Here is a 57,671-nt window from a genome sequence, read left to right as displayed (position 1 = left end):
AAACGATCCGGGACTTGCCATTCAGAAAGCGCTGACTTACGGACAGCTGACACGGATGAAGATCGACAATATGCGCGAGGAGCATCATGAGAGAGTCATTCAGGAAGCGGAAAAGCTTGCAGCGCAGGAAAAAGTGAAAAAGCAGGAGAAAAAAGAGAGAAAGAAAACCGGTTTTATCGCGGTCTCCATTGGCGAGGGCATGAATGAGATTTTCAGAGAAATCGGAGTGGATTATATCATTGAGGGCGGACAGACCATGAATCCGAGTACCGATGATATGCTTCAGGCGATTGATGAAGTGAATGCCGACACGATCTTTATCCTGCCGAATAATAAAAATATTGTACTTGCCGCAAATCAGGCAAGAGATCTCACAAGAGATAAAGATATCATTGTGATTCCGACCAGGACAGTACCTCAGGGAATTACAGCAGTGATCAGCTTTTCGCCGGAAGAAGACGTGGATACGAATGAGCAGATGATGCTTGAGGCTATCCAGACTGTAAAGACAGGTCAGGTGACCTATGCAGTGCGTGACACCAGAATCGGAGAAAAGGAGATCCATGAAGGAGATATTATGGGAATTGGCGATGAGGGAATTCTCTCCGTAGGTTCTTCTATCTCCGAAACATCCAAAGAACTTCTGGAGAAACTGGTGACAGAAGATTCGGAACTCATCAGTATTTATTACGGTGAAGACATTTCCGAGGAAGAAGCGGAGCGTTTTGTTTCTGAAGTTGAGGAAGCGTATCCGGATCTCGATGTCGATGCACACCGTGGCGGACAGCCGATTTATTACTATGTGATGTCGGTCGAATAAGTAAAGATAAAATAGAAGAAACAGAAAAGGATACTTCGAAAAAGTATCCTTTTCCTGTATAAAGGAGAGAAATACATGAATGAGCATTCTCCAGTCAGAGAAATCAAAGGGATCGGAGAAAAAACAGAAAAGCTGTTTCAGAAGATGGGAGTTTATACAGCAGGAGATCTTCTACGCTATTATCCGAGAACCTATGACATTTATGAGGCCCCGGTTCCGGTGAGTGAACTGGAGGAAGGGACAGTTGCTGCCGTGGAAGGCTGTGTTTTTGGGAGTGTCCAGGTTTCACCGAACAGGAAGCTCCAGACTGTAAGCGCCCTGATCCGGGATCTGACGGGAACTTTGAAAGTCCTCTGGTTCCGGATGCCGTTTCTGCGCAATACGCTCCGGTCCGGAAGCCGGATTATTGTCAGAGGCAGGGTGGTGAATAAACGGGGCGGACTCGTGATGGAGCATCCGGAAATCTTTCAGCCTGTGGAGAAATATCAGGAAAAGCTCAATACGATGCAGCCGGTGTATCCGCTGACTGCAGGGCTTTCCAATCTGACGGTCATGAAGGCGGTCCGGGAAGCGCTGGAACATATTCATCTGCAGCGGGAAACGATTCCCGAAAGCATCAGGCAGAGATACCATCTGTGCGAGTACAATTACGCTCTCAGGGGCATCCATTTTCCGGCAGATAAAACGATGTACATGTATGCGAGAAAACGGCTTGTCTTTGAAGAATTTCTGGAATTCCTTCTGGCCATCCGCCAGATGAAAGAAGAAAAAGAGATGAGTGTGAATGGCTGTCGGATGGAAAAAAAGCAGGAAGTGGACGATTTTCTGTCACAGCTTCCGTTTGAACTGACAAATGCGCAGAAAAAAGTCTGGAAGGAAATACGGAAGGATATGCAGGGGGATTACACCATGTCCCGTCTTGTACAGGGCGACGTAGGATCCGGTAAGACGATCGTGGCCGTGCTTGCGCTTCTGGAAGCGGCCTGCAACGGGTATCAGGGAGCGATGATGGCTCCGACGGAAGTGCTTGCAAGGCAGCATTACCAGTCCATCTGCGAAATGTTTGAGCAATATGGAATTCCGTTTCGCACGGAGCTTCTGACCGGTTCCATGAAGGCAAAAGAGCGCCGGGAGGCGTACGAGCGGATTGAAACAGGAGAATCACAGATTATTATCGGTACCCATGCCCTGATTCAGGAGAAAGTAAATTACCGCAATCTGGGACTTGTCATTACGGATGAGCAGCACCGGTTTGGAGTCAGACAACGGGAGGCTCTGGCAAAGAAGGGAAACATGCCGCACATTCTGGTTATGAGTGCCACTCCGATTCCGAGAACACTTGCGATTATCATCTATGGAGATCTGGATCTTTCTGTCATCGATGAGCTTCCGAAAGACCGTCTGCCAATCAAAAACTGTGTGGTGGATACCGGATACCGGGAGACGGCCTACCGCTTTATGAAAAAGCAGGTGGAAGAGGGAAGACAGTGCTACGTCATCTGTCCGATGGTGGAAGAAAGCGAAGCCATGGAGGCGGAAAATGTCATTGATTACTCCACGATGCTGTCCGAACGGATGGGGCCGGAAGTGACGGTAGGTTATCTTCACGGGAAGATGAAACAGACGCAGAAAGATGAAATCATGGAGAAGTTTGCCCAAAACCAGATTCAGATTCTTGTCTCTACGACAGTTGTGGAAGTGGGGATCAATGTACCGAATGCCACGGTGATGATGGTGGAGAATGCGGAGCGTTTCGGCCTGGCACAGCTTCACCAGCTGCGCGGACGCGTTGGCCGTGGGGCGTTTCAGTCCTACTGCATTTTTATGACGGCATCCAGGGCGAAAGAGACGAAAAAACGGCTGGATATCCTCAATCATTCCAATGACGGATTTTATATCGCGGGGGAAGATTTAAAGCTGAGAGGCCCGGGAGACCTGTTCGGAATCCGACAGAGCGGACTGATGGAATTTAAACTGGGAGATATCTTTCAGGATGCAGGGATTCTTCAGATGGCGGCAGAAGCCGCGTCATCGGAAGAAATCAGGGAATTTCCTGTATATGGAAGGGCAGACCGGGATAATATTCATGTACTGTAAGACGGCCAAAAAGGCCGTCTTTTTCTGATTTACATACGGTTATTCATCCCAGCCCTCGTAAAAACGTATATTGACAGCGATATTCCGGACGATATCTCCATCCTGTGTCTTGATATCTTCCGGATCGGTAATCGGCGGCAAAACAGGATCGTTCTCCTCCAGCTCTACGCTGATCCACGTTCTGGCAGCTTCGTTGGCATTGTCAACGGCATCGTCCAGAGTATCTCCGGATGCTTCGCAGCACTCCAGATCCGGAAAAAACGCATGATAGCGTCCATCTTCTTTTTTACGGAAAACCGCAGGGTATATAAATATCATGATAGTTGTCCTCCTTTTTTCAACATATTTATATAATAGTAGATCGGGAGGAAAATGCAATACATTTCGGGAACAAATTGTTTTTCCTGTTTTTACCAGAGTATTTCACAAAAATGTTCATATACTATGAATGTAACAAAAAGTTACAAAAAAACACATGACGATAAAGGAGGACATTATCATGACAAATCGTTCATCTAATAAAGCAGCCGTACCAGAAGCAAAAGGTGCTTTAGACAAATTCAAATATGAGGTGGCAAACGAACTCGGTGTTCCGTTAACAGACGGATACAACGGAGACCTTACTTCCAGACAGAACGGATCTGTCGGCGGTTATATGGTCAAGAAGATGATCGAAGAACAGGAAAGACAGATGGCTGGTAAATAACTCTTTCTGAACAAAAGAATGTGACATGTGAAAAAGGCATCCCTGCTTCCCAAAACGGAAAGGAAGGATGCCTTTTTTCCTGGGATGTATAATTTCCGCCATATCCGCTATTTTTTTGAAAAGTATCGATGTACCAGAAAAAATGTATCAAAACGAAAAAAAGTAGTTGCATATTTTGAAAAAATGTATATAATAATATTTGTGCCTGTTGGAGAGACATCATGGTAAGACATCGTGCAGGACAGGCCGGAATAGCTCAGTCGGTAGAGCACTTCACTCGTAATGAAGGGGTCGTCGGTTCAAGTCCGATTTCCGGCTTACAGAAGAAAAGAGTCGTAATTTCAGGAGATTCACAGGATTCCGGAAGTTACGGTTCTTTTTTGCTATAAGAGGAAAAGTTAATATAGAAAAGAGGAACGAAAATGAGAACAATGGAATTTAAAATGGAGCGTCCGGGGCTGATCGAAGAAGGACAGGAAGCAGAAATTACGGAACTGCAGGCGCTTGGAGGCTACAGTTATCTGATCGAACCGTCTGTAGCAATGAGCGGTCTGTATAAAAGCTGGGACCGCCTGAAAGCAAGAAAAGGAACCGTAAAAGAAATCAAAGAAACAGACCGGGGATATTATGTAACAATGGAATTTCCGGAATAGGAGACACAGCCGGAAACGGGGATGCGCAAGAAATCCTGCGTGTTTCCAATGTATTTTGACAGCAGATAGAAGGTGTGCTAAGATAGTGAACGTAGCTTAAAATGTATTATGAAAGGAATGAAAGTACCGATGAGGAGGAGAGTGCATAAGTTATTGGGGATCGGCCTTAGTTTATGCCTGGTTTTGGGAGGAGCTTTTGGCCCGGCATTAACAGGATATGCGGAAGATACTGCCCGGGACGAGATTGTGACTTTAGATACATCAGAGGGGACACAGACCGCACAGGAAGAAACTGCACAATCTGAGGCACAGACTGCACAGAATGAAGAAACCAATACGGATGTAGAGGAGAACGGGGGTTCCGGGCAGGAGGAGACCGGGCCGGACAGTGCAGGGGAACAGGAAACTGCTCAGGCAGCAGAAGAAACGACAGGGAGCGAAAGCACAGAGACGACTGTACCGGAGGCGGTAACCGAAGAAGCAGTTACGGCAGAAACAGCCGAGTCAGAAGCTGCAGAGGTGCAGGAGACAGAGCCGGAAGAATTAAAGGAAAACAGCTTCCGTTATCAGAACGGTGAACTGATTCATCAGCCGCAGGTTTATTCCAGAGCGGCAGCCTATCCGTATGCATGGGAGAAAGTAAATGGAAAATATATGAACAGCATCGGACAGGTGATTGAAGGAGCAACAAAGAAGGGAATCGACGTCAGCCACCATCAACGTGTTGATTGGCAGAAAGTGAAAAACGATGGAATTGATTTTGCCATTATTCGATGTGGTTACGGTGGTAATTACACTTATCAAGATGATAAACAATGGTTATACAATGTTTCCGAATGTGAACGCTTAGGAATTCCATATGGGGTATATCTCTATTCTTATGCTAGCACTGTAGCGGATGCTAGAAGCGAGGCTGCCCATGCCCTGCGTCTGTTGAAAGGACATAATCCAACATATGGAGTGTATTATGATTTGGAGGATGATACGACGGCATCGGCAAGTAACACAACGATTGGACAGATGGCAAAAACGTTTTGTGATCAAGTGTCAGCAGCAGGCTATAAAGTAGGAATTTATGCTAACAAGAACTGGTGGGAAACACGACTGACTTCTTCTGTTTTTAAGAACGAGAAATGGTTGAAGTGGGTGGCGCAATATAATACCTCTTGCACATATCGGGGAGATTATGATATCTGGCAGTGTAGCTCTGAGGGAAGTGTTAATGGTATTTATAATGCAACTGGGCAGGCAGCCGTTGTAGATATTAATTTCCTTATGGAAAATTCTTCTTTGGATGAAAACTCAGTAAACGTAGCTGACAGAAATCTCATCTCAGGCAGTGCCCATGTGCAGGACTATGGCTGGATGGCTGCCAAAAAGAATGGCTACCAGATCGGAGTGACCGGAGAGTCAAAACGGATGGAAGCATTCAGGATCAGCATTGGAAGCGGCTACGGAGATCTGGGTATAAGGTATGCTTCTTTCGTGGAAGACAAGGGCTGGCAGAATTATGTCACTGGCGGACAGAACGGAAATGCGGGACAGGTATCCGGTACGACAGGACAGAACAGAGCCGTTCAGGCAGTGAAGATTGAGCTGACCGGAACGCAGGCAAAAAATTATGATATTTATTATCGTGCCCATGTACAGGACTATGGCTGGCTTGGCTGGGCAAAAAACGGTGCCGCAGCGGGAACAACCGGCTATGAGAAACGGATGGAGGCTCTTCAGATTGCAGTAGTTCCAAAAGGATCCGCTGCGCCGGGATCTACTTCCAATGTCTACAAAGAGAAGGCGGTAACCGGAGGAGTCGGTTATGAGACTCACATGCAGACATACGGCTGGAGAGCGATGACGCTTAACGGTGCAACAGGCGGTGTCGTTGGCGAGTCCAAACGAATGGAAGCCTTCAAGGTAGATCTTCTGTACCCGCAGTACAGCGGAGATGTCGAATACAGATCCTATGTGCAGAACAAAGGCTGGCTTGGCTGGGTGAAAAACGGTACAATGAGCGGAACTTCTGGACAGGGACTCCGCATGGAGGCGGTTCAGATCCGTTTAACCGGCGAGATGGCAAAGAAATATGATATTTACTATCGCGTACATACACAGGACTTCGGCTGGCTTGGCTGGGCGAAAAACGGAGCAGGTGCAGGATCGTCCGGATACAGCAGACGGATTGAAGGAATTCAGATCAAGCTTGTGGCAAAAGGAGCAGCAGCTCCTGGAAGCACCTCCGGGGCATTCAAAGACAGAACTACGATTCAGAACGTAGTATACCAGGCTCATATGCAGGATTATGGCTGGTATACAACTGCATTTAACGGTTCAACCGGCGGTGTTACCGGCGTTGCAAAGCGGATGGAAGCTTTGAAAATCAGCCTTGAAAATACAGCATACACCGGTGGAATCCAGTACCGGGCACATGTCCAGAATATCGGCTGGCAGAGCTGGAAGAGCAATGGAGCTGTTTCCGGAACAGAAGGGAAGAAACTTCGGATGGAAGCGGTTCAGATTCAGCTGACCGGTGAAATGGCAAAGAAATATGACATCTATTACCGGGTGCATGTACAGGATTATGGCTGGCTTGGCTGGACGAAAAACGGAGCAAAGGCCGGCACGGAAGGACTAAACAGGCGGATGGAAGGAATTCAGATTCAGCTTGTAGAAAAAGGAAAAACAGGTCCGACAGGCGGCGGAACTGCATTCCGTACAAAATAAATGGATAAAGAAAAGGGCAGGATCACAAGAGAAGGATCCTGCCCTTTCTGCAGGAGTTCTTCACAGGACTTTCCGGCAGAGACGTTCCAGAAGCCCGATGACCGCATACAGGACCATCGCCATGATACAAAGAAGGATGATAGACATTAACAGCCAATCCATTTTAAATACCTGGCTGGAGTAGATGATCAGATATCCAAGCCCTTCTCTGGCTGCCAGAAATTCACCGATGATGACACCGACAAGGCAGAGACCAATGTTTACCTTCATGTTGCTGATAATGGCAGGTACGGCAGACGGCAGCACGACTTTGGTAAGGGCATGCAAGGATGTACCATGGAGGGTGTAGATCAGCTTGAGTTTATTTTTATCCGTCCCTGTAAAGCAGGTGTAAAGTGTCATAATGCTTCCAAAGACAGCCACAGACATTCCGGCCACAATAATTGTTGTCCGGTCTGCGCCAAGCCATACAATGAGAAGCGGTGCAAGAGCAGACTTTGGAAGACTGTTTAAAACGACCAGATAAGGCTCCAGAACCGCGGAAAGTTTTCTGGAAAACCAGAGCAGGACAGCAGCAAGGATGCTGATGCCGGTGACAAGAAGAAAACTGACGATCGTTTCATACAGCGTGACCGAAAGATGCGGGAAAATACTCTTATCCGCTGCCATAGATAAGAAACAGGTTAGAATTTTGGATGGGCTGCTGAAAATAAAAGAATCGATGATTCCCTCGCCTGCAGTCCATTCCCAGAGAACAAGAAAGAGGACCAGAACGGCGATGCGGAAAAACAGGACAAGGCGCCGTTCTTTTTTTCGGGCGGCAAGATAAGATGACTGGGAAGCAGAAAGATCAGTCTGTTTGGTTTTCATGTTGATTCAGCTCCTTCCAGATCAGATTAAAATAGGTTTTAAACTCCGGTGCGTTCCGCCGGTTCAGCGGGGTATCGTCTGCAGGTTTTGGAAAACCGAAATGTAAGCTGACTGTGGTTTTCAGAGAAGCAGGGCGGCTGGAAAGTACAAGGATGCGGTCTGCCAGACTGATGGCTTCGGAAAGATCATGGGTTACCAAAAGGGCGGTCTTTCCTTCGCGGCGGATGATCTGGCCGATGTCGTCACTGACATTGAGCCGCGTCTGGTAGTCGAGAGCGGAAAACGGCTCATCTAGCAGGAGAACTTCCGGATTTAATATCAGCGTGCGGACAAGTGCGGCTCTCTGCCGCATCCCGCCGGAAAGCTCGGAAGGGCGGGAAGACTGAAACTGTCCCAGACCATAAGCATCCAGAAGTTCATGGGCCCTTTTTTTTACTTCCGGATTCAGGGAATGCTGAATTTCGGGACCGAGGAGCACATTCCGGTAAATGCTGCGCCATTCAAGCAGCTCATCTCTCTGAAGCATATATCCGATTTTATCCTTTTGTTCCTCAATCGGCTTTCCGTGCAGGAGAATTTCCCCCTTTTCAGGCTGTAACAGACCGGAAATAAGAGAGAGAAGGGTGGACTTGCCGCATCCGGAGGGCCCGACAACAGCAAGAAATTCACCCTGGTTTACGGAAAAAGAGATATCGTAAAGAGCAGGAGTCTCCCCTTTTAATGTATGATAGGAATGGCTGATATGATTGATGCTCAGGATGGTATCCATATTGCTGACCTCCTTCTATTTATATCATAATGTATGTTGACAGAGAAAAAGATGTGAATTATAACTATCAGTAGAATAAAAGCCGAAAAGGAGAAACCATGCAGGAGCAGAAGAAAAACTATCAAAAAGAACTGGAAAAAATACTGGAAAAAATCGGGAAGGAAGAGCAGGTTCCGACCCTTTTGCTTCACAGCTGCTGCGGGCCGTGCAGCAGTTATGTGATGGAGTATCTTTCAGATTATTTCCGGATCGCGGTTTTTTACTTTAACCCGAATATCACAGAGGAAGCGGAATACCGGAAACGGGCAGAAGAGCAGAGACATCTGATTGAGCGGATGAATGAGAAACTGAAGTATCCGGTTTCTTTTCTTGAAGGAGACTATGATGCGCATGTTTTTTTTGACATGGCAAAGGGAATGGAACAGCTTCCGGAAGGAGGAGAGCGCTGTTTTCGCTGCTATGAGATGCGGCTTCGCCGGACGGCCGAAGAGGCAAAGAAAAGGAAGATGGATTTCTTTACGACGACTCTTTCCATCAGTCCGATGAAGAATGCGCAGAAACTCAACGAAATCGGACAGAAGCTGCAGGAAGAATACGGGGTTTCTTACCTGTTTTCTGATTTCAAAAAGAAGAATGGATATAAGCGCTCCGTGGAACTTTCCGGGGAATACGGACTCTACCGCCAGGATTACTGCGGGTGTGTCTTTTCAAAAAGAGACAGAAATAATTCTTTACAAACAGAATAAAATTTGGTAAATTATGTTTTAATAGTTTAACTCACTAAAATAAGAAAGAAACGGGGAACGCAGATGGCACAGTTATGGGGAGGACGCTTTACGAAAGAGACCGATCAGATGGTATATGATTTTAATGCCTCCATCGGATTTGACAAGCGTCTGTACAGACAGGATATAGAGGGAAGCATGGCACACGTCAAAATGCTGGCAAAGCAGCAGATCCTGACAGAACAGGAGCGGGATCAGATTCTGGAAGGCCTGGCCGGAATTTTAAAAGATGTGGAAGACGGCACGCTTCTGATTACGAAAGAATATGAGGATATTCACAGCTTTGTAGAGGCAAATCTGATTGACCGGATCGGGGATGCAGGGAAGAAGCTGCATACCGGCCGCAGCCGGAATGACCAGGTAGCCCTTGACATGAAGCTTTATGTAAGGGAAGAAGTTCAGAAGACAGACGCGCTGCTGAAAGATCTTCTGACGGTGATTCTGCATATCATGGAGGATAATCTTGATACCATTATGCCGGGATTTACCCATCTTCAGAAAGCACAGCCGATTACCCTTACGCATCATATGGGGGCATATTACGAGATGTTCCGGAGAGACAGAAGCCGTCTTTCGGATATTTATAAAAGAATGAATGTCTGCCCGCTTGGAAGCGGCGCACTTGCGGGAACGACCTACCCGCTTGACCGGGAATATACGGCAAGTATTCTTGGATTTTCCGGAGCTACACTGAACAGCATGGATTCTGTATCCGACCGGGACTATGTGATTGAATATCTGTCGGCACTTTCAACGATTATGATGCACCTGAGCCGGTTTTCGGAGGAAATCATTATCTGGAATTCCAATGAATATCAGTTTGTGGAGATCGACGATGCGTACAGCACCGGAAGCAGCATCATGCCGCAGAAGAAAAATCCGGACATTGCGGAGCTTGTAAGAGGAAAGACCGGACGGGTTTACGGGGCACTGATGTCGATGCTGACAACGATGAAAGGGATTCCACTGGCATACAACAAAGATATGCAGGAAGATAAGGAGATGGCCTTTGACGCGATGGATACGGTCAACAGCTGCCTTCCGCTTTTTACCGGCATGCTGGCAACAATGAAGTTCAGAAAGAATGTAATGGAGAGAAGCGCCCGGAGAGGATTTACCAATGCTACGGATGCTGCAGACTATCTGGTGAACCATGGCGTGCCGTTCCGGGATGCCCACGGAATTATCGGCCAGCTTGTGCTGACGTGCATTGAGAAGGAGTGTGCACTGGATGATCTGCCACTTTCCGAATACAAGGCGGTCAGTCCGGTATTTGAAGAAGATATTTACGACGCAATCAGCATGAAGACATGCGTTGAGAAACGTCTGACAAAGGGAGCGCCGGGAAAAGGTGCCATGCTGGAGGCAATTCAGGTTTATAAGCAGGAACTGGAAACAGAGTAGGAGGACCATACAATGGAAAAGAAATTACGTGTTGGAATATTAGGAGCAACAGGGATGGTAGGACAGAGATTTATCTCTCTTCTGGAAGGCCATCCGTGGTTTGAAGTTGTGACGGTGGCTGCATCTCCAAGATCAGCCGGTAAAACATATGAGGAAGCGGTAGGAGACCGCTGGAAAATGAAAAAACCGATGCCGGAAGGAGTCAAAAAGCTGATTGTACATAATGTAAATGAAGTGGAAGAAGTTGCTTCCACGGTAGACTTTGTATTCAGCGCGGTTGATATGAGCAAAGAGGAGATCCGCGCGATCGAGGATGCTTACGCAAAGACGGAGACACCGGTTGTTTCCAATAACAGTGCACACCGCTGGACGCCGGACGTACCGATGGTCATTCCGGAGGTAAATCCGGAGCATTTTGAAGTGATTGAGGCGCAGAAGAAACGTCTCGGAACGACACGCGGATTTGTAGCTGTAAAACCGAACTGCTCCATTCAGAGCTACGCCCCTGTTCTGACTGCATGGATGGAGTTTGAACCGACAGAAGTGGTGGCAACGACATATCAGGCTATTTCCGGTGCCGGAAAGACATTTAAGGACTGGCCGGAGATGGTGGAAAACATCATTCCGTACATCGGAGGCGAAGAGGAAAAGAGCGAGCAGGAACCGCTTCGGATCTGGGGAAAAGTGTGTGATGGAAAAATCGAAAAGGCATCCGCTCCGGTAATCACGACTCAGTGTATCCGTGTGCCGGTGCTGGACGGACATACGGCGGCAGTATTTGTCAACTTTAAGAAAAAGCCGACGAAAGAGCAGCTTATCGAGAAACTGGTAAATTACCGCGGACTTCCGCAGGAACTGGAGCTTCCAAGCGCACCGAAGCAGTTTATCCAGTATCTTGAGGAGGATAACCGCCCGCAGGTTGCTCTGGATGTGGACTATGAAAACGGCATGGGCATTTCGGTAGGACGTCTGAGAGAGGACAGCCTGTACGACTTTAAATTTATCGGACTTTCTCATAATACGGTAAGAGGGGCTGCAGGAGGCGCCATCCTCTGTGCGGAGACGCTGGCTGCACAGAAATATATTCAGGCAAAATAGCAGAAAGCCTTGGAATGGAATTTTTCATCAGGGACGGGAAATTTTACCCGTCCCTGATTGCACGTTTGTAGAGAACCATGTAAAATAGAAAGGACGACAGACTGACAAACTGATTTCAAAATATAGAATAAAGGAGCGAAAAATGGACGGGGAACTTCTGAAATATACGCAGAATCGGGAACTTTCATGGTTGAAATTTAATAAAAGAGTATTGGAGGAAGCGAAAGATCCGGATGTGCCTCTGATGGAGCGGATGAAATTTGTAGCGATTTTTACAAGTAATCTGGATGAGTTTTTCATGATCCGGGTGGGAAGTCTTTACGATATGGCTTCCATGAAAGTACAGACGACGGACAAAAGGTCAGGCATGACAGCACAGCAGCAGCTGGACCGGATTTATGAGGCGGTGGCTCCGCTTTACAAAGAGCGGGATAAAACTTATGCGGAGATCAAAAAGAAACTGAATCCCTATGGAATCTGCGGGCTTTCTTTTAAGGAGCTTCAGGACCCGGAAAAGAAATATGTAAAGAAGTATTTTAAGGATCAGATTCTTCCGGTTCTTTCCCCTCAGATTGTAGATGCGAACCATCCGTTTCCGCATCTTCTCAATAAGGAGATCTATGTCGTTGCAAGTCTGAAACAGGATAATAAAAAAATGATGGGAATTGTTCCGGTGCCGCAGTATATTTCAGAGATCCTTTTTCTGCCCGGACACGATATCCGGTATATCCGGATGGAAAAGATCCTGATGGAATATCTGGAGGTTATTTTTGATAAATATGAAGTATCCGACAAGAATTATATTTGCGTGACGAGGAATGCGGATATTTCACCGGATGACGAATCACTGGATATCAACGATGATTTCCGCGTCCTGATGAAAAAGACGTTGAGCAAGCGGAGAAGGATGGCGGTTGTCCGGCTTGAGACGGCAAATCCGCTTCCGGAGAGCATGGAAACCTATTTTTGTGAGAAGTTCCACATTACACCGAAACAGATTTTCCGGACGAAGATGCCGCTGAAGCTGTCCTATATTTTCTCCGTAGCGGAAAAGGTGCCGGAACACCTGAGGAGAACACTGGTATATGAGCCGTTTTCCCCACAGAAGGCAGCTATGGTGGAGGATGAGACTTCCATCATGAAGCAGATCAGAAGAAAGGACATTCTCCTTTCTTATCCGTACGAATCCATGGAGCCGTTTTTAAAGCTTCTGAAGGAGGCGGGGTCGGATCCGTCTGTCGTGACGATCAAAATTACTATCTACCGGCTTGCAAAGAAAGCAAGACTTGTGGAGTATCTGTGCGCTGCGGCGGAAAACGGAAAAGAGGTTACGGTTCTGATTGAGCTGAGAGCCCGGTTTGACGAGCAGAATAACATTGAGTGGTCCGAACGGCTGGAAGAGGCAGGATGCCGGGTGATTTACGGGTTTGAAAACTACAAGGTTCATTCCAAAATCTGCCTGATTACCTGTAAGACACGAAACGGGTATCAGTATATCACTCAGGTCGGAACCGGAAATTACAACGAAAAGACAGCGGCCATGTATACGGATGTGTGCCTGATGACAGCAGACCAGGAGATCGGGCAGGATGCGGCGGCCTTTTTCCAGAATATGTCCATGGGAAATTTAAGAGGCACCTACCGGCATCTGATTGTCTCGCCGAATACGTTGAAGAAAAAGGTTCTGGAATTGATTGAGGAAGAGACAAAGAAAGGTACAAACGGCCGGATTATCATGAAGATGAATTCAGTGACGGATGTGGAATTTATTGAAAAGATTTCCATGGCCAGCCGTGCCGGGGTGGAGGTCGACCTGCTTGTGCGTGGAATCTGCTGTATCCTTCCGGGGATAAAGGGGTACACGGACCATGTGCGTGTGACAAGTATTGTCGGCCGCTTTCTGGAGCATCCAAGAATTTTCATTTTTGGAAGGGGAAGTTCAGAAAAAATGTATATCGGTTCGGCCGATATGATGACAAGAAATACAGAAAAGCGTGTGGAAGTTGCATGTCCTGTTTACGATCCTGAAGTGAGGGAGAGGCTGAATCATATGATTCAGGTTATGCTTGAGGATAATGTAAAGGCGAGGGCTCTGGATTCATCCGGCAACTACCGGAAGAAAGAACAGACGGGACAGCCGGTTGATGCCCAGGAAGTGTTCATGCAGGAAGCAGTGCAGGAGGCGGCAAGGGTGAAAAAACAGACAAAAAGGCCGTTTCTTGATTTTCTGCTTCGTATCTTCCGCAGGTAAAAGAAGGAGATTGTAAATATGGGGAAATCTCTCTACATAGCAGAGAAGCCGAGTGTGGCGCAGGAGTTTGCAAAGGCGCTGAAACAGAATATGAAGCGGAGGGACGGATGGCTGGAATCCGATGAGAGCATTGTTACATGGTGCGTGGGGCATCTGGTGACAATGAGCTATCCTGAGGCCTATGATCCGAAATATAAAAAATGGAGTCTAAGCACCCTCCCGTTTCTTCCAAAGGAATTCAAGTATGAGGTGATTCCGAATGTGAAGAAACAGTTTGACATCGTAAGCGGACTTCTCAACCGAAAGGATGTAGATACGATCTATGTCTGTACAGACTCCGGGCGGGAAGGGGAGTATATTTACCGCCTGGTGGAGCAGATGGCAAAAGTAAAAGGGAAAACGAGAAAGCGTGTCTGGATTGATTCCCAGACAGAGGAAGAGATCCTGCGGGGAATTCGGGAGGCAAAAGATCTGTCAGCCTACGATAATCTTTCCGCTTCCGCTTACCTGCGGGCCAAGGAAGACTATCTGATGGGAATTAATTTTTCCAGAATTCTGACATTGAAATACGGGAACAGCATTGCCGGATTTTTACATAAAAACTTTGTGGTGCTCTCGGCGGGCCGGGTCATGACCTGTGTGCTTGGGATGGTGGTAAGAAGAGAACGGGAGATCCGGGAGTTCGTCAAAACCCCGTTTTACCGTGTGCTTGCGAATATGGACGCGGACGGGGCCGCATTCCAGGGAGAATGGAAAGCAGTCAAAGGGTCCCGTTATGAGATGTCTCCGAAGCTGTACCGGGAAAACGGGTTCAAAGACCGGGAAACAGCACAGGAGCTGATCGATGAGCTGATGGACAGCGACCGGATGGGCGCGCTTGTTTCCGTGGAAAAAAAGAAAGAAAAGAAAAATCCGCCGTTGTTATTCAACCTGGCGGAACTGCAGAATGAATGCTCGAAACGGTTCAAGATCAGTCCGGATGAAACCCTTCGGATTGTGCAGGAGCTGTATGAAAAGAAGCTGGTCACCTATCCTCGTACCGACGCGAGAGTCCTTTCCACAGCGGTGGCAAAAGAGATTCACAAAAATCTGAACGGGCTTGCGAAATATGAACCTACGGCAGAACTGCTTGGGTTTATCGCAAGGGAACGGACGCACAAAGGACTGGAAAAGACGAGATATGTAAATGACAGCCAGATCACGGATCACTATGCCATCATTCCGACCGGGCAGGGACTTCCGGCGCTGAAGTCCGTATCTGCAACCGGTGCGAAGGTATATGATCTGATTGTGAGGCGTTTCCTTTCGATTTTCTACCCGCCGGCAGTGTATCAGAAACTATCACTGGAGATGGTGCTGGAAGGCGAGCATTTCTTCTCTGGCTTTAAGATTCTGACGGAGGAAGGATTTTATAAAGTGACGGGCATTCCGGGTAATAAGAAAGGAAAGTCAGAGGAGGACGAGGAGACGGTTCCGGATGCGGAGCTGTTTGCCCGGATTCAGAAGCTGAAGAAGGGAGACCGGATCCCGGTGAAGGGATTTGAAATCAAAGAAGGCGAGACATCGCCGCCAAAGCGGTACAACTCCGGTTCCATGATTCTTGCCATGGAAAATGCCGGACAGCTCATTGAGGATGAAGAGCTCAGGGCCCAGATCAAAGGAAGCGGTATTGGAACGAGTGCGACGCGGGCGGAAATACTCAAGAAGCTGATTCATATCAAATACTTATCTCTTAATAAAAAGACCCAGGTGATCACTCCGACGCTGATGGGAGAGCTGATTTACGATGCGGTGGAGCATTCGATCCGCTCCCTTTTGAATCCGGAGCTGACGGCCAGCTGGGAAAAGGGACTGACCCTGGTGGCTGAAGGGCAGATCACCTCAGAAGAATATATGCAGAAACTGGAACATTTTATCGCGGTCAGGACGAACGGCGTAGTCGGACTGAACAATCAGTACCAGCTGAAAGCCTGCTACGATAAGGTGTCCCCTTATTATAAATCAATGAAAAAGTCATAGAAGGAGGAACACTATGAAAGAATTAACAGTACAGGAGCTTTATGATCTCAACGAGACGATCGCAGGAGAACTTTTTGAGGGAGTGACCTATCCGTGGGAAATCCTTCCGAAAATCGGGGAATTTATTGTAAAACTTGGAAACACACTGCCGGAGGACGAGTATGAAAAGAAAGGCGAGAACATCTGGATTGCAAAGTCTGCAAAGGTGGCTCCAAGTGCATACATTAACGGTCCGGCAATCATCGGCAAAGACGCTGAGATCCGGCACTGTGCATTTATCCGTGGAAACGCGCTGGTAGGAGAAGGTGCAGTAGTCGGGAATTCTACAGAACTGAAAAATGTTGTGTTATTCAACAAGGTTCAGGTGCCTCATTACAATTATGTCGGCGACTCTGTCCTTGGATTCAAGTCCCATATGGGTGCCGGCTCCATCACATCCAATGTGAAATCTGACAAGACACTTGCAACAGTCAGTACACCGGAGGGTAAAATCGAGACCGGACTGAAAAAGTTCGGTGCCATGCTCGGAGACAATGTGGAGGTAGGATGCGGCAGTGTCCTGAATCCGGGGACGGTTGTAGGAAGAAATACAAATATTTACCCGCTTTCCATGGTGCGGGGTTATGTGCCGGCCGGAAGTATTTACAAAAAACAGGGCGAAGTTGTAGAAAAACAGTAGTAACCTGTGAAATTTTACTGTGAGAATCCGGAGAAATATTGTATAATAAAAGAGAAATTCGTTGACGGGACAAAGAAGGAATGACGGATCGGGAAAGGAGACGAAACACAATGGGAAAGCAGTATGTAGATTTTGAAATTGGAAAGCAGAAACATATCGCACTGGTGGCGCATGATGGAAAGAAAAAAGAAATGGTGGACTGGTGCGATAAGAATAAAGATATTCTGAAAAATCACTTTCTTTGCGGTACCGGGACGACAGCCAGACTGATTGCGGAAAAAACGGGGCTTCCGGTGCGCGCGTACAACAGCGGTCCCCTCGGAGGGGATCAGCAGATTGGAGCAAAGATCGTAGAAGGTGGCATTGACTTTATGATCTTTTTATGGGATCCGCTGGAAGCACAGCCGCATGATCCGGATGTCAAGGCGCTTCTTCGAATTGCGGTCGTATATGATATTCCGGTAGCCAATAATCTTGCTACTGCGGATTTCATGCTTACATCCCGGTATATGAATCAAACATACTCCAGAAAAGTTCTGAATTTCTCCGCGGAAGTAGAGGAGAGAGTCAGACAGATGAAATAGGAATATGATCTGTTTTTATGAAAGGCCTGCCGCAGCCGGACTGTGGCGGGCATTCTGTCTTGTTTCCGGTCCGGGCATTTCTGCCAAAACTCAAAAATCAGCTTGACAACAAAATAAGAATCGGTTACTATTAAAATCACAGGCGAACATTTGTTCGGATTCAAAAAAGGAGATCAGAGTATGACAAATAATGAAGATAAAAAGAAGGCCCTTGAGGCCGCGATAGCCAAACTGGAAAAGGATTTTGGAAAAGGAACGGTGATGCGTCTCGGAGATCCGAAGGCACAGGTGGCAGTTGAGACCGTTCCGACAGGAGCGCTGAGTCTGGATATCGCCCTTGGACTCGGCGGCGTTCCAAAGGGGCGTATTGTAGAGATTTACGGACCGGAGTCAAGCGGTAAGACGACAGTTGCCCTTCACATGATTGCAGAGGTGCAGAAAAGAGGGGGAATTGCAGGATTTATCGATGCGGAGCATGCGTTGGATCCGGTTTATGCGGGGAATATCGGCGTGGATATCAATGAGCTTTACATTTCCCAGCCGGACAGCGGAGACCAGGCGCTTGAGATTACGGAGACGATGGTCAGATCCGGAGCAATGGATATTGTTGTCATTGACTCGGTAGCGGCTCTTGTTCCAAAGCAGGAGATCGAGGGAGATATGGGAGACAGCCATGTCGGACTTCAGGCACGACTGATGTCCCAGGCGCTCAGAAAACTTACTCCTGTCATCAGCAAGTCAAACTGCGTTGTGATTTTCATCAATCAGCTCCGTGAGAAGGTCGGTGTCATGTTCGGCAACCCGGAGACGACTACAGGAGGACGTGCTCTGAAATTCTATTCCTCGATCCGTCTCGACATCAGACGGACAGAGACCCTCAAGCAGGGAGGAGAGATGGTCGGAAACCATGTCAGAGTCAAAGTTGTAAAGAATAAGATTGCGCCTCCGTTTAAAGAGGCGGAGTTCGATATCATGTTCGGAAAAGGCATTTCCAGAGAGGGAGATGTGCTGGATCTGGCAGCAGGCCTGGATATCGTCAATAAGAGCGGAGCATGGTATGCATATGAGGGAAACAAGATCGGTCAGGGCCGTGAGAATGCGAAGGGCTATTTAAGAGAGCATCCGGAAGTGATGGATGAGATTGAAGCGAAAGTACGCGCTCATTATGGACTGGACGGCAGTGCAGGACAGGGGCAGGAAACTGCGGATAACGGCAGCAAAGAGGCCGAAAGCGAAGAATAAGCGATGAGACAGGTTGGGATTGAGCCGGTTACAAAGACAAAATTTCGGATTTATCTGGACGGACAGTTCGCTTTTGTATTATACAAAAGCGAACTGTCCTCCTGCCATCTGAAAGACGGGGAAGCTGTGACAGAGGATCAGATAGAAACGATATTATCGGAGATTGTACTGAAGAGGGCAAAGCGCAAGGCAATGTCTCTTCTTCAAAGTATGGACAGGACCGAGAGCGAACTGCGGGACCGTCTTCTGCGCCAGGATTTTCCAGAGGAAACAGTGGATCAGGTTGTCCGCTATGTAAAGTCATTCGGCTATGTGGATGACAGAAGATATGCGGAGAGTTTTATTCTTTCCAGAAAAGGACGCAAAAGCAGACGGGAAATCTATGCAGAGCTTTCCGGAAAGAAAATAGATGGAGAGATTGTAGACGAAATGATGGAGAGGTGCTATGAGGAGAGCGATTCCGGCGAGGCGCTCCGCCACCTTCTGAGAAAAAAACATTATGACCCTTCCCGCGCCTCTGTGGAGGAAAAACAGAAACTGTATGCTTATCTTGCAAGAAAAGGATTTTCCTACGGAGAGATTAAAAAAGCGCTGAATCTGGAATTTCCGGAAGATTAGCCGGGAATGCCGGAAAAGCCGAAAGATTTTCCGGTGCGGAATTCCGCGATTTCAACGAAAGGAAAGAGTCTGTGCTTGACATATTTGTTAAAACAGTATAAAATTTAAGTGTTGTAATTGTACAATGAAAATTAAATAAGGAGGTGCTCCTGTGCAAATTTTCTATATTATCGTTGCAGTAGTGATTACGCTTGTCGTAACAGCAGCAGTTACTTACAATGTGACGGTTTCGAACTTGAAAAAAAATGCGGAATCCAAAATTGGAAATGCAGAGAGTAAAGCCAGAGAAATCATAGATGATGCACTGAAAAAAGCTGAGACGACGAAAAAGGAAGCCCTTCTGGAAGTGAAAGAGGAATCGATCAAGACCAAAAACGAACTGGAAAAAGAGACAAAGGAACGCAGGGCAGAGCTTCAGCGTTATGAAAAACGCGTCCTTGCAAAGGAAGAAGCGGTAGACAAGCGTTCTGACGCGGTCGAACATCGGGAAATGAATCTTGCAGCGAAGGAAGAGCAGATCAAAGAGCGTGAAGCGAAAGCGGACGAGTTAAACAGACAAAGAGTACAGGAACTGGAAAGAATCTCAGGACTAACCTCCGAACAGGCAAAAGAATATCTGTTAAAAACTGTTGAAGACGATGTGAAGCATGATTCAGCCAGAATGATCAAAGAGCTGGAAAATCAGGCCAAGGAAGAAGCAGGAAAGAAAGCGAAAGAGTACGTAGTCAATGCGATTCAGCGGTGCGCTGCGGATCACGTGGCAGAGACGACGATTTCGGTAGTCCAGCTTCCGAGTGATGAAATGAAGGGACGTATCATTGGACGAGAGGGAAGAAATATTCGTACACTTGAGACACTGACTGGTGTCGAACTGATTATCGATGATACACCGGAAGCAGTCGTACTTTCCGGCTTCGATCCGATCCGGCGTGAAGTCGCAAGGATTGCACTGGAAAAGCTGATTGTAGACGGACGGATTCATCCGGCCAGAATTGAAGAGATGGTTGAAAAGGCACAGAAAGAAGTGGAGTCCATGATCCGGGAAGAAGGAGAAGCTGCTGCGCTGGAAGTCGGCGTACACGGTATCCATCCGGAACTGATCCGTCTGCTTGGACGTATGAAATTCCGTACAAGCTATGGACAGAATGCGCTGAAACACTCTATCGAAGTGGCACAGCTTGCAGGACTTCTTGCAGGAGAAATCGGACTGGATGTCCGTGTGGCAAAGAGAGCCGGACTTCTGCATGACATTGGAAAGTCTATCGATCACGATGTGGAAGGATCACATATTCAGATCGGTGTGGATCTGTGCAGAAAATATAAAGAATCAGCAGTTGTTATCAATGCGGTAGAGGCACATCACGGAGATGTGGAACCGCAGTCACTGGTTGCATGTGTTGTACAGGCGGCTGACACGATTTCAGCAGCCCGTCCGGGTGCAAGACGTGAAACATTGGAAACATATACAAACAGGTTAAAACAGTTGGAAGATATCGCAAACCAGTTTAAAGGTGTCGATAAATCTTTTGCTATTCAGGCGGGAAGAGAGATTCGCGTTATGGTAGTTCCAGAACAAATATCAGACGATGATATGGTATTACTGGCGAGAGAGATTTCAAAACAGATTGAGTTCGAACTGGAATATCCGGGCCAGATTAAGGTAAATGTAATCCGGGAGTCAAGAGTCACGGATTATGCAAAATAGATATTAGAGTCGATAATGTAAACGTAAGAATCCCTGATTTACTGAAAAGTAGGTCAGGGATTCTTTTATCATGAGGAGGCGGTAATGATGAGTGAGAATATCAGACGTGTGGGAAGAGAACTGAAATATAAAGGAGCAATTCTGGATGTATATACCGATCATATGGAATTTGCAAATGGAAATACGGCAGAGTGGGATTTCATCAAGCACAAAGGGGCTGCCGCAGTTGTTCCGGTTACAGAGGACGGGAAACTGGTCATGGTGCGGCAGTACCGGAATGCACTGGACCGCTATACGCTGGAAATTCCGGCGGGGGCACTGGACTATGCGGAAGAGCCGGGAATTGTCTGCGCGGGAAGAGAACTGGAGGAAGAGACCGGATATCGGTGCGACAGCCTGGAGTGGCTGATCAATATCCGCACAACGGTCGCATTCTGCAACGAGAAGATCGAAGTATTTGTCGCCCGGAATCTGATTCCGTCCCACCAGCACCTTGATGAAGACGAATATATTGAACTGGAAACATATACAGTGGAAGAACTGAAAGAAAAGATTTTTAGAGGCGAGATCGAGGACTCCAAGACAATTGCGTCGATTCTGGCCTACGATGCCAAATACTGCCGTTAAAATTCTTCGTGCAAAATCTGACTTCTGACAGGAATCGGATTCGAACGAATTTGTGAATACAGAAAGGGACAGCCGAATATGTATTAGTATCTGTTTGATGAGGAGGCTTGTCTTGTGAGAATAGAAAGAGCAAAGCAGTATTTTGCAGCAGCATTTATGGCAGGGTTTATCGGAGGAATCTTATTTGCCAATCTGACAGTGAAAGATTACGTGACCACATCAGGTATCTTCAACCCGTATTTTCTAAAACAGTATGCGCAATCGGAAATTGAAGCAGGAGAATATATCTTGTACTTGTGTGGTATCCGCCTTATCCCGCTGCTTCTGATCGTGTTTTTGGGACAGACCAGGGTCAGAAGGATTGCCACCGTTGCAGTATTTGTCTGGGCCGGTTTTTCGACCGGAACAATTGTGTGTGCGGGGATTCTGAATATGGGAATTCAGGGTATTGTGTTCTGGATGATTGCGATGGTGCCGCAGTTCCTTTTTTACGCACTGGCCTATCTGATTGTTCTGTGGCATTTTTTCATTTTTCCGCAGGCCAGATGGAATATGGGAAAGACCTTCGCGGTACTTGTTTTTATGACGGCAGGACTGATTACGGAAGCGTATGTCAATCCGATTTTGATGCAGATGTTTCTGGATACATTGTAAAAAGACAGAAGAAAAATAAAGAAGACAGCTTAAGTTCCCGGGAAAAGGAATTTAAGCTGTCTTTTTGATGTACAAAATTATTTTACCTGCCGGTTCATGTGCACTGTACGGTACGGAAGAGTACCCGGACAGATGCCAGGAATACGAAAATCTGGCTTGAGAGGAGACCGGTCAGATATCCGCTGATTCCGGTCTGTGGGATCAGAAAGAAGACACCGGCAATCCGGATGCACAGGCCGGTAAAATTAATCAGAAAGGCCAGACCGGTATGTCCCAGCCCGTTCAGCATACTGATGTAGGTCGAAGTTGTATAGAGAAACGGGCAGATAAAAGCCAGCACCCGTATGTAGGAGGCGGCCTCCGGACTTTGAAAGACAAAGGAGCCGAGAAAGTCCGCGGTCAGAAGAAAGCCGCAGGTACAGAAAAAGCCAAGCAGAAGGCAGGAGATACTTACCTTCCGGATCAGCTGCCTCAGAGTCCGGCTCTGGCTTGCTGCCTGAATCTCGGCCACAGTGGGGAGCATCATCATGGAGATGGAATTGGTGATGGCAGACGGAAATAAAATACAGGGCATGGCGATCCCGTTCAGGATTCCGTAATGGCTCAGGGCGGCGGAGCGGGAGAAGCCGTAAAGCATGAGGCACTTTGGAATGGAAATGACCTCGATGCTCTGCAGAATATTCAAAGAAATCCGGTTGGCCGTGATAGGTACGGCATGTTTTAAAATATCGCCAAGACACCCGGCATAGCAGGAAAAGCTGCATTTCTGTGTTGCCTTTTTTGTATAAAGAATCCGCCGGACGGCAAAAATGCTGTAGAAGGCACCTGCAATTTCTCCAATGACCAGTCCGCAGACGGCAAGGATGATTCCGGCCTGCCCGGATTCCTGTATGGCGGCGGTATAGAGGAGGTAGACGCCGAGGACACGGGTGCATTGTTCAGCGAGCTGTGAAATGCCGGGAATCCGTGTCTGCTTGAGCCCGAGGGAGTATCCGCAGATGCAGGAATGGACACTGGCAAAAGGGAGCGCGTAGGACATGACTTTTAAAAGCGGTTCACAGCGTACATCGCCTAAAGCCGAAACTGCAATATCATGCGCGAAAATCTGGATGAGCGCAGTACAGATCAAAGACATGCCGGCAGACAGAAGAAGAGCCATCTGGAAGGATACCTTTGCAAGTTCCGGTCTGCCAAGAGAAGTGTACCGGGCGGTCAGACGGGAGAGGGAGGTTTCGATTCCGGCGGCCGATAAAGAGATACAAAGTGCAAAGACAGGAAAAATCAGATGATAGATACCGATTCCTTCTGTGCCAAACGCACGGCTTAAAAAAATACGGAAGAAAAATCCGATCACACGCGTGACCAGACCGACAAAAGTCAGCACAAAGGCTCCTTTTAAAAAGATTTTTTTTCGGGTGGAAAGATGCATAAGATACCTGACTTTGTTTTTACTAGTATGATATTCCGGAATATGGGTTGACAGAACCAGATCCGGATGCTATCCTACAAAAGGAAACCCTAGTAAAAAAGTAGGATTAAAAGAGGTGACAGTGTGAAATTATCAACTAAGGGAAGATATGGGCTGCGGGCGATGATCGATCTTGCAGAATTTTCAGAGGCGGAGCCTGTCTCGATCGCCAGTATTTCACAGCGTCAGGGAATTTCAGAACGATATCTGGAACAGTTGATGGCAAAGCTGAAAAAAGCGGGGCTTGTGGAGAGCATCCGGGGCGCCGGAGGAGGATATATCATCCATGGAGATGCCGGAAAGATCTCGGTTGGAGACATTCTGCGGGCGCTGGAGGGAAGCCTTGAGGCAGTGACCTGCGCCGCTTTTCATGCGGACGAGTCCTGCCAGGCTCAGGATATCTGTGCCACAAAATATGTCTGGCAGAAGATCAACGAAAGCATCCGCACGACAGTAGACGGCATTTATCTGGATCAGCTTGTAGAAGAAAGCAGAAAAAATAAAGCCCGTTGCCGGAAGGAGATTCAGCCGGAGGCACTGTGCGGAAGTTCCAGAAAAGAGAAGAGAAAGGAAGAAGACAATGAGTAAATTGATCTATTTAGATAATGCGGCGACGACAAAGACGGCGCCGGAAGTTGTGGAAGCAATGCTCCCGTATTTTTCAGAATATTACGGAAACCCGTCCAGCGTATACAGTTTTGCGGCAAAGAGTAAAGAGGCAGTGACAAAGCAGAGAGAGATCATTGCGGATGCCATTGGAGCCAAGGCAAATGAGATCTACTTTACAGCCGGCGGAACAGAGAGCGACAACTGGGCAATCAAGGCTGCGGCAGAGGCATATGAGTCAAAAGGAAAGCATATTATCACATCCAAAATTGAGCATCATGCAGTGCTTCATACATGTGAATATCTGGAAAAGCATGGATTTGAAGTGACATACCTGAACGTGGATGAAAACGGAGTGGTAGATCTGGAAGAGCTGAAAAAAGCCATCCGTCCGGATACGATTCTGATCTCCATCATGTTTGCGAACAATGAGATCGGAACGATCGAACCGGTCAGAGAGATCGGAGCGATTGCAAAGGAACACGGAATTTTATTCCATACCGATGCAGTGCAGGCGTTTGGACAGATTCCGATACAGGTAGACGACCTGAATATCGACATGTTAAGCGCAAGCGGACACAAGCTCAATGGACCGAAAGGGATCGGATTTTTATATATCCGTAAAGGACTCCGTCTGAAAAACTTCATCCATGGCGGAGCACAGGAGAGAAAACGCCGTGCCGGAACCGAAAATGTTCCCGGGATTGTCGGACTTGGAACTGCAGTGGAGCGGGCTGTCCGTACGATGGAAGAGAGAACATCCAAAGAGAAAGAAGTCCGGGATTATCTGATTGACCGTGTACTCAAAGAAATTCCGTATACGAAGTTAAACGGACATCCGGCAGACCGGCTTCCAAACAATGCAAACTTCAGCTTCCGCTTTATCGAAGGCGAGTCCATGCTGTTAAGCCTTGATATGGCAGGTATCTGCGGCTCCAGCGGTTCTGCGTGCACATCCGGCTCTCTGGACCCGTCCCATGTGCTGCTCGCCATCGGACTTCCGCACGAGATTGCGCACGGTTCACTGAGACTGACATTAAACGAGGAAATTACAAAAGAAGACATAGACTACGTGGTGGAGAATCTGAAACAGATCATTGAAAATCTCAGAAACATGTCTCCGCTTTACGAAGATTTTATAAAGAAACAGGCAAAATAAAAAAGAACGGATTGAACTTAGGAGGAAACATATGTATTCAGAAAAAGTAATGGATCATTTTCAGCATCCAAGAAACATGGGAGAAATTGAAGGGGCAAGCGGCGTCGGAACAGTCGGAAACGCAAAATGCGGGGATATCATGAGAATCTATCTGGACATCGATGAAAACCAGATCATCCGGGACGTGAAATTTAAGACTTTTGGATGCGGCGCGGCTGTCGCGACAAGCAGCATGGCAACGGAACTTGTAAAAGGGAAAAACATTCAGGAAGCAATGCAGGTGACAAACAAAGCCGTGATGGAGGCTCTGAACGGACTGCCGCCGGTTAAAGTGCACTGCTCCCTTCTGGCGGAGGAAGCGATCCACGCAGCACTGTGGGATTACGCACAGAAAAACGGTATTGAGATCGAAGGTCTCGAAAAGCCAAAGTCCGATATTCATGAAGGTGAAGAAGAGGAAGAAGAGGAATATTAAAACAGATTTGAGGAAGAAAGCATGAAAAAAGAAAAAATCGTCATCGGCATGTCCGGGGGAGTCGATTCTTCCGCAGCGGCATATCTGCTGAAAGAGGAAGGATACGATGTAACCGGCGTGACAATGATCACGTGCGATGAAGCGCAGTGCGGACAGGATCCGTCCAAAGATGCCAAAAAGGTAGCAGACGAGATCGGGATTCCGCATTACACGGTGGACTTCAGGAATCAGTTCAAGTCCAATGTCATGGACTATTTCTGTAGAGAATATCTGGAAGGCCGGACGCCGAATCCGTGTGTTGTCTGCAACCGGTTTGTGAAGTGGGAGGCCCTTCTCGGATGGGCGAAAGAAATCGGGGCAGACCTGATTGCCACCGGGCATTATGCGAATATTGTGAAGCTTCCAAACGGACGTTACGCAGTGGCAAATGCGGACGTTTCCAGAAAAGACCAGACGTATGCGCTTTACAACCTGACACAGGAGCAGCTGGCACACACCCGGATGCCGGTCGGAAAGTATGAAAAGGATACGATCCGTGAAATTGCGGCAAAAGCAGGAATTTCCGTGGCACAGAAAGCGGACAGCCAGGATATCTGCTTCATTCCGGATGGAGACTATGCATCCTTTATCAAAAGCCATACCGGGCAGGAACCAAAAGAGGGAAATTTTGTCGATGTAAACGGCAACATTCTCGGGAAGCACAAAGGAATTATCCATTACACGGTAGGACAGAGAAAAGGACTTGGAGTGGCCCTTGGTTATCCGGTTTTTGTCCTTGCGATCCGTCCGGAGACAAACGAAGTGGTACTTGGAAATGATGAAGAGTCACTGAAACGGGAAGTGAAGGCACGCCTGCTCAATCCAATGGGAGCGGCAGACTTTAAGGAACTGGAAGGAAAGAGGATCTTCGCCAAAATCCGTTACAACCACCGGGGTGGCTGGTGTACGCTCCAGAAGACAGGGGATGACGAAATTACCTGTACATTTGAAGAACCTCAGCGGGCGGTGACACCGGGACAGGCACTGGTTCTCTACAGTGACGGCTATATTCTTGGCGGAGGACGTATCATCTGATACGGGAAGGAGAAAGTATGATCACAGCAGATTATCACATGCACACGAATTTTTCATCGGATTCGGACGCATCTCCGGAATCGATGGCGCTTGGCGCAGTCAGAAAAGGATTAAAACAGATCTGTATTACAGACCATCAGGACTGGGATTATCCGGAAGACGACCAGCAGTTCCGGATTGACATGGACCGCTATATACCGGCAATCCAGGAGTTAAAAGAGAAATTCAAAGATCAGATTTCCGTCGGACTTGGGGTGGAAATCGGATTTCAGCAGCATCTGGGAGAATACTATCGGAATTTTACAGCCTCCTATCCCTTTGACTTTGTGATCGGAAGCACACATGTTGTGGAGGGGAGAGATCCGTATAACCGGGTACTGTTCGCAACCCGTTCAGACGCGGAAGTATATGAAAAATCATTTGTAGAGACATGGGAAAACATCCGGATCATACAGGATTTCGATGTGCTCGGCCATATGGACTATATCGTGCGGTACGGCAGAAACCAGGCAAGAGATTACAACTGGAAAAACTATTCAGACCTGATTGATGAAATCCTGCGATGGCTGATTGAACACGGAAAGGGAATCGAGATGAACATGGCAGGCTTTAAGTACAAACTTGGATTCTGTCATCCGTACCCGGAGATTATCAGGCGTTACAGAGAGCTTGGCGGAGAGATCATCACAGTGGGATCTGATGCCCATCAGCCGGATCACATCGCATACCAGTACGAGGATGCCGGAAGGATTCTGGAGGAATGCGGATTCCGGTATTATACAATATTTATAGACAGAAAGCCGAAATTTTTGAAAATCATTTAAAATGTCTATTGAATATAAACAAAATTCTTGCAGGGCAGGAATCGATATAAGAGAAATGGCAAAAACTTGGATAAAAATATGTAAAGATACTTGAATTCCTGTCTTTTTTTTAGTACAATCAGTATGGTTGATGAATCTTTAACAAGGAAGAATCACCATCTGCATCATGCAGAACAGAAACTAAATTAAACTTTAGGAGGAATTAATCATGGCAGTAAAAGTAGCGATTAATGGTTTTGGACGTATCGGACGTCTTGCATTCAGACAAATGTTCGGAGCAGAAGGATATGAGATTGTTGCAATCAACGACCTCACATCTCCGAAAATGCTTGCTCACTTATTAAAATATGACTCAACACAGGGAAAATACGCATTAGCAGATAAGGTTACAGCAGGCGAAGATTCCATCACAGTTGACGGACAGGAAATCAAAATCTATGCAAAAGCTAACGCTGAAGAACTTCCATGGGGAGAGATCGGAGTAGATGTAGTTCTTGAATGTACAGGTTTCTATACATCCAAAGAAAAAGCTTCCGCTCACATCAAGGCAGGTGCTAAGAAAGTTGTTATTTCCGCACCGGCAGGAAATGATCTTCCTACCATCGTTTACAATGTAAACCACGACAAACTTACAAAGGATGACAACATCATCTCCGCAGCATCCTGTACAACAAACTGCTTGGCTCCTATGGCTAAAGCACTGAACGATCTTGCACCGATCAAATCCGGTATCATGTGCACAATCCACGCTTACACAGGCGACCAGATGACACTTGACGGACCGCAGAGAAAAGGTGACTTAAGAAGATCCCGTGCAGCAGCATGCAACATCGTACCAAACTCTACAGGAGCAGCAAAAGCCATTGGATTAGTTATTCCTGAATTGAACGGTAAATTAATCGGATCCGCTCAGCGTGTACCAACACCTACAGGATCTACAACAATCTTAACAGCTGTTGTTGAAGGAAATGTTACAAAAGAACAGATCAACGAAGCTATGAAAGCAGCATCCAACGAATCTTACGGATACAACGAAGACGAAATCGTATCCAGCGATATCGTAGGAATGACATATGGTTCCTTATTCGATGCTACTCAGACAATGGTATTACCATTAGACAACGGAACAACAGAAGTTCAGGTTGTTTCCTGGTATGACAACGAAAATTCTTACACAAGCCAGATGGTAAGAACAATCAAACATTTCGGAACATTATTATAATTTCTGATATTCCGAATCATAAGCGGGGCAGGCTATCCTGCCGGAATAAGACTCAACGCAGGGTCCGGTCTTTTATGGGACCGGACCCTTTTTGTCAGAATAATAAGGAGGCAAAAAACAATGCTTAACAAAAAATCCGTAGATGATATCAATGTAAAAGGGAAAAGAGTCCTTGTAAGATGCGATTTCAACGTACCGTTGATCGACGGCAAAATTACAGATGAAAACCGTCTTGTTGCAGCACTTCCGACCATTAAAAAGCTCATCGCCGACGGCGGAAAAGTGATTCTCTGCTCCCACCTTGGAAAACCGAAAGGAGAACCGAAACCGGAATTATCTCTGGCACCGGTTGCTGTAAGACTTTCTGAATTACTTGGACAGGAAGTGAAATTTGCAGCAGATCCGGAAGTAGTAGGACCAAACGCAAAGGCTGCAGTAGAAGCAATGAATGACGGAGATGTAATTCTTCTTGAAAATACACGTTACCGCGCAGAAGAGACAAAGAATGAAGATAAATTCAGCCAGGAGCTTGCTTCTCTCTGCGACGTATTCGTAAACGATGCGTTCGGTACTGCTCACAGAGCGCACTGCTCCAATGTAGGTGTGACAAAATATGTAGATACAGCTGTTGTAGGATATCTGATGCAGAAAGAAATCGATTTCCTCGGAAACGCAGTGGAAAATCCGGAGAGACCGTTTGTTGCCATCCTTGGCGGAGCGAAAGTATCCAGCAAGATTTCCGTAATCGAGAGACTTCTTGACAAAGTTGATACTCTGATCATCGGAGGCGGAATGGCTTATACATTTGCAAAATCCCAGGGTGGAAAGATCGGAATTTCCCTCTGCGAGGATGATTATCTGGAGTATGCGGCAAACATGATCAAAAAAGCAGAAGAAAAAGGTGTCAAGCTTCTTCTTCCGATTGATAATATTATTGGTGATCAGTTCTCAAATGATGCAAACACCCAGATTGTAAAAACTGGAGAAATTCCGGACGGATGGGAAGGAATGGACATCGGACCTGAGACTGAGAAAATTTTTGCCGAGGCTGTAAAAGATGCGAAGACAGTTGTATGGAACGGACCGATGGGATGTTTTGAAATGCCGAAATTTGCTCATGGAACAAAGGCAGTGGCAGAAGCACTTGCAAATACAGAAGCTGTAACAATCATCGGAGGAGGAGACTCCGCAGCAGCTGTCAACCAGCTTGGATACGGAGATAAGATGACACATATCTCTACAGGCGGCGGTGCATCTCTGGAATTCCTTGAAGGAAAAGAATTACCGGGCGTAGCAGCAGCGAACGATAAGTAGAACACAGAAAAGAGGGTAAACAAAATGGCAAGAAAGAAAATTATCGCCGGAAACTGGAAAATGAACATGACTCCGTCCCAGGCAGTTGCTCTGGTAAACGAGTTAAAGCCTCTCGTAGCAACAGAGGAAGCAGATGTTGTATTCTGTGTACCGGCAATTGATATTATTCCGGCTATGGAAGCAGCAAAAGGCAGCAATATCGTAATTGGTGCCGAGAACATGTACTTTGAAGAAAAGGGTGCATATACAGGAGAAATCGCTCCGGAAATGCTGACAGATGCGGGAGTGAAATATGTCATCATCGGACATTCCGAAAGAAGAGAGTATTTTGGAGAGTCAGACGAAGATGTTAATAAGAAAGTACTGAAAGCATTTGAACACGGCATCACACCGATCATCTGCTGCGGAGAAACTCTTGCACAGAGAGAACAGGGCGTGACAATGGATTTCGTTCGTATGCAGATCAAGATTGCTTTCCAGAACGTGACAGCAGATCAGGCAAAGACAGCAGTGATCGCTTATGAACCGATCTGGGCAATCGGAACAGGAAAAACAGCAACAACAGAGCAGGCACAGGAAGTATGCGCAGGCATCCGTGCATGCATTGCAGAAATCTATGATGAAGCAACTGCGGAAGCAATCCGGATCCAGTACGGCGGCTCTGTAAATCCGGCAACAGCTCCGGAATTATTCGCACAGCCGGATATCGACGGAGGACTTGTTGGAGGAGCTTCTCTCAAAGCTGATTTTGGTAAAATCGTAAACTGGAAATAAGGAAGAGAAACCCTGCGGATTCAAATGTCCGCAGGGTTTTGCTGTTACCCGGCACTTTCCCTGAAAATATTGCAAAATGCAGCTGAAAATAGTACAATAGAAAAAGTCAGAAGAAGATCTGAGAAGCGTGAAACATAAATGCGGGAAGGGAAGTAGAATGGTTACGATTAAAGATATCGCACAGGCAGCGAATGTCAGCGCCATGACAGTGTCCAATGTTATACACGGAAGAACCAAAAAGGTCTCCAAAGAGACGAAAGAGCGGATCGAACGGATTATGGAAGAGATGCAGTACGTCCCGAATATGGGAGCGCGCATGCTTGTCCAGAATCAATCCAGAATTATCGGAGTGATTTCCAACGTTCCGGCAGGTTCCGAACGTGAGACACTGTATCATCCTCTTGCCGCTGAAATGATTGTAGAGATTGAAAAGGAAGTGCGGTCGCGTGGATACTATATGATGCTGTACGCCGCATCTACCGAGAGAGAAATCCGGGATCTGATACATACGTGGAATGTAGACGGTCTGCTGACGATCGGTATTCCGACAGAAATCTGCAGAGAACTTGGAAAGGACATGAAAATGCCGGCAGTTTTTACCGACTGCTATTTCCGGGAGGATGAAATCTTCAGAAATGTTGGAACCGAGGATGAAGAGGGAGCTTATCAGGCAGCCTCTTATCTGATCGGGAAGGGGCACCGGAGAATTGCCTATGTTGCAGACGGGCCATACGATCCGGACGGAACACCGGGCGATGTGTCTGAAAGACGTCTGGCCGGGTATAAGCGGGCTCTCAAGGAGGCACACCTTCCGTTTGCGCAGGAGCACATTTATATGGGAAGTATCCATGAGGACAGGCAGCTTGCCATGCTGCAGTCTCTGGCGGGGCATATTTTTGATTATACAGCAGTCATTTTCAGCAGAGATTATTATGCTCTGGAAGCCATGGATTATTTCCGGCATCACGGGATCTGGATTCCGAAAGATATTTCGATCATTGGATTTGACGATCTTGGCATGTCAAAATTTGCATATCCAAGACTGACGACAGTCAGACAGGGCGCGGCGGAAAAAGGGCGCAAAGCCGCAGAACTGCTGTTTCAGGCACTGGAAGAAAAGGAAGATAAAAAGGTAGATATCCGGATTACGGTCCGGCTCATGGAGCGGGAAACGGTCAAAGAAATTTATGTATAAACTGCCCGGAAACGCGGCAGGTTTTCTGGCACTGCTTGAAAGCGGCGGGAAAATCATGTAAAATAGCAGAGTGGAAAAAAGTAAAAAGGAGAGAAAACAATGAGTAAGAAACCAACAGTATTGATGATCTTGGATGGTTATGGGCTGAGCGAGAAGACCAACGGGAATGCGGTTGCAGAGGCCAAAACTCCTGTTATGGATAAATTAATGGCAGAGTGTCCGTTTGTCCGCGGAAATGCAAGCGGCATGGCGGTAGGACTGCCGGACGGACAGATGGGAAATTCAGAGGTCGGACACCTGAACATGGGTGCAGGCCGGATCGTATATCAGGATCTGACAAAGATCACAAAATCCATTCAGGATGGAGATTTCTTTGAAAATGAAGCACTGCTTGCAGCATGTGAAAATGTAAAGAAGAATGACAGTGCACTGCACATGTACGGACTTGTCTCTGACGGAGGTGTACACAGCCACAATACACATATCTACGGACTTCTGGAACTTGCGAAACGTCAGGGAATCTCCAAAGTCTATGTTCACTGCTTCCTGGACGGACGTGACACACCGCCGGAATCCGGAAAAGATTATGTGCAGGAACTTTCTGACAAGATGAAGGAGATCGGCGTCGGTGAGATTGCTTCCGTGATGGGACGCTACTACGCAATGGACAGAGATAACCGCTGGGATCGTGTAGAACTCGCATACAATGCCCTTGTAAAAGGCGAAGGAAATACATGCGAAGATGCTGTAGAAGCAGTACAGAAATCCTACGATGACGGAAAGACGGATGAATTTGTCATCCCGGCTGTCATTACAAAAGACGGAAAACCGGTTGCAACAATCAAGAACAACGATTCCATCATCTTCTTCAACTTCCGCCCGGACCGTGCAAGAGAGATCACAAGAGTGTTCTGTGCGGATGAATTTGACGGATTTGACAGAGGAGACCGCATCTGCACAACCTATGTATGCTTTACAGAATATGACGTGACAATCCCGAATAAGCTGATCGCGTTCCATAAGACAGAGATCACAAATACGTTCGGAGAATTCCTTGCCGCAAACAATATGACACAGGCAAGAATCGCCGAGACAGAGAAATACGCGCACGTTACATTCTTCTTCAATGGCGGTGTGGAAGAGCCGAATCCGGGAGAAGACCGTATTCTTGTAAAATCACCGAAAGTTGCGACCTATGACCTGAAACCGGAAATGAGTGCGTACGAAGTGTGTGACAAGCTGGTTGAAGCAATCCGTTCACAGAAATACGATGTCATCATTATCAACTTCGCAAACCCGGATATGGTAGGCCACACGGGAGTAGAAGCAGCTGCCATTAAAGCGATCGAAGCGGTCGATGAGTGCGTAGGAAAAGCGGTAGATGCCATCAAAGAAGTGGACGGACAGATGTTTATCTGCGCAGACCACGGAAATGCAGAGCAGCTCATCGATGAGACGACAGGCGAGCCGTTTACGGCCCACACAACCAACCAGGTGCCGTTCATTATCGTCAACGCAGATCCGGCATACGGACTGAGAGAAGGAGGATGTCTGGCAGACATCGCACCGACTCTGATCGAGATGATGGGAATGAAACAGCCGGAAGAGATGACAGGAACATCCCTTCTTGTACGTAAATAGAAATTGAATGTCAAAATGAGCGGGGCGGCTTCGGCTGTTCCGCTTTTTTTCAATCTGTTCACAACCGGATCTTGCAGGATGGGCTGAAAAATGAATAAAATCAACATAAAAAATTCATTTTCAACCTGATTTCCCGTGAAAATTAGAAAAATAAAGAGAAAATTGCAAGAAACAGTTGACGAAAAGTCAAAAGCCCGATACAATAGAAACCAGTGAAAATGAAGAAGGGCGGTAGAACCATGACAGCATATAAAGATCTGAGCAAAAATGAGCTGAAAGCTCTGAAAAAAGAGCTTACTAAAAAGTTTGAGGATGTAAAGGCGAAGGGACTGAAACTTGATATGTCCCGTGGAAAGCCTTCTACAGAGCAGCTGAATCTTTCTATGGGAATGATGGATGTTCTGACCAGCAGTTCCGACCTCGTATGCGAAGAGGGCGTTGACTGCAGAAACTACGGAGTATTAGACGGGATTAAAGAGGCAAAGCAGCTTCTGGCAGATATGATGGAAGTTCCGAAGGACAATATCGTTATTTTTGGAAACTCCAGTCTGAATGTAATGTACGATACGGTAGCGCGTTCCATGATTCACGGTGTTATGGGAAGTACGCCATGGTGTAAACTTGACAAGGTGAAATTCTTATGTCCGGTTCCGGGATATGACCGACATTTTGCGATTACAGAGCATTTTGGAATCGAGATGATCAATATCCCAATGACTCCGACCGGACCGGATATGGATATGGTAGAAGAGCTTGTAAGCACAGATCCGGCAGTGAAAGGGATCTGGTGCGTGCCGAAATACTCCAATCCGCAGGGAATTACCTATTCTGACGAGACGGTACACCGTTTTGCGAAGCTGAATCCGGCAGCAGAAGATTTCCGAATCTACTGGGATAATGCTTACGGAATCCATCACCTCTATGAAGATAAGCAGGACTACCTGATTGAGATTCTGATGGAGTGTAAGAAAGAAGGCCATCCGGATATGGTCTACAAGTTTTCTTCCACATCCAAGATCAGTTTTCCGGGATCCGGTATCGCAGCGATTGCCGCTTCTGATGCCAACTTAAAAGAGATTCGTGAGCAGATGAAGATTCAGACAATCGGACACGACAAGCTGAATCAGCTCCGCCACGCAAGATTCTTTAAGGATATTCACGGCATGGTGAAGCACATGAAGAAACACGCGGACATTATGAGACCGAAATTCGATACAGTTCTTGCCTCTCTGGAAAAGGAGCTGGGCGGACTGGAGATCGGAAGCTGGCTTGCTCCAAGAGGAGGATATTTCATCTCCTTTGACTCCATGGACGGATGCGCGAAGGCGATCGTCGCAAAGGCAAAGGAAGCAGGTCTTGTGATGACAAATGCCGGAGCGACCTATCCGTATGGAAAAGATCCGCACGACAGCAATATCCGAATTGCACCGTCTTATCCGACACTGGATGAGATCAAACTGGCAATGGAAGTATTCACACTGAGCGTCAAACTGGTAAGTATTGACAAACTTCTTGCAAAGGCTGAATAATCAGGCCCCTTCTTAAAATTATTATATATGCCCTATGCGAAATACTGTATGCAGGATACCAGGTGTATCTGGCATACAGTATTTTGCGTTGTGCGCGATTATATAAAATTGACAAAGCAAATGATGACAGGTATGATGAATATAACATATAAAAAAAGAAAGGCGGGGATCAGAATATATGAAGATATTAATTTTAATAGCTGTGATTCTGTTAGGATGCAATGGGTGTGCGTCGAAAAAAGAGCATATCGGCAATAGCGAAACGACCCCGGCAGTATTATTAGAACTTTGTTCGGACGAAAAAGGAATTCCTTCTTCAAGCTCACAAATCGAAGTAAAGAATATGCCTATGCAGAGTTTCGAATAAGTTCGGATAAAACAGAAGGTTAAAAAATGGCTCTCGTTTATCAGGAAACGAGAGCCAAAGCTGTTTGCTCATTGAAGCAGAATGTATTCGTATTGTTAAATGATGATCCGGCAGGCATCAAATGGATGCCTGCTGTTCTTTTTCGAGATTTTTATTTGCGGTAGAGAGCATCAGCTTGATACGGTTCAGCTGATTTACCTCGCTGGCACCCGGATCGTAGTCGATCGCAACAATATTGGATTCCGGGTGAAGCCGTCTAAGTTCTTTGATAACACCTTTTCCGACCACATGGTTTGGAAGGCAGGCAAATGGCTGCGTGCAGACGATATTCTTTGCACCGGTTTCGATCAGCTCCAGCATCTCGCCGGTCAGGAACCATCCCTCACCGGTCTGATTGCCAAGCTGAACCACTTCGCTTGCCATGGATGCAAGATGTTCAATTCTGGACGGCGGAGTAAAACGCTTGCTTTTCTTATATGCGTCCACAGCCGGCTTCCGGAACCATTCGATCACCTTGATACCAAGATTTGCAAGCCGGGCGGAAGACTTCTTCATTCCCAGATGGGTATGCTTGAAGTTGGAGTTGTAGAAGCAGTACAGCAGAAAGTCTACAAGATCCGGCACAACCGCCTCTGCGCCTTCATGCTCCAGAAGATCAACCAGATAATTGTTTGCCGCCGGAAGGAATTTGACAAGGATTTCTCCTACAACTCCTACACGGGGCTTTTTCTCATCCGTGATCGGCAGAGTATCAAAGTCATGAATGATCTGCCGGCAAAGTTTTTTGAACCGGCGTCTGGAAGGATATCCTTCAGAGACAAATTTCCGGCAGACAGCAGCCCATTTTTCATAGAGCGCATTGGCAGATCCTTTTTCAGCCTCATACGGACGGATCCGGTAGAGACACCGCATAAAGACATCTCCAAGGACTGCGGCATACACACCGCGCAGCGCCAGCATCGGCGTAATCTTGAATCCAGGATTCTTTTCCAGTCCGCTCAGGTTGATGGAAATAACCGGGATATGGGCATATCCCGCTTTTTTCAGCGCCCGGCGGATAAATCCGATGTAGTTTGAAGCACGGCAGCCGCCTCCCGTCTGGGAAATAATCACCGCAAGATGATCGGTATCATATTTTCCGGAAAGGATCGCATCCATGATCTGGCCTACAACCATCAGAGACGGATAGCAGGCGTCATTGTTGACATATTTCAGGCCGACATTGACCGCATCCCGGTTATCATTTGGAAGCACTTCAATCTTGTAGCCGGAAGCCCGGAATGCAGGCTCAATCAGATCGAAGTGGATCGGTGACATCTGCGGACAAAGGATGGTATACGTTTCCTTCATCTCTTTTGTAAACGGAATTTTTTCAATTGCAGCACTTCGAACTTCACGTTTTTCTTTTTTTACATCTCTTGCGCGGATAGCCGCAAGAAGAGAACGGATACGGATTCTGGCTGCGCCCAGATTGTTGACCTCATCGATTTTCAGCGAGGTATAAATCTTTCCGGAACCGGTCAGAATATCTGCCACCTCATCGGTGGTTACCGCATCAAGTCCACACCCGAAAGAGTTAAGCTGGATCAGATCAAGGTTCTCTGTTGTCTTGACATAGTTTGCAGCCGCGTAAAGACGGGAATGATACATCCACTGGTCCATGACATTAAGCGGCCGTTCCACCGGATTTAAGTGAGAGATGGAATCCTCTGTCAGCACGGCAATTCCATAAGAAGTAATCAGTTCCGGAATACCGTGGTTGACTTCCGGGTCATAATGGTACGGACGACCTGCCAGCACAATTCCATGGCGGCCGGTTTTATCCAGATAAGCGAGGGTCTCCTCGCCTTTTTTACGGATATCGTCCCGGCAGTTTTCCAGTTCTACCCATCCTTTGTGGGCAGCATCCCGGATTTTTTCCTCCGGAATCCGGAATTTTTCAGAGAAGATTTCGACCAGGCGGTCCGCCATGATCTCTTCGCTTGTCAGTGCAAGGAACGGATTCATGAAATCAACCTTTCCCTGTACGATCTCGTCCATATTGTTTTTGATATTTTCCGCATAGGAGGTAACGATCGGGCAGTTGTAGTGGTTGTTCGCATCCGGAAATTCATTCCGTTCGTATGGAATGCAAGGGTAGAAGATCCGGTCCACATTCTGACGGATCAGCCACTCCACATGGCCGTGGGCAAGCTTTGCCGGATAGCACTCGGACTCGCTTGGGATGGATTCGATTCCCATCTCATAGATCTTTCTCGAAGAAGAAGGAGAAAGAACAACGGAAAATCCCAGTTCTGTAAAGAAGGTAAACCACAGAGGGTAATCTTCGTACATGTTCAGTACTCTTGGAAGTCCGATCGTTCCGTGAGGAGCCTCTTCCTTTGGAAGCGGCTTGTAGCCAAAATACCGTTCATTTTTATAGGAGAAGAGGTTTGGAATATCGGTGTTGGTCTTTTCCTTTCCAAGACCTCGCTCACAACGGTTTCCGGTGATGAAACGTCTTCCGCCGGTAAACTTGTTGATTGTCAGACGGCAGTGGTTGGCACATCTCTGACATTTTGCCATGGATGTTTCGTATGTCAGATTTTCAATATCTTCGATAGAGAGCATGGTTGTCTCTTTGCAGTCATATGTATGGTACCGTTCACGGGCAATCAGTGCTGCTCCAAATGCTCCCATGATTCCGGCGATATCCGGGCGGACAGCCTCGCAGCCTGCGATTTTTTCAAAACTGCGCAGTACGGCATTGTTATAGAAGGTACCGCCCTGGACAACAATGTTCCTCCCAAGTTCTGATGCGTCGGAAACCTTGATTACCTTGAACAGTGCATTCTTGATAACAGAGTAGGCAAGACCGGCGGAAATATCGGCAACAGAAGCGCCTTCTTTCTGGGCCTGCTTTACTTTTGAGTTCATAAATACCGTACATCGTGTTCCAAGGTCAATCGGATGTTTTGCGTAAAGCGCTTCGTCAGCAAAATCCTCCACAGAGTAATTCAGTGATTTGGCGAATGTTTCAATGAAAGAACCGCATCCGGAGGAGCAGGCTTCATTGAGCTGTACGGAATCTACGGTATGATTTTTGATTTTGATACATTTCATATCCTGGCCGCCGATGTCGAGAATACAGTCCACATCCGGTTCGAAGAAAGAGGCCGCATAATAATGCGAGATCGTCTCGACTTCTCCCTCATCCAGAAGGAACGCAGCTTTCATCAGCGCCTCTCCGTATCCGGTGGAGCAGGAGTAGGCAATCCGTGCGTCTTCCGGAAGCCTGGAATAAATATCTTTCAGCGCGGTGATCGTTGTGGCAAGCGGATCTCCGTCATTTCCGTGGTAAAAGGAATAAAGAAGTGTACCATCTTCGCCTACAAGCGCAGCTTTTGTCGTAGTGGAACCGGCATCGATTCCAAGATAAACATTCCCTTTGTAGGTGGAAAGATCCTTGACAGGGACCTGATGCCTGTCATGACGTTCCTTAAATTCACGGAACTCCTCCTCGGAAGCGAAGAGAGGGTCAAGACGCTCCACTTCGAAATCCATCTGGATATGATTTGCCAGACGTTTCTGCAGCTCAATAATCGGAACATCCAGATCTTTTTTGGAATTCAGTGCGGATCCAACAGCAGCAAACAGGTGGGAGTTCTTCGGAGCAATCGTATGTTCGTCATCCAGCTCCAGTGTCCGGATAAATGCCGCTCTCAGCTCGGAGAGGAAATGCAACGGACCGCCGAGGAATGCAACATGTCCGCGGATCGGCTTTCCGCATGCCAGACCGCTGATTGTCTGATTGACTACCGCCTGGAAAATAGAGGCTGCCAGGTCCTCCTTTGCGGCACCGTCATTGATCAGAGGCTGGATATCTGTCTTGGCAAACACACCGCAGCGTGCGGCAATATCATATAAGGCATTATAATTTTTTGCATATTCATTCAAACCTGTGGCATCCGTTTGAAGAAGAGAGGCCATCTGGTCGATAAAGGAACCGGTACCTCCGGCACAGATTCCGTTCATTCTCTGTTCCACATTTCCGTTTTCAAAATAGATAATCTTTGCGTCTTCGCCGCCAAGTTCGATGGCGACATCGGTCTGAGGAGCATAATCCTGTAAGGCAGTGGACACAGCAATTACTTCCTGGACAAAAGGAACACCGAGGTGCTTTGCCAGGGTAAGGCCGCCGCTTCCGGTAATGACCGGAGATACATGAATGGCCCCGAGCTGGTGGACAGCTCTTCCAAGCAAGTCAGAAAGGGTTTCCTGAATGTTGGCAAAATGTCGTTCGTAATCTGAGAATATCATCTCGTTCTTTTCATCAAGAACCGCAATCTTGACAGTGGTAGAACCGATGTCAATTCCCAGAGTGAAAATATCCCTTTGGCTCATATTGTGTTACTCCTTTTCTATCTTATATGTGCAGATGTATTTCTTCTTATGATTAATATATTTTTGCAACATCGTTTATTATACGACAAAAAGGAGCAAGATACAATAAAATCTTCCTAAGGAAAAATGAATTTCCTGTAAAGTCCGGGAAGAATTCCTGTAAAGTCTGTGAAGCCGATTGACAAAAAAACAGGGAGAGGATAAAATGAAAAACGAGTATGAAAGGAGAAAAAAGATGAATTGGATTTCACGTTTAGAGCGTAAATTCGGCAGATATGCGATTCCGAATCTGATGTATTTTATTATTATTCTGTATGGAATCGGATTTGTGCTGGACTACATCAATCCGTATTTTTATATCCAGTATCTGTCATTGAACGCAGCTGAAATTCTGCACGGACAAATTTGGAGAATCGTTACATTTTTGATTCAGCCGCCGTCAAACAACCTGATCTTTCTGATCATTGCTCTTTATTTTTATTATATGATTGGAAGAACGCTGGAGCAAACGTGGGGATCATTCCGGTTCAACCTTTATTTTTTTACCGGTGTGCTGTTCCACGTGATTGCCGCCCTTTTGATCTATCTGGTTACAGGTCAGGTCTACATGCTGGGTACGTCCTATCTGAACCTTTCCCTGTTCTTTGCTTTTGCAGCGGTATATCCGGACATGGAGTTCCTTCTGTTTTATATTCTGCCTGTCAAGGCAAAATGGCTGGCATGGATCGACGGGGCATTTTTCATCTGGACGATCATTCAGGGTTTTCTTCCGTCATACGGCGGAACATACACCAGCTACCGGGCAAGTGCTTTTGCGGCGGCAATTTCGATTCTGAATTTTGTGATTTTTTATGTTTCAACGAGAAACTACGCACAATTTTCTCCAAAGCAGCAGAAGCGCAGAAGAGAATTCAAAAAACAGATGAAAGCAAGGCCGCAGAATCATTATTCCGCGCAGCCTGACGGCAGAGTGCCGAAGCACCGGTGTGCAGTCTGCGGGCGGACGGAGCTGGACCATCCGGAACTGGAATTCCGCTACTGCTCAAAATGCAATGGAAATTATGAATACTGTCAGGATCATCTGTTTACACATGAACATGTAAAATAGAAAGGCACATCAAGAGGTTACGACCAGAAAGGAATGGAAGAAAATGAAGAAGACGAAGATTGTATGTACAATGGGACCAAATGCAAATGATGAGAATCTGATGAGAAATCTTGTGAAAAACGGGATGAATATTGCGAGATTCAATTTTTCACATGGTGACTATGAAGAGCATAAGTTCCGTATGGATATGCTCAAGAAGATCCGGGAAGAGGAGAAACTGCCGGTTGCAATTCTTCTGGATACAAAAGGACCGGAGATTCGTACAGGTGTCCTGAAAGACGGAAAGAAAGTGATATTACAGGAGGGGGCTGAATTCACATTGACTTCCGAGGACATTGTCGGAGATGAACACAAAGTTTCCATCACTTACAGCGGGCTGACCGAAGATGTAATGCCTGGACGGAAAATCCTGATTGATGATGGACTTATAGAGCTGGAAGTTGTCAGAATTACAGAAAACGATATTATCTGTAAGGTAATCAACGGAGGAGAACTCGGGGAGAAGAAGGGGATCAATGTACCGAATGTACCGGTACGTCTTCCGGCTATTACAGAGAAAGACAGAGAGGACATTAAATTCGGCGTCAGCCAGGGCATCGATTTTATCGCAGCTTCCTTTGTAAGAAACGCAGAGTGCATTATCGAAATCCGAAGCTGGTTAAGAGAATGTAACGCCCCTTATATTCCGATCATAGCAAAAATTGAAAATGCGGAAGGAATCCGCAATATCGATGAAATTATCCGCTGCGCGGACGGTGTCATGGTTGCAAGAGGTGATATGGGTGTGGAAATTCCGGCACAGGAAGTTCCGTATATCCAGAAGGAAATTATTAAGAAATGTAATGACAACTTCAAACCGGTTATTACAGCGACACAGATGCTTGACTCCATGATCCGGAATCCTCGCCCGACACGTGCAGAGGTAACCGACGTGGCAAATGCGGTATATGACGGAACCGATGCTGTCATGCTTTCCGGGGAGACAGCACAGGGTAAATACCCGGTAGAGGCACTCAAGATGATGGTGCAGATCGTAGAAAATACGGAGAGCCATCTGGACTATGATGTGCTTCTGAAAAAAGCACAGCAGCACAGAAGACAGAGCATCTCCAGTGCTATCGGATTTTCCACTGTAGCAACAGCAGACAACCTGGATGCAAAATGTATTGTCGCGCCGACCATGTCCGGAGCAACCGCGAAGGTGGTATCCAAATTCAAACCGAGAGCAGATGTCATCGGTGTCAGTCCGGATGAGGCGACACTCCGCAGAATGCAGATTTACTGGGGCGTACGTCCGCTGAAATCTATTCCGCTGAAGTCTATGGAAGATGTCTGTGAAAACGCGCTTGAGATGGTAAAAGCGAAACAGTACGTGGAACCGGGGGATATCGTTGTATTGACGGCAGGGCTTCCTGCGCCGATGGGATCTTATTCTTATGCGGGGAACAGCGGAAGCAATATGATGAGAATTGCGGTAATTGAATAAAAAATGCAGTCAGGGCGGACAGAATTGTCTGTCCTGATTTTTCTTGACTTTCCGGGAAAATGTGCTATAGTAGTACCATAAAGAGCTACTAAGGAGAAAATATGGGTACAGAACAGTTTAAAGAGCATTTAATGAAATTTGATTTAACGAGACAGGAGGCTTCCCTTTATGAGAGCCTTCTTGAGAATGGAAAGCTGACCGGATATGAGGCGGCAAAACTGACGGGAATTTCCCGTTCGAATGTCTATGCCTCGCTGGCTTCTCTGTGCGAGAAAGGAGCAGCTTATCTGGAAGAAAATGAGACAGGCAGAAAATATCTTGCAGTGCCGGTTCAGGAGTTCTGTGAAGAAAAGATTGACCAGCTGAAAAATGAGGAGGACTGGCTGCTTCTCCATGCGCCTGTTCAGAAAAAAGAAGAGGAAGGCTACATCACCATTTCCGGACAGGAGGCAGTGGAGTCAAAGGCAAGAGGTCTTCTGAAAAAAGCAGAAGAAAGAGTTTATATTTCAGCCGGACAGTCTTTCCTGAAAGTAGTGCTTCCGGATCTGCAGACTCTTTCCGATGCAGGAAAGAAAGTCGTCATCATCACAGACTGGGAAGAGTTACAAGAACCAGGGACCATTTACCGTGCCGGGGACAAAAAAGGGCAGGTGGGAATGATTGTGGATTCCTCCTTTGTCCTGAGCGGAGAATATGGAGAGCGGTCCGGAAACACCTGTCTGTATACAGGCCAGCGCAATTTCGTTGAGATTTTCAAAGAGGCGATGGCAAATGAGATAAAAGTGATTGAACTTACGAAAGGAGAAAAGAACTGATGGAAAAGAAACCATTTGTTTCCAAAGAAAAACTGGATGAAATTATTCAGGAATTTCCGACCCCGTTTCACCTGTACGATGAAAAGGGAATTCGGGAGAACGCAAGAGCTTTAAAGGAGGCCTTTGCATGGAATCCGGGATATAAAGAATATTTTGCAGTAAAGGCGACGCCGAATCCGTTCCTGATTCAGATTTTAAAGGAGTATGGCTGCGGCTGTGACTGTTCCTCTTTTACGGAGTTGATGTTATCCGGGGCAATGGGAATGAAAGGAGAGGACATCATGTTTTCATCCAATGATACTCCGGCAGAGGACTTTCAGCTTGCCGACCGTCTCGGGGCCATCATCAATCTGGATGATATCACGCATATTGATTTCCTTGAAGAAGCGATCGGACACATTCCGGAGACGATCAGCTGCCGTTACAATCCGGGTGGAGTTTTTCAGATTACCAATGACATCATGGACAACCCGGGAGATGCCAAATACGGCATGACAACAGAACAGATCACAGAAGCATTTAAAATCCTGAAGTCAAAAGGAGCAAAAGAATTCGGAATCCACGCATTTCTCGCAAGCAACACGGTGACGAATGAGTACTACCCGATGCTTGCCGAAGTGCTTTTCAAAACAGCGGTCAAGCTGAAAGAAGAGACCGGTGTTCATATCAAATTTATCAATCTTTCCGGCGGAATCGGAATTCCATACCGTCCGGACCAGGAGCCGAATGATATCCGCGTCATCGGAGAAGGCGTACGAAAAGTATACGAAAAAGTGCTCGTTCCGGCAGAAATGGGGGATGTGGCAATCTACACGGAACTTGGAAGATTTATGATGGGACCGTACGGATGTCTTGTGACAAAAGCGATCCATGAAAAACATACGCATAAAGAATATATCGGCGTGGATGCCTGCGCGGTCAATCTGATGCGCCCGGCCATGTATGGTGCATACCATCATATTACAGTAATGGGAAAAGAAAACGAGCCGTGTGATCATAAATACGATGTCACCGGATCTCTCTGCGAGAATAACGATAAATTCGCGATCGACAGGATGCTTCCGAAGATCGATATGGGAGATGTGCTCGTGATCCACGATACCGGAGCACACGGATTTTCCATGGGCTACAATTACAACGGAAAACTCAAATCCGCAGAAGTCCTTTTGAAAGAAGATGGAACAGCACAGCTGATCCGCCGCGCCGAGACTCCGGCAGACTACTTTGCAACCTTCGACTGCTTTGAGATCGGAAAAGAACTGATCGCGGAATCAGAAAAAATCTGGAAATAATTCCTTGCAAACAAAGAGTTGCTGTGATATAATAATTCTCGGCTTAATCAGCCGGGAAAAGCCGGCGTGTCGGAATGGCAGACGAGGCAGACTCAAAATCTGTTATGGGCAACCATGTGCGGGTTCAAGTCCCGCCGCCGGCAGTACTTTATCAAATAAAGAGATACGAAAAGAGCGGGAAAACCACAGGGAAAAGGGGTTCCCGCTGTTTTTGAATAATTGGAAATTTGAAAGGGCAGCAAGAGGTAGATTCTTTTTTGGGGGCAGTGGCAAATGATGATGTATACCGTACGATCACTCTCTATATGACAGGGGTGCTAAGTAAGGAACAAACACTGGAGGGACTAAAAATTCGCAAATTATTCAATCAGATGGTATTTGCAACGGAACATTCATTGCAATATCTTCATTTCGAAAGAAGGGAGTTTGTATGAATCAGGATCAGTTCAGCGCAATGTTGGCTATTATTATACCGCCTATTATCGATCAAATTGTAAAAAATAGTAATATAGATGAAAAATCGGCAATTTCATGTTTTTATCGATCGAAATTATACAAGGAACTTTCTGATGAACAATCGAAACTATGGCATTACAGCCCCCTGACACTTTATACGATGTACCAGGATGAACTTTTAACAGGATCCTATGATTATCCGGAGGAGGCATAAGAAGATGAGCAAAGAAGCCGGTTTTTTGATTTACTGCATGGAGAGATATCGTCATTTTAAAGGGCTCTCTGGTTCTGAAGTTGCAGATCTGTTCGAAAGCTGCAAAGTGGATGAGTATATTATGAAGTATTTTGAGTCTCTCCATACAATGGGAGAGCAGTATATCATAAAGGATATTGATGATTATATTGCCGAAATGAAAAAAGAGAATTAAATATTTGGAAACATGAAAGATCAGAGCTGTTGCTCCAACAATGCGGTCGTATCGTTGGATGATGAACGGCTCTTTTTTTATTTGATAAGGAAATCGTCAACCTTCTGATTGAGCTTCAGAAGAAAAAGAATCTGACCTATCTTTTCATCGCCCATGATCTTTCCATGGTAAAGCATATCTCCGATCGGGTCGGCGTTATGTATCTCGGAAACATGGTGGAATTCGCGTCCAGCAATGAGCTGTATGACAATCCGCTGCATCCATACACGAAGGCATTGATGTCGGCGATCCCGATTCCGGATCCGAAAGAGGAAAAGAAAAAGACCCGGATCCCGATTGAGGGCGAAATTCCAAGTCCGGTCAATCCAAAGCCGGGATGCCGGTTTGCAGCACGGTGCCGGTATGCGACGGACCTCTGCCGCAGCGAGACGCCAAAGCTTGAGGAGATAGAGAAGGGACATTTTGTAGCATGCCACAGGGTAAAAGAGATCTGACAATCCATGGATACATGGATTTAGGATAGAGAACAAAATTTTAAAAAGGAGGAATAGTATGAAAAAGAGAGTACTTGCATGTCTGCTTGCAGCAGTCATGACAGCAGGGCTTCTCGCAGGATGCGGGGGCGATGAAAAATCAGGTGGAGGCGGATCTTCCGAACAGGTGCTGAACATTTCCACCAACAGCGTGGTAGTCGGATTAAATCCACTGGTCAATACAACAGCGCCGGACAATATCGCCCACAACATGATTTATGATCCTCTCATAAGAGACCGTTCCGCAAAGGACAATACGGATGAGATTGTGCCTGCAGCAGCCGAAAGCTGGGATGTCAGCGAGGATGGACTGACCTACACATTCCACATGAATCCGGACGCAAAGTGGAGCGATGGATCCAAGGTGACAGCCAACGATTTCGAATTTACGTTCAAACAGATGGCAGATCCAAATACAGCGGCAACGAATGCATGGCTGTTTGACGGAGTCATTGTCAATTTCTCAGAGGCACTGTACAACAATGGAAAGACACCGGATGAAATCGGTGTCAAGGCATTGGATGAGGAAACTCTGGAAATCCAGCTGGTACACCCGGCGTCCTATTTCTTACAGCTGGTAGCAGGTTCCGCATATCCGGTCAACCAGGCCAAATATGAGGAATATGGATCCGAATATGGAACTGCTCCGGATAAGACAGTCTACAACGGACCGTTAAAAGTGACAAGCTGGAATCAGAATACCGAGATGGTTCTGGAGAAGAACGATCAGTACTGGGGACAGGAAGACATGCAGCTGGACAAAGTCAATTACAAGGTTATCCAGGAATCTTCCACAGCAGTGCAGGCGTTTATCAACGGCGAGCTGGATGTTGTCAGCACATCGGACACCAACTGGGGTAAAACCATCACGGCGGCCGGCGACTCCCAGGAGATGACGGTTCCGTCCAGTGCACCGGATTTCTTTATGTTCAATCTGAAAAATGAATATTTGAGCAATACGAAAATCCGCCAGGCACTTTCCATTGCTTTTGACAGGCAGGAAATGGTAGATACGCTCCGGGATGGTATGTCTGTACCGATTTACTCTATGATGCCGGATACGATGAAGGTGGGAGATAAAACCTATACAGAGCTTGTAGACGGAAAGAATTACTTTGTAACTCAGATGCAGGAAGAATACACAGATCCAAAGGCACTTCTGCAGGAAGGTCTTGCAGAGCTTGGAAAGAGTACAGATCCGTCTCAGATGACGATCCGCTACGCAAGCCGCGGAACATCAGAGCTTTCCAAGAAGATCGGTGAGTGGATGAAACAGGTATGGGAAGAAAAGCTTGGTATCAATGTGCAGATCGATATGATGGAATGGAACATCATGTGGGATAAAATCGATGCCGGAGATTATGACATTGCCTGCGGAGGCTGGGGACCGTACTATAATGAACCAAGTGCACTTCTGCAGCTGTTTGAACCGGTCAATGGTTATTTCAACGCGGACAAGACAGGATGGAACAATGAAGATTCCCAGAAGTTTACAGAACTTCTGAATCAGGCAAAAGATGTCGTAGATGACAAGGAAAAGGCGGAGATCTATCTTCAGGCGGAACAGCTTGTGGTAGGAAATGCCCTGATTGCTCCAATGTACCTGGAAGCATCACCGACTTACGTGAAAAACCATGTAAAAAATTATTATGTAGCAACAAACGGTCTGGTAGACTTTTCACAGGTTTCCGTGGAAAATTAGAATACCAGTCAGCAAAAAGGGCCGGTCGCTTTTGTGATCGGCTTTTTTCAGAAAAGGAGGGACAACAACAGCATGTACCTGATAAAAAACGGAAGAATCCATGTAGGGGACGGGACCGTCCTGGATGGATGCGACATTTTGACGGAAGGGCGGGTGATCCGGGACATCGCGCCTGGCATCTGCTGTCAGGAGGCGGAGGTGATCGATGCGTCCGGCTGCGAGATTTTCCCTGGATTCATTGATCCTCATTCCTCTGTGGGAGCCATGGGGATGCCGTCCAGATATCTGGACAATCAGGAGAAAACCGATCCGCTGACTCCGCAGCTGAATGTGAAATATGCCATTGATCCGGATGAGATCGATGCCCAGGAGTTTTATAAGAGCGGGATCACGGCAGTGGGCCTGACTCCTGGAAATGCCAATGTGATGGGTGGACAGATTGCCGTATGCAAAACTGCCCATATGAAGATGGCAGACAGGCTTGTCAAAGAAAAGGCGGCACTCAAGTGCAGCGTCACATCCGAGGTGAAATCGGTCTATGGCGGACGAAACCAGATGCCAAAAACAAGAATGGGAGCATTCTGGATTTTTCAGGAGGCCCTCAGAAAGGCAAAAGCTCCGGAGGAACAAGAAAAGGGAAAACTGATTTGCGAAATCTTTGAAAAGGGCAGCATGCCGGCCTTTGTGGCGGCCCAGACAGCGGGAGAGATTCAGGGTGTACTGGAAATGATGAAAACGGAACATACATCCCTTGTCCTGGTGGACGGGTACGAGTTTGACCGGGCGCTGGAGGAGATCAAGCGGCAGAATGCCGGACTGATTTTGGGAAATGTCAGCGACTGCTCACAGGTAACCAAGCACGGAATGGATCTTGGGAAAATCTGCGATCTGAATGAGAATGGAAATCTGGTTGCGTTTACCGCTTCCAACGGAGGTTTTTCAGAGGGAAGAGAAGTGTTCCTGTGGACCGCCATTGAAGTGTACCGGGCAGGAGCGGACGCGGAAGAAGTGGTGAAGATGATGACGCTGAATCCGGCAAAAATGCTGGGCGTATCTGACAGAATCGGGACACTGGAGACCGGAAAGGATGCGGATCTTTCCATCTATACCGGACATCCGGTGAAAACTTATGCGGCAAGAGTCAGAACCAGCATGATCAATGGGGAGGTGGTATTCTGATGGCACAGACTCTGATTCAAAATGGAACGATTTATACAATGGAAGATGGAGATACTGTTTTCACAGGTGAGATTCTGGTGGAGGACGGAAAGATCAAGAAGATCGGCACCCGTATTCCGGAAGAGGAACTTTCCGGGGATGTGGAAGTGATCGATGCGGCAGGACTCAATGTCATGCCGGGGCTGATCGAGGCGCATTCTCATATCGGATTATTTGATTTTAACGGAGAATCCTCCGTGGATGACGCAAATGAGATGACAAATCCGGTGACGTTGTCCATAGATGCAAGATACAGCGTAAATCCGCAGGCAAGAGAATTCAAGGCAGCGTATTCCCACGGAATTACGACGATGCTTTTGACTCCTGGAAGTGGAAATGTGTTCTGCGGACTTCCGTTTGCGCTGAAGACATATGGAAATAATGTGTTTGACATGTCAATTAAGGCTCCGTGTGCCGTAAAAATAGCTCTTGGAGGAAATCCGAAAGGAACCTATGGAGAGAGAAACCAGCTTCCGATGACCCGGATGGGTGTGGCTCAGGTGCTGTGGGACACCTTCCGAAAAGCAAAAGATTACATGGAAGCAAAAGAATCCGGAGATCATCCGGCATATGATGCGGACATGGAGGCGATGATCCCGGCGCTGAAAAGGGAGATTCCATGCAAGATTCACTGTACCCAGCATGATATGCTGACCGCCATAGAAGTGGCAAACGCATATGGAGTCCGGTTCTCGCTGGAACACGCCTGGGGCGCATCCAATTATATCGATGAGATTGTGGAAAGCGGATGCGATGTCTGCTACGGGCCGATCGGAACATACCGGGCGGCAGGAGAGCGGCGGAAAGTAGACATCGAAGCGGTCAAAACGCTGGATGAGCGTGGCGTGAATGTGGCGCTGATCACCGATTCGCCGATTCTCAGCGAAGAGTCTTTGTATCATCATATCGGGGAAGCTGTCAGGGAGGGCGTACCGTATCTGCGGGCCCTTCGCATGGTGACCATCAATCCGGCGCACGTCCTTGGAGTGGAAGACCGGGTCGGAACACTCCGGGAGGGGAAGGACGCGGACCTGATCCTGGTGAAAGGAAGGCCGGGACTCGATACGGATGCCAGCGTGTGTAAAACAATGATTGATGGAAAGGTCATCTGGCAGTCTGTTTCATAAGATACTCCTGTCAGGGAAAATGTGGTATAATGACTTTATCAAAACCGTTACCGTATCAGAAAGAAATGAAAAAGGAGGGACAGTCCTATGGATGAACGTTTAACCAATCTGCGTTCCGGGAAGAATCCGAAGGCGCGGATTAAGATTCTGAAAGGTCATTTTGCCACAAGTAATTCTCATATCAATACCTATATCGATATGTCCACAGTCAAAACAAGACACCACAATGCGCGGGAGACAGCCAGGGTTCTGGCGGGGGAATACACGCATACGTACATTGACACGATCGTATGCCTGGATGAAACGGAAGTGATCGGTACATTTATGGCAGAGATTCTGGCGGACGAGACAAATATGTCCATGAGCCACGACAACAATATTTCTGTTGTGACGCCGGAGTTTGATACGATGGGACAGATTTTGTTCCGTGATAATAAGATCCGGATGATTGAAAACAAGCAGGTACTGATTCTGGCGGCTTCGATTACAACAGGAAAGACGATCTTAAAGGCAGCGGAGTCTGTACTGTATTACGGCGGGAAGGTGTGCGGCGTTGCAGGAATTTTCAGTGCTGTGTCCAGGATCGCGGATATGGAAGTGAAATCTATTTTTACTAGCGCGGATCTGCCGGACTACAAAGCATACACTCCGCAGAGCTGCCCGATGTGCAGGGAAGGAAAGCGTGTTGAGGCGCTGGTAAACAGTTACGGATATTCCAAATTATAACAAAGAGTTCCGCTTGCGGAACTCTCGCGCCGGGCGCGGTCGCTTTAGCGGCAAACTTCTGCTTTGCGCGAGTGCGCATTCTGCGGAGCATTTTTATTTAACAGTTTTCTGTCAAATAAGAAAAAACGGCAGTTACCCGGGTGAGGAGGACTGCCGTTTTTGACGCAGTGAGAAAGAAAGTGCTCAGATCATGAAAAAAATGTTGAAAGAAGGCAGAATGTCGGTTATAATACAAAACAGCGATGAACGCTGGCGCGGAAATGACAAAGAAAGAATGAGCATAAGGGAGTAGTTGGCACTTTCGGTGTGACAAAGTCAACATATTGGAGCGATCCTGGCTTTGTATGAAACAACGAGACTTATCTGTATCAGAAGATGATATGGGTAGGACTCGATTTTTTTTGCTCTTTTTACGGAAGTTCTGCGCAGATTTTAAGGGAAGAAAAAACAACCAGGAGGAAAAAGAAATGGGATTTTTGGAACTGTTTTTCATAGCAGTGGGCCTTGCCATGGACGCATTTGCAGTATCCATCTGTAAAGGACTGTCTGTGGGAGTGGCAAAACCGAAATACATATTGTGTGTAGGACTTTATTTCGGAGGATTTCAGGCATTGATGCCGACCATTGGATATTTTGTAGGTGTGAATTTTAAGGGAGCTATTCAGAGTGTGGATCACTGGATCGCATTTATTCTGCTGGCCATCATCGGAGGAAATATGATCCGGGAGTCCAGAGGAGAAGAGGAATGCGTGGGTGCACGGTTTGACGTGAAGGAAATGACTGCGCTGGCAGTGGCGACCAGTATCGATGCTCTGGCAGTCGGCGTGACATTTGCGTTTCTGGATGTCAATATTGCCCCGGCAGCAGCGTTTATCGGCTGCCTGACATTTGTGATTTCAGCAGCCGGCCTGAAAATCGGTACGGTATTCGGAACAAAATACAGAAATAAAGCGGAATGTTTCGGCGGAATTGTCCTGATTCTGATCGGACTCAAAATTCTTCTGGAGCATCTTGGCATATTTTAGCATTGTAAAAGAGGGCAAAACGAAGTAAAATAAAAGAAGTATTTTGACATGGAACGGGGTTTGACAATGAATGAAAAACAATTTCAAGACCAGAAAATTGTCCTGATTGACGGACACAGTATTCTGAACAGGGCATTTTACGGACTTCCGGATCTGACCAATGCCGAAGGACTTCATACGAATGCAGTTTATGGATTTTTAAATATTCTTTTTAAAATACTCGAGGAGGAAAAGCCGGAATATCTGACGGTTGCCTTTGATGTTCATGCGCCGACATTCCGGCATGAGATGTACAAGGAGTATAAAGGCACGAGAAAGCCGATGGCGGAAGAGCTCCGGCAGCAGGTTCCGGTGATCAAAGAGGTTCTGAAAGCGATGGGGATCCGACTGATTGAACAGGCAGGACTCGAGGCGGACGACCTGATCGGGACACTTTCCAGACGCTGCGAGGAGGCGGGCATGCAGGTCGTTGTCCTTTCCGGAGACCGGGATCTTCTTCAGCTTGCCACAAAGAAAGTAAAAATCCGTATCCCGAAGACGAAGCAGGGACGGACTGAAGTGGAAGATTATCTGGAAGAGGATGTAAAAGAAAAGTACCAGGTGACGCCGAAAGAGTTTATCGATGTCAAGGCGCTGATGGGAGATACTTCTGACAATATTCCGGGCGTTCCGAGCATCGGAGAGAAGACAGCGACGAAGATTATCGTGGAGTATCAGACGATCGAGAATGCATATGCCCATGTGGACGAACTTAAGCCTCCGAGGGCGGCAAAAGCATTGAAAGAGCATTACGATCTGGCACAGATGAGCAAGGAACTTGCGACGATCAATGTCCATGCGGATTTTCCGTATGAAGTGGAAGAAGGAAAGATTGGAGAACTCTTTACTGCTGAAGCATATGAGTGGTTCCAGAAGCTGGAATTTAAAAATCTGCTTGGAAAGTTTGAGATTCAGGCTCCGGCTTCCGAAATTGAGGACAGTTTTGTGACCGTAACAGACCCTGCCGGCATGGATGCTGTATTTGAAAAGGCGGCAGGGGCCGGGACTGTAGGTGTTGTTCTGGAGCGGAATACGGAGAATGTTCTTCCGTTATTTGCCGCAATGAGCGGTATTTCCGGAGCGGTGCTTGCCTTTTCAGCAGACGGGAAGGACGAGATCGTTTCCATTCAGACCGGAAACGGGATTTCCGCGGATGCTCTTATGGAACGTCTGTCCGCTCTGACAGAAAGCCGGGCGCAGATTTCCATGTTTGACGTAAAAAAAGAACTGCCGCATGTCCGGACATGCAGACGGGAGAATTTCTTTGATGTTCATGTGGCCGCCTACCTGTTAAATCCGCTCAAGAGCTCCTATGAGCCTGACGATGTGGCAAGAGAATATCTGGATCTTACGATTGATGCGAAGCTTTCTGAAGAGAAAAAGAGCTGTTATGAGGCGTATACGATGTACCGGGCAGCAGACGTACTCCGGGAAAAGCTGAAAGAATACGGCATGGAAGCACTTTTTGATGAAATCGAGATGCCGCTTGTGTTTGCGCTTTTTGATATGGAGCAGGCAGGCGTGAAAGTGGAAGCGGAAGCCCTGAAAGAATACGGACAGGATCTTGGCGTCCAGATCGAAAGACTGGAGGCGGAGATTTTTGAACTGGCAGGGGAAACCTTTAATATCAATTCCCCGAAACAGCTGGGAGTCGTTCTTTTTGAACACCTGGAGCTTCCTCATGGAAAGAAGACGAAGACAGGATATTCCACAGCGGCAGATATTCTGGAAAAGCTGGCGCCGGACTATCCGGTCGTATCGAAGATTCTGGAATACAGGCAGCTGGCAAAGCTGAAATCCACCTACGCGGACGGCCTGGTGAATTTTATTTCGGAGGATCACCGGATTCACGGTACTTTTAACCAGACTGTTACGGCGACCGGCCGGATCAGCAGTACGGAGCCGAATCTTCAGAATATCCCGATCCGGATGGAACTGGGAAGACAGATCCGGAAAGTCTTTGTGCCGGAGGAAGGATTCGTGTTTGTGGATGCGGATTATTCCCAGATTGAGCTTCGGATTCTGGCGCACTGTTCAGATGATGAGGCGCTGATTCAGGCATATAAGGAGGCAAAAGACATCCACAGGACGACGGCATCCCAGGTATTCCATACACCGTTTGACGAGGTGACAGATCTGCAGAGAAGAAATGCGAAGGCGGTCAATTTCGGGATTGTCTACGGGATCAGTTCCTTTGGGCTTAGTCAGGACTTGAGCATTACAAGAAAAGAAGCAGCAGAATATATTGACCGCTATTTCGAAACCTATCCGGGTGTCAAGGCATATCTGGACGGAGAAGTAGCTTTCGCAAAAGAGCACGGATATGTGACAACGATTTTTGGAAGAAGAAGACCGGTTCCGGAGCTTTCTTCCAGCAACTTCATGCAGAGAAGTTTTGGAGAACGTGTGGCAATGAATTCCCCGATTCAGGGGGCAGCGGCAGACATCATGAAGATTGCGATGATCCGTGTCAATCAGCGGCTTCGTGAGGAACAGATGGAGTCCCGCATTGTCATTCAGGTACACGATGAGCTTCTGGTAGAGGCCAGAATCGATGAAGTAGAGAAAGTTAAAGAGATACTGAAAGAAGAGATGGAACATGCCGCAGATCTGAAGGTTCCGCTGATTGCAGATATGAGCGTCGGATCAAACTGGTATGAGGCCAAATAGAGAAAAGTCAGGAATTCAGATGAAAACAATAGGAATAACAGGAGGAGTCGGGACCGGAAAAAGCACGGTCCTCGGCTTCCTGGAGACAGACTTTCAGGCAGTTGTCTGCGAAGCGGACAAGGTGGCGCATAAGCTTCAGGAGCCTGGAGAGGTCTGCTATGAGGAAATTATAGAGAAGTTTGGATGCGGAATTCTTGACGGGGATGGAAAGATTGACCGGAAAAAGCTGGGAAACATTGTGTTTGCTGATGAAAAAAAGCTTCAAAGGCTGAACCGGATTGTACACCCCCGGGTCAAGGAATACATCCGAAAGAAAAAAGAGGAAGAAAAAGAGGCTGGTACGCGGATTTTTGTCGTCGAGGCAGCGCTTCTGATCGAGGATCATTATGAGGAGATCTGTGATGAACTCTGGTATATCCATACGCCGGATGAAGTCCGCAGAAAGCGGCTGAAAGAAAGCCGGGGATATACGGACGAAAGGATAGACGGAATCATGAAGAACCAGAAATCGGAAGAACAGTTCCGGAACGCATGCAGCGTAGTGATTGAAAACGGAGAGGATTTTAAAGAGACTTGCATCCAGATCAAAGAAGCGTTAGAATCGTACTAGAAACTTTGAAGGAGAAAGGAAAACATGAGAATTTGCAGTATAGCCAGCGGAAGCAGCGGAAACTGTATTTATGTAGGAGATGAACATACACACGTGCTGGTCGATACCGGGATCAGCAAGAAGCGGATCGAGGAAGGACTGAAGGATCTGGATGTGAAAGGGGACGAGCTGGACGGGATTTTTATTACCCATGAGCACGCCGACCATATTCAGGGGCTTGGAGTTTTCAGCAGAAAGTACGGCATTCCGATCTACGCCACAAAAGGAACGATCGAAGGAATCCGGAATTATAAAAGTCTTGGGAAAATGCCGGAGGGACTGCTCCATGAGATTCGCGCGGATGAGCCGTTTACTTTAAAAGAGCTGACAGTACGGCCATTTCGGATTTCACACGATGCAAATGAACCGACAGGATACCGCTTCGAAAATGGAAAGAAAGCGGCCGCTGTTGCGACAGATCTGGGGATCTATGATGATTATACTGTGGAGAATCTGAAAAATCTGGACGCGGTTCTTCTGGAGGCCAATCATGACATACATATGCTGGAAGTCGGTGTCTACCCGTATTACCTGAAACAGCGGGTGATGGGAAACCGGGGACATCTTTCCAATGAATCTTCCGGCAGACTGCTGTGCGACATCCTGCACGATGATCTGAAATGCGTGATGCTTGGACATCTGAGCAAGGAGAATAATTATGCCGAGCTGGCCTATGAAACAGTGAAACTGGAAGTCACTCTCGGGGATAATCCATACAAAGGAGAGGACATTCCGATTATGGTTGCCAAAAGAGACACCAGATCGGATATCATTACCGTATAGGAAGAAAACAAAGAAAAGGAGAGGATGGTATGAGTCGTGTTGCCGTTTTGACGGACAGCAACAGTGGAATTACACAGGCAGAAGGGAAGGAACTTGGAATCGGAATCCTTCCGATGCCGTTTTTTATCGATGGGGAAGAATATTTTGAGGAAATTACCTTATCCCAGGAAGAATTTTACGAGCGCCTGAAAGCAAATCATGATATTAAAACTTCCCAGCCTGCGCCGGGGGATGTCATGGGATTGTGGGACAAATATCTGGAAGAGTACGATGAAATTGTCTATATTCCGATGTCCAGCGGGCTGAGCAGTTCCTGCGAGACTGCCATGATGCTGGCGGATGATTATGACGGACGTGTGCAGGTAGTCAACAACCAGAGGATTTCCGTGACGCAGCGGCAGTCTGTCAAGGACGCCATCTGGCTTGCATCCGAAGGAAAATCCGCAGCCGGGATCCGGGAAATTCTGGAAAAAAACAAATTTGAATCCAGTATTTACATTACTGTGGACACGCTGAAATATCTGAAAAAGGGCGGAAGAATCACACCGGCCGCTGCAGCAATCGGAACAGTCCTGAATCTGAAACCGGTTCTGCAGATCCAGGGAGAAAAGCTGGATGCCTATGCCAAGGTCAGAGGATGGAAACAGGCGAAGAAGACAATGCTCGACGCCATGGAAAAAGACCTGCTTCACCGTTTTGGAAATCAGCCGGTACACCTCGAAGCAGCATACACCTGCTCTGATGAGGAAGCGCAGAAGTGGAAAGAAGAGATTGAGGACAGATTCCCTCAGTATAAAGTGGAGATGGACCGCCTTTCCTTAAGTGTTGCCTGCCACATTGGACCGGGGGCGATGGCCGTTGCATGTTCCAAAGTGATTACACTTTAAAATCAGAAAAAGACTCTCTTTTGAGACGGAAGATGAAAAGAAATCATCTACGCTCCCAAAGAGAGTCTCTTTTTTATACGACTATACAATCACAAGCGGATGACTGTATTCATTGCAGAACGGAGTTTTAAATTTGTTGCTGATGACAGATTCATACAGGTTGGATGCAAAAATATCCAGATGAAGCATCTGTTCGCCGCGTTCAGACAGTGCGTCCATATCGCTGAGTTTGGGAATCAGCGGAACTGACGAACGATTTTTGATCAGGGAAAGGACTTCCCTGTCTTTCCGTACGAATCCAAGCATTCTGGCATAATGAACCATCCGGTCTTCTCTTAACTGTTCAAAGAGGGAGGAACGGATTCCGAGGATGACGTGCAGAAGCGCCCGGCTG

General features: G+C 47.0%; 50 protein-coding genes, 2 tRNA genes and 1 pseudogene (2 of these 53 cut by a window edge). 47 read left to right on the top strand and 6 right to left on the bottom strand.

Annotated elements, in window-relative coordinates:
• On the top strand, window positions 1–820 hold the 3' portion of the coding sequence (locus tag H6A32_RS05660) for a DAK2 domain-containing protein (protein WP_087169225.1). The gene continues 851 nt to the left of window position 1, outside the view; 820 of the gene's 1,671 nt are visible here — the last part of the coding sequence; its start codon lies off the left edge, out of view; it ends in the stop codon at window positions 818–820.
• A gap of 75 nt (window positions 821–895) precedes the next feature.
• Entirely contained in the window at window positions 896–2,917 is a 2,022-nt protein-coding gene (gene recG / locus H6A32_RS05655) for an ATP-dependent DNA helicase RecG (RefSeq protein WP_204863907.1), read from the top strand.
• A gap of 39 nt (window positions 2,918–2,956) precedes the next feature.
• On the opposite strand, the gene H6A32_RS05650 is transcribed toward recG, so the two are convergent.
• On the bottom strand, window positions 2,957–3,235 hold the full coding sequence (locus tag H6A32_RS05650; protein ID WP_087169223.1) for a type II toxin-antitoxin system HicB family antitoxin: 279 nt from the start codon (window positions 3,233–3,235) through the stop codon (window positions 2,957–2,959).
• Between the two features lie 181 nt (window positions 3,236–3,416).
• On the opposite strand from H6A32_RS05650, the gene H6A32_RS05645 reads away from it, so the two are divergent.
• From H6A32_RS05645 to H6A32_RS05630, 4 genes are all read left to right on the top strand, one after another.
• A complete protein-coding gene (locus tag H6A32_RS05645) occupies window positions 3,417–3,623 on the top strand; it encodes an alpha/beta-type small acid-soluble spore protein (protein WP_087169222.1) in 207 nt (68 codons plus the stop codon).
• Window positions 3,624–3,868: 245 nt separating this feature from the next.
• Window positions 3,869–3,941: transfer RNA gene (locus tag H6A32_RS05640), tRNA-Thr, on the top strand.
• 104 nt (window positions 3,942–4,045) lie between these two features.
• Window positions 4,046–4,276 (top strand): hypothetical protein, encoded by a 231-nt coding sequence (locus H6A32_RS05635; RefSeq protein WP_191434271.1) that lies wholly within the window; start codon window positions 4,046–4,048, stop codon window positions 4,274–4,276.
• A gap of 141 nt (window positions 4,277–4,417) precedes the next feature.
• The gene (locus tag H6A32_RS05630) at window positions 4,418–6,997 is read left to right on the top strand and encodes a GH25 family lysozyme (protein WP_204863906.1); all 2,580 of its coding nucleotides are present in this window, start codon (window positions 4,418–4,420) and stop codon (window positions 6,995–6,997) included.
• Window positions 6,998–7,057: 60 nt separating this feature from the next.
• On the opposite strand, the gene H6A32_RS05625 is transcribed toward H6A32_RS05630, so the two are convergent.
• Together H6A32_RS05625 and H6A32_RS05620 are read right to left on the bottom strand one after the other, a co-directional pair.
• On the bottom strand, window positions 7,058–7,867 hold the full coding sequence (locus tag H6A32_RS05625; protein ID WP_087169219.1) for an ABC transporter permease: 810 nt from the start codon (window positions 7,865–7,867) through the stop codon (window positions 7,058–7,060).
• On the bottom strand, window positions 7,848–8,636 hold the full coding sequence (locus tag H6A32_RS05620) for an ABC transporter ATP-binding protein (RefSeq protein WP_087169218.1): 789 nt from the start codon (window positions 8,634–8,636) through the stop codon (window positions 7,848–7,850). Before H6A32_RS05620 ends, H6A32_RS05625 begins: the two co-directional genes overlap by 20 nt.
• Window positions 8,637–8,734: 98 nt before the next feature.
• Here H6A32_RS05620 and H6A32_RS05615 point away from each other — a divergent pair, with 98 nt between their 5' ends.
• The 12 genes from H6A32_RS05615 to H6A32_RS05560 all read left to right on the top strand — a co-directional run bounded on the left by H6A32_RS05615 (window position 8,735) and on the right by H6A32_RS05560 (window position 22,302).
• On the top strand, window positions 8,735–9,382 hold the full coding sequence (locus H6A32_RS05615; RefSeq protein ID WP_087169217.1) for an epoxyqueuosine reductase QueH: 648 nt from the start codon (window positions 8,735–8,737) through the stop codon (window positions 9,380–9,382).
• A gap of 63 nt (window positions 9,383–9,445) precedes the next feature.
• On the top strand, window positions 9,446–10,825 hold the full coding sequence (argH, locus tag H6A32_RS05610) for an argininosuccinate lyase (protein ID WP_087169216.1): 1,380 nt from the start codon (window positions 9,446–9,448) through the stop codon (window positions 10,823–10,825).
• A 12-nt stretch (window positions 10,826–10,837) separates the two neighbouring features.
• Window positions 10,838–11,923, top strand: a complete 1,086-nt coding sequence (gene asd / locus H6A32_RS05605; RefSeq protein ID WP_087169215.1) for an aspartate-semialdehyde dehydrogenase — start codon at window positions 10,838–10,840, stop codon at window positions 11,921–11,923.
• A 142-nt stretch (window positions 11,924–12,065) separates the two neighbouring features.
• On the top strand, window positions 12,066–14,174 hold the full coding sequence (gene ppk1, locus H6A32_RS05600; protein WP_204863905.1) for a polyphosphate kinase 1: 2,109 nt from the start codon (window positions 12,066–12,068) through the stop codon (window positions 14,172–14,174).
• 18 nt (window positions 14,175–14,192) lie between these two features.
• The gene (locus tag H6A32_RS05595; protein ID WP_204863904.1) at window positions 14,193–16,193 is read left to right on the top strand and encodes a DNA topoisomerase; all 2,001 of its coding nucleotides are present in this window, start codon (window positions 14,193–14,195) and stop codon (window positions 16,191–16,193) included.
• A gap of 13 nt (window positions 16,194–16,206) precedes the next feature.
• Window positions 16,207–16,872: a UDP-N-acetylglucosamine pyrophosphorylase gene (locus H6A32_RS05590; RefSeq protein ID WP_191434260.1), complete on the top strand. Its 666-nt coding sequence runs from the start codon at window positions 16,207–16,209 to the stop codon at window positions 16,870–16,872.
• 110 nt (window positions 16,873–16,982) lie between these two features.
• Window positions 16,983–17,456 (top strand): methylglyoxal synthase, encoded by a 474-nt coding sequence (locus H6A32_RS05585; RefSeq protein WP_087169211.1) that lies wholly within the window; start codon window positions 16,983–16,985, stop codon window positions 17,454–17,456.
• Between the two features lie 180 nt (window positions 17,457–17,636).
• Window positions 17,637–18,698: a recombinase RecA gene (recA, locus tag H6A32_RS05580; RefSeq protein ID WP_204863903.1), complete on the top strand. Its 1,062-nt coding sequence runs from the start codon at window positions 17,637–17,639 to the stop codon at window positions 18,696–18,698.
• A gap of 3 nt (window positions 18,699–18,701) precedes the next feature.
• A complete protein-coding gene (locus H6A32_RS05575; RefSeq protein WP_204863902.1) occupies window positions 18,702–19,316 on the top strand; it encodes a regulatory protein RecX in 615 nt (204 codons plus the stop codon).
• A gap of 151 nt (window positions 19,317–19,467) precedes the next feature.
• Window positions 19,468–21,021: a ribonuclease Y gene (gene rny, locus H6A32_RS05570; protein ID WP_087169208.1), complete on the top strand. Its 1,554-nt coding sequence runs from the start codon at window positions 19,468–19,470 to the stop codon at window positions 21,019–21,021.
• A gap of 87 nt (window positions 21,022–21,108) precedes the next feature.
• On the top strand, window positions 21,109–21,648 hold the full coding sequence (locus H6A32_RS05565) for an NUDIX hydrolase (protein ID WP_118635620.1): 540 nt from the start codon (window positions 21,109–21,111) through the stop codon (window positions 21,646–21,648).
• 114 nt (window positions 21,649–21,762) lie between these two features.
• Window positions 21,763–22,302, top strand: a complete 540-nt coding sequence (locus H6A32_RS05560; RefSeq protein ID WP_204863901.1) for a stage II sporulation protein M — start codon at window positions 21,763–21,765, stop codon at window positions 22,300–22,302.
• A 94-nt stretch (window positions 22,303–22,396) separates the two neighbouring features.
• Here the strand turns inward: H6A32_RS05560 and H6A32_RS05555 are convergent, their stop codons facing one another.
• Window positions 22,397–23,731: a polysaccharide biosynthesis protein gene (locus tag H6A32_RS05555; RefSeq protein WP_204863900.1), complete on the bottom strand. Its 1,335-nt coding sequence runs from the start codon at window positions 23,729–23,731 to the stop codon at window positions 22,397–22,399.
• A 123-nt stretch (window positions 23,732–23,854) separates the two neighbouring features.
• Between H6A32_RS05555 and H6A32_RS05550 the strand changes: the two genes are divergently transcribed.
• The 11 genes from H6A32_RS05550 to H6A32_RS05505 all read left to right on the top strand — a co-directional run bounded on the left by H6A32_RS05550 (window position 23,855) and on the right by H6A32_RS05505 (window position 35,583).
• Window positions 23,855–24,358 carry an RrF2 family transcriptional regulator gene (locus tag H6A32_RS05550; RefSeq protein ID WP_087169204.1) on the top strand — a complete coding sequence of 168 codons (504 nt, stop codon included), beginning with the start codon at window positions 23,855–23,857 and terminating at the stop codon, window positions 24,356–24,358.
• Window positions 24,351–25,535 (top strand): cysteine desulfurase NifS, encoded by a 1,185-nt coding sequence (gene nifS / locus H6A32_RS05545; RefSeq protein WP_087252059.1) that lies wholly within the window; start codon window positions 24,351–24,353, stop codon window positions 25,533–25,535. Before H6A32_RS05550 ends, nifS begins: the two co-directional genes overlap by 8 nt.
• 31 nt (window positions 25,536–25,566) lie before the next feature.
• On the top strand, window positions 25,567–26,010 hold the full coding sequence (gene nifU / locus H6A32_RS05540; protein ID WP_204863899.1) for a Fe-S cluster assembly scaffold protein NifU: 444 nt from the start codon (window positions 25,567–25,569) through the stop codon (window positions 26,008–26,010).
• A 21-nt stretch (window positions 26,011–26,031) separates the two neighbouring features.
• Entirely contained in the window at window positions 26,032–27,084 is a 1,053-nt protein-coding gene (gene mnmA / locus H6A32_RS05535) for a tRNA 2-thiouridine(34) synthase MnmA (RefSeq protein WP_087169201.1), read from the top strand.
• A 17-nt stretch (window positions 27,085–27,101) separates the two neighbouring features.
• A complete protein-coding gene (locus H6A32_RS05530; RefSeq protein ID WP_087169200.1) occupies window positions 27,102–27,908 on the top strand; it encodes a histidinol-phosphatase HisJ family protein in 807 nt (268 codons plus the stop codon).
• Window positions 27,909–28,116: 208 nt separating this feature from the next.
• Window positions 28,117–29,130 (top strand): type I glyceraldehyde-3-phosphate dehydrogenase, encoded by a 1,014-nt coding sequence (gene gap / locus H6A32_RS05525; RefSeq protein WP_087169199.1) that lies wholly within the window; start codon window positions 28,117–28,119, stop codon window positions 29,128–29,130.
• A gap of 120 nt (window positions 29,131–29,250) precedes the next feature.
• The gene (locus H6A32_RS16295; RefSeq protein WP_118635614.1) at window positions 29,251–30,444 is read left to right on the top strand and encodes a phosphoglycerate kinase; all 1,194 of its coding nucleotides are present in this window, start codon (window positions 29,251–29,253) and stop codon (window positions 30,442–30,444) included.
• Between the two features lie 24 nt (window positions 30,445–30,468).
• Window positions 30,469–31,218 (top strand): triose-phosphate isomerase, encoded by a 750-nt coding sequence (gene tpiA, locus H6A32_RS16290; protein WP_087169197.1) that lies wholly within the window; start codon window positions 30,469–30,471, stop codon window positions 31,216–31,218.
• A gap of 157 nt (window positions 31,219–31,375) precedes the next feature.
• Window positions 31,376–32,413: a LacI family DNA-binding transcriptional regulator gene (locus H6A32_RS05515; protein WP_204863898.1), complete on the top strand. Its 1,038-nt coding sequence runs from the start codon at window positions 31,376–31,378 to the stop codon at window positions 32,411–32,413.
• A gap of 99 nt (window positions 32,414–32,512) precedes the next feature.
• Window positions 32,513–34,054 carry a 2,3-bisphosphoglycerate-independent phosphoglycerate mutase gene (gene gpmI, locus H6A32_RS05510; protein WP_191437070.1) on the top strand — a complete coding sequence of 514 codons (1,542 nt, stop codon included), beginning with the start codon at window positions 32,513–32,515 and terminating at the stop codon, window positions 34,052–34,054.
• A 239-nt stretch (window positions 34,055–34,293) separates the two neighbouring features.
• Window positions 34,294–35,583 carry a PLP-dependent aminotransferase family protein gene (locus H6A32_RS05505; RefSeq protein WP_204863897.1) on the top strand — a complete coding sequence of 430 codons (1,290 nt, stop codon included), beginning with the start codon at window positions 34,294–34,296 and terminating at the stop codon, window positions 35,581–35,583.
• A gap of 484 nt (window positions 35,584–36,067) precedes the next feature.
• Here the strand turns inward: H6A32_RS05505 and H6A32_RS05500 are convergent, their stop codons facing one another.
• Complete coding sequence (locus H6A32_RS05500; RefSeq protein ID WP_204863896.1) at window positions 36,068–40,333, bottom strand: 2-hydroxyacyl-CoA dehydratase; 4,266 nt, start codon at window positions 40,331–40,333, stop codon at window positions 36,068–36,070.
• A 235-nt stretch (window positions 40,334–40,568) separates the two neighbouring features.
• Here H6A32_RS05500 and H6A32_RS05495 point away from each other — a divergent pair, with 235 nt between their 5' ends.
• The 18 genes and pseudogenes from H6A32_RS05495 (at window position 40,569) to H6A32_RS05410 (ending at window position 57,277) form a co-directional block, all read left to right on the top strand.
• Complete coding sequence (locus H6A32_RS05495) at window positions 40,569–41,441, top strand: rhomboid family intramembrane serine protease (RefSeq protein ID WP_087168071.1); 873 nt, start codon at window positions 40,569–40,571, stop codon at window positions 41,439–41,441.
• A 43-nt stretch (window positions 41,442–41,484) separates the two neighbouring features.
• Window positions 41,485–42,927, top strand: a complete 1,443-nt coding sequence (pyk, locus tag H6A32_RS05490) for a pyruvate kinase (protein ID WP_087168055.1) — start codon at window positions 41,485–41,487, stop codon at window positions 42,925–42,927.
• Between the two features lie 101 nt (window positions 42,928–43,028).
• Window positions 43,029–43,742 (top strand): TrmB family transcriptional regulator, encoded by a 714-nt coding sequence (locus tag H6A32_RS05485; RefSeq protein ID WP_087252055.1) that lies wholly within the window; start codon window positions 43,029–43,031, stop codon window positions 43,740–43,742.
• Complete coding sequence (locus H6A32_RS05480) at window positions 43,742–45,034, top strand: diaminopimelate decarboxylase (RefSeq protein ID WP_087168053.1); 1,293 nt, start codon at window positions 43,742–43,744, stop codon at window positions 45,032–45,034. The genes H6A32_RS05485 and H6A32_RS05480 overlap by 1 nt, the downstream gene beginning before the upstream one ends.
• Before the next feature lie 60 nt (window positions 45,035–45,094).
• Window positions 45,095–45,177, top strand: a tRNA-Leu gene (locus tag H6A32_RS05475).
• An 84-nt stretch (window positions 45,178–45,261) separates the two neighbouring features.
• Window positions 45,262–45,468, top strand: a complete 207-nt coding sequence (locus tag H6A32_RS05470; protein WP_275950812.1) for a DUF3990 domain-containing protein — start codon at window positions 45,262–45,264, stop codon at window positions 45,466–45,468.
• Complete coding sequence (locus tag H6A32_RS05465; RefSeq protein ID WP_118635604.1) at window positions 45,465–45,704, top strand: hypothetical protein; 240 nt, start codon at window positions 45,465–45,467, stop codon at window positions 45,702–45,704. Before H6A32_RS05470 ends, H6A32_RS05465 begins: the two co-directional genes overlap by 4 nt.
• A gap of 4 nt (window positions 45,705–45,708) precedes the next feature.
• Window positions 45,709–45,918 (top strand): DUF3791 domain-containing protein, encoded by a 210-nt coding sequence (locus H6A32_RS05460; protein ID WP_191427218.1) that lies wholly within the window; start codon window positions 45,709–45,711, stop codon window positions 45,916–45,918.
• An 89-nt stretch (window positions 45,919–46,007) separates the two neighbouring features.
• Window positions 46,008–46,412: pseudogene (locus tag H6A32_RS05455) on the top strand (oligopeptide/dipeptide ABC transporter ATP-binding protein); the annotation flags it as partial.
• Between the two features lie 58 nt (window positions 46,413–46,470).
• A complete protein-coding gene (locus H6A32_RS05450; RefSeq protein WP_087168046.1) occupies window positions 46,471–48,153 on the top strand; it encodes a peptide ABC transporter substrate-binding protein in 1,683 nt (560 codons plus the stop codon).
• Between the two features lie 72 nt (window positions 48,154–48,225).
• Window positions 48,226–49,332, top strand: a complete 1,107-nt coding sequence (locus tag H6A32_RS05445; RefSeq protein WP_087168045.1) for an amidohydrolase family protein — start codon at window positions 48,226–48,228, stop codon at window positions 49,330–49,332.
• On the top strand, window positions 49,332–50,498 hold the full coding sequence (locus H6A32_RS05440; protein WP_204863894.1) for an amidohydrolase family protein: 1,167 nt from the start codon (window positions 49,332–49,334) through the stop codon (window positions 50,496–50,498). Before H6A32_RS05445 ends, H6A32_RS05440 begins: the two co-directional genes overlap by 1 nt.
• Window positions 50,499–50,585: 87 nt before the next feature.
• Window positions 50,586–51,224, top strand: a complete 639-nt coding sequence (locus H6A32_RS05435) for a phosphoribosyltransferase (protein ID WP_087252051.1) — start codon at window positions 50,586–50,588, stop codon at window positions 51,222–51,224.
• A gap of 467 nt (window positions 51,225–51,691) precedes the next feature.
• Entirely contained in the window at window positions 51,692–52,249 is a 558-nt protein-coding gene (locus tag H6A32_RS05430) for a manganese efflux pump MntP (protein ID WP_087168042.1), read from the top strand.
• Between the two features lie 66 nt (window positions 52,250–52,315).
• The gene (polA, locus tag H6A32_RS05425; RefSeq protein ID WP_087252097.1) at window positions 52,316–54,958 is read left to right on the top strand and encodes a DNA polymerase I; all 2,643 of its coding nucleotides are present in this window, start codon (window positions 52,316–52,318) and stop codon (window positions 54,956–54,958) included.
• Between the two features lie 19 nt (window positions 54,959–54,977).
• On the top strand, window positions 54,978–55,568 hold the full coding sequence (gene coaE / locus H6A32_RS05420) for a dephospho-CoA kinase (RefSeq protein ID WP_204863893.1): 591 nt from the start codon (window positions 54,978–54,980) through the stop codon (window positions 55,566–55,568).
• 24 nt (window positions 55,569–55,592) lie between these two features.
• On the top strand, window positions 55,593–56,390 hold the full coding sequence (locus tag H6A32_RS05415; protein WP_087252049.1) for an MBL fold metallo-hydrolase: 798 nt from the start codon (window positions 55,593–55,595) through the stop codon (window positions 56,388–56,390).
• Between the two features lie 29 nt (window positions 56,391–56,419).
• Window positions 56,420–57,277 (top strand): DegV family protein, encoded by an 858-nt coding sequence (locus H6A32_RS05410; RefSeq protein ID WP_118635595.1) that lies wholly within the window; start codon window positions 56,420–56,422, stop codon window positions 57,275–57,277.
• A gap of 81 nt (window positions 57,278–57,358) precedes the next feature.
• Here the strand turns inward: H6A32_RS05410 and H6A32_RS05405 are convergent, their stop codons facing one another.
• On the bottom strand, window positions 57,359–57,671 hold the 3' end of the coding sequence (locus H6A32_RS05405) for a nucleotidyltransferase (protein ID WP_087252048.1). 977 nt of this gene lie beyond the right edge of the window; only the last 313 of its 1,290 coding nucleotides appear in the window; its start codon lies beyond the right edge, outside the window; the stop codon is at window positions 57,359–57,361.

Source organism: Drancourtella massiliensis (genome assembly GCF_016900655.1).
In the GTDB taxonomy this organism is placed as follows: Bacteria; Bacillota; Clostridia; order Lachnospirales; family Lachnospiraceae; genus Sellimonas; species Sellimonas catena.
The sequence above is the reverse complement of the archived record's forward strand: the minus strand, read 5'-3'. Positions and strand labels throughout refer to the sequence as shown.

What these genes read in the sequence shown, in the direction of transcription:
- H6A32_RS05495 (WP_087168071.1), top strand. Translation starts at nt 40,569, where the DNA reads ATGAATTGGATTTCACGTTTAGAGCGTAAATTCGGCAGATATGCGATT.
- H6A32_RS05595 (WP_204863904.1), top strand. Translation starts at nt 14,193, where the DNA reads ATGGGGAAATCTCTCTACATAGCAGAGAAGCCGAGTGTGGCGCAGGAG.
- polA (WP_087252097.1), top strand. Translation starts at nt 52,316, where the DNA reads ATGAATGAAAAACAATTTCAAGACCAGAAAATTGTCCTGATTGACGGA.
- H6A32_RS05415 (WP_087252049.1), top strand. Translation starts at nt 55,593, where the DNA reads ATGAGAATTTGCAGTATAGCCAGCGGAAGCAGCGGAAACTGTATTTAT.
- H6A32_RS05465 (WP_118635604.1), top strand. Translation starts at nt 45,465, where the DNA reads ATGAATCAGGATCAGTTCAGCGCAATGTTGGCTATTATTATACCGCCT.
- H6A32_RS05620 (WP_087169218.1), bottom strand. Translation starts at nt 8,636, where the DNA reads ATGGATACCATCCTGAGCATCAATCATATCAGCCATTCCTATCATACA.
- H6A32_RS05635 (WP_191434271.1), top strand. Translation starts at nt 4,046, where the DNA reads ATGAGAACAATGGAATTTAAAATGGAGCGTCCGGGGCTGATCGAAGAA.
- H6A32_RS05485 (WP_087252055.1), top strand. Translation starts at nt 43,029, where the DNA reads ATGGGTACAGAACAGTTTAAAGAGCATTTAATGAAATTTGATTTAACG.
- gap (WP_087169199.1), top strand. Translation starts at nt 28,117, where the DNA reads ATGGCAGTAAAAGTAGCGATTAATGGTTTTGGACGTATCGGACGTCTT.
- H6A32_RS05555 (WP_204863900.1), bottom strand. Translation starts at nt 23,731, where the DNA reads ATGCATCTTTCCACCCGAAAAAAAATCTTTTTAAAAGGAGCCTTTGTG.
- H6A32_RS05530 (WP_087169200.1), top strand. Translation starts at nt 27,102, where the DNA reads ATGATCACAGCAGATTATCACATGCACACGAATTTTTCATCGGATTCG.
- H6A32_RS05445 (WP_087168045.1), top strand. Translation starts at nt 48,226, where the DNA reads ATGTACCTGATAAAAAACGGAAGAATCCATGTAGGGGACGGGACCGTC.
- recA (WP_204863903.1), top strand. Translation starts at nt 17,637, where the DNA reads ATGACAAATAATGAAGATAAAAAGAAGGCCCTTGAGGCCGCGATAGCC.
- H6A32_RS05500 (WP_204863896.1), bottom strand. Translation starts at nt 40,333, where the DNA reads ATGAGCCAAAGGGATATTTTCACTCTGGGAATTGACATCGGTTCTACC.
- H6A32_RS05625 (WP_087169219.1), bottom strand. Translation starts at nt 7,867, where the DNA reads ATGAAAACCAAACAGACTGATCTTTCTGCTTCCCAGTCATCTTATCTT.
- H6A32_RS05565 (WP_118635620.1), top strand. Translation starts at nt 21,109, where the DNA reads ATGAGTGAGAATATCAGACGTGTGGGAAGAGAACTGAAATATAAAGGA.
- H6A32_RS05450 (WP_087168046.1), top strand. Translation starts at nt 46,471, where the DNA reads ATGAAAAAGAGAGTACTTGCATGTCTGCTTGCAGCAGTCATGACAGCA.
- H6A32_RS05430 (WP_087168042.1), top strand. Translation starts at nt 51,692, where the DNA reads ATGGGATTTTTGGAACTGTTTTTCATAGCAGTGGGCCTTGCCATGGAC.
- recG (WP_204863907.1), top strand. Translation starts at nt 896, where the DNA reads ATGAATGAGCATTCTCCAGTCAGAGAAATCAAAGGGATCGGAGAAAAA.
- argH (WP_087169216.1), top strand. Translation starts at nt 9,446, where the DNA reads ATGGCACAGTTATGGGGAGGACGCTTTACGAAAGAGACCGATCAGATG.
- tpiA (WP_087169197.1), top strand. Translation starts at nt 30,469, where the DNA reads ATGGCAAGAAAGAAAATTATCGCCGGAAACTGGAAAATGAACATGACT.
- H6A32_RS05515 (WP_204863898.1), top strand. Translation starts at nt 31,376, where the DNA reads ATGGTTACGATTAAAGATATCGCACAGGCAGCGAATGTCAGCGCCATG.
- H6A32_RS05615 (WP_087169217.1), top strand. Translation starts at nt 8,735, where the DNA reads ATGCAGGAGCAGAAGAAAAACTATCAAAAAGAACTGGAAAAAATACTG.
- H6A32_RS05410 (WP_118635595.1), top strand. Translation starts at nt 56,420, where the DNA reads ATGAGTCGTGTTGCCGTTTTGACGGACAGCAACAGTGGAATTACACAG.
- mnmA (WP_087169201.1), top strand. Translation starts at nt 26,032, where the DNA reads ATGAAAAAAGAAAAAATCGTCATCGGCATGTCCGGGGGAGTCGATTCT.
- H6A32_RS05435 (WP_087252051.1), top strand. Translation starts at nt 50,586, where the DNA reads ATGGATGAACGTTTAACCAATCTGCGTTCCGGGAAGAATCCGAAGGCG.
- H6A32_RS05440 (WP_204863894.1), top strand. Translation starts at nt 49,332, where the DNA reads ATGGCACAGACTCTGATTCAAAATGGAACGATTTATACAATGGAAGAT.
- gpmI (WP_191437070.1), top strand. Translation starts at nt 32,513, where the DNA reads ATGAGTAAGAAACCAACAGTATTGATGATCTTGGATGGTTATGGGCTG.
- H6A32_RS05480 (WP_087168053.1), top strand. Translation starts at nt 43,742, where the DNA reads ATGGAAAAGAAACCATTTGTTTCCAAAGAAAAACTGGATGAAATTATT.
- nifS (WP_087252059.1), top strand. Translation starts at nt 24,351, where the DNA reads ATGAGTAAATTGATCTATTTAGATAATGCGGCGACGACAAAGACGGCG.
- H6A32_RS05590 (WP_191434260.1), top strand. Translation starts at nt 16,207, where the DNA reads ATGAAAGAATTAACAGTACAGGAGCTTTATGATCTCAACGAGACGATC.
- H6A32_RS05460 (WP_191427218.1), top strand. Translation starts at nt 45,709, where the DNA reads ATGAGCAAAGAAGCCGGTTTTTTGATTTACTGCATGGAGAGATATCGT.
- nifU (WP_204863899.1), top strand. Translation starts at nt 25,567, where the DNA reads ATGTATTCAGAAAAAGTAATGGATCATTTTCAGCATCCAAGAAACATG.
- ppk1 (WP_204863905.1), top strand. Translation starts at nt 12,066, where the DNA reads ATGGACGGGGAACTTCTGAAATATACGCAGAATCGGGAACTTTCATGG.
- H6A32_RS05575 (WP_204863902.1), top strand. Translation starts at nt 18,702, where the DNA reads ATGAGACAGGTTGGGATTGAGCCGGTTACAAAGACAAAATTTCGGATT.
- H6A32_RS05585 (WP_087169211.1), top strand. Translation starts at nt 16,983, where the DNA reads ATGGGAAAGCAGTATGTAGATTTTGAAATTGGAAAGCAGAAACATATC.
- H6A32_RS05650 (WP_087169223.1), bottom strand. Translation starts at nt 3,235, where the DNA reads ATGATATTTATATACCCTGCGGTTTTCCGTAAAAAAGAAGATGGACGC.
- pyk (WP_087168055.1), top strand. Translation starts at nt 41,485, where the DNA reads ATGAAGAAGACGAAGATTGTATGTACAATGGGACCAAATGCAAATGAT.
- H6A32_RS16295 (WP_118635614.1), top strand. Translation starts at nt 29,251, where the DNA reads ATGCTTAACAAAAAATCCGTAGATGATATCAATGTAAAAGGGAAAAGA.
- asd (WP_087169215.1), top strand. Translation starts at nt 10,838, where the DNA reads ATGGAAAAGAAATTACGTGTTGGAATATTAGGAGCAACAGGGATGGTA.
- H6A32_RS05645 (WP_087169222.1), top strand. Translation starts at nt 3,417, where the DNA reads ATGACAAATCGTTCATCTAATAAAGCAGCCGTACCAGAAGCAAAAGGT.
- coaE (WP_204863893.1), top strand. Translation starts at nt 54,978, where the DNA reads ATGAAAACAATAGGAATAACAGGAGGAGTCGGGACCGGAAAAAGCACG.
- H6A32_RS05505 (WP_204863897.1), top strand. Translation starts at nt 34,294, where the DNA reads ATGACAGCATATAAAGATCTGAGCAAAAATGAGCTGAAAGCTCTGAAA.